General features: G+C 69.0%; 54 protein-coding genes (1 of these 54 running past the window's edge). 23 read left to right on the plus strand and 31 right to left on the minus strand.

Annotated features, from left to right (window positions below):
- Positions 1 to 334: 334 nt before the first annotated feature.
- From EV192_RS43375 to EV192_RS43410, 8 genes are all read right to left on the minus strand, one after another.
- Complete coding sequence (locus EV192_RS43375; RefSeq protein ID WP_132124596.1) at positions 335 to 1,369, minus strand: hypothetical protein; 1,035 nt, start codon at positions 1,367 to 1,369, stop codon at positions 335 to 337.
- A gap of 83 nt (positions 1,370 to 1,452) precedes the next feature.
- Positions 1,453 to 3,933 carry a CHAT domain-containing protein gene (locus tag EV192_RS43380; RefSeq protein ID WP_132124597.1) on the minus strand — a complete coding sequence of 827 codons (2,481 nt, stop codon included), beginning with the start codon at positions 3,931 to 3,933 and terminating at the stop codon, positions 1,453 to 1,455.
- A 12-nt stretch (positions 3,934 to 3,945) separates the two neighbouring features.
- Positions 3,946 to 4,422, minus strand: a complete 477-nt coding sequence (locus tag EV192_RS43385) for a hypothetical protein (RefSeq protein ID WP_243727443.1) — start codon at positions 4,420 to 4,422, stop codon at positions 3,946 to 3,948.
- A gap of 16 nt (positions 4,423 to 4,438) precedes the next feature.
- Positions 4,439 to 5,014 (minus strand): RNA polymerase sigma factor, encoded by a 576-nt coding sequence (locus tag EV192_RS43390; protein WP_243727444.1) that lies wholly within the window; start codon positions 5,012 to 5,014, stop codon positions 4,439 to 4,441.
- Positions 5,007 to 6,563: a S8 family peptidase gene (locus EV192_RS43395; protein WP_132124598.1), complete on the minus strand. Its 1,557-nt coding sequence runs from the start codon at positions 6,561 to 6,563 to the stop codon at positions 5,007 to 5,009. Before EV192_RS43395 ends, EV192_RS43390 begins: the two co-directional genes overlap by 8 nt.
- 70 nt (positions 6,564 to 6,633) lie before the next feature.
- Positions 6,634 to 7,428, minus strand: coding sequence for a PaaX family transcriptional regulator (locus EV192_RS43400; RefSeq protein WP_243727445.1), 795 nt, complete (start codon positions 7,426 to 7,428; stop codon positions 6,634 to 6,636).
- A 16-nt stretch (positions 7,429 to 7,444) separates the two neighbouring features.
- Entirely contained in the window at positions 7,445 to 7,882 is a 438-nt protein-coding gene (locus tag EV192_RS43405) for a TetR/AcrR family transcriptional regulator (RefSeq protein ID WP_132124599.1), read from the minus strand.
- Positions 7,855 to 8,649 (minus strand): SGNH/GDSL hydrolase family protein, encoded by a 795-nt coding sequence (locus EV192_RS43410; RefSeq protein WP_132124600.1) that lies wholly within the window; start codon positions 8,647 to 8,649, stop codon positions 7,855 to 7,857. The genes EV192_RS43405 and EV192_RS43410 overlap by 28 nt, the downstream gene beginning before the upstream one ends.
- A 100-nt stretch (positions 8,650 to 8,749) precedes the next feature.
- On the opposite strand from EV192_RS43410, the gene EV192_RS43415 reads away from it, so the two are divergent.
- Both EV192_RS43415 and EV192_RS43420 read left to right on the plus strand, forming a co-directional pair.
- The gene (locus EV192_RS43415; protein ID WP_132124601.1) at positions 8,750 to 9,820 is read left to right on the plus strand and encodes a winged helix DNA-binding domain-containing protein; all 1,071 of its coding nucleotides are present in this window, start codon (positions 8,750 to 8,752) and stop codon (positions 9,818 to 9,820) included.
- Between the two features lie 7 nt (positions 9,821 to 9,827).
- Positions 9,828 to 10,460: a hypothetical protein gene (locus tag EV192_RS43420; protein ID WP_132124602.1), complete on the plus strand. Its 633-nt coding sequence runs from the start codon at positions 9,828 to 9,830 to the stop codon at positions 10,458 to 10,460.
- Positions 10,461 to 10,467: 7 nt separating this feature from the next.
- On the opposite strand, the gene EV192_RS43425 is transcribed toward EV192_RS43420, so the two are convergent.
- The 3 genes from EV192_RS43425 to EV192_RS43435 all read right to left on the minus strand — a co-directional run bounded on the left by EV192_RS43425 (position 10,468) and on the right by EV192_RS43435 (position 12,985).
- Positions 10,468 to 11,319, minus strand: coding sequence for a DUF4082 domain-containing protein (locus EV192_RS43425; RefSeq protein WP_132124603.1), 852 nt, complete (start codon positions 11,317 to 11,319; stop codon positions 10,468 to 10,470).
- A gap of 154 nt (positions 11,320 to 11,473) precedes the next feature.
- Entirely contained in the window at positions 11,474 to 12,232 is a 759-nt protein-coding gene (locus EV192_RS43430; protein WP_132124604.1) for an SDR family oxidoreductase, read from the minus strand.
- Entirely contained in the window at positions 12,233 to 12,985 is a 753-nt protein-coding gene (locus EV192_RS43435; RefSeq protein WP_132124605.1) for an alpha/beta fold hydrolase, read from the minus strand. It lies immediately after the preceding gene.
- 76 nt (positions 12,986 to 13,061) lie between these two features.
- Here EV192_RS43435 and EV192_RS43440 point away from each other — a divergent pair, with 76 nt between their 5' ends.
- Positions 13,062 to 14,348 carry an aminotransferase-like domain-containing protein gene (locus tag EV192_RS43440; RefSeq protein ID WP_207926688.1) on the plus strand — a complete coding sequence of 429 codons (1,287 nt, stop codon included), beginning with the start codon at positions 13,062 to 13,064 and terminating at the stop codon, positions 14,346 to 14,348.
- A gap of 1 nt (position 14,349) precedes the next feature.
- Here EV192_RS43440 and EV192_RS43445 read toward each other — a convergent pair whose 3' ends face one another.
- Entirely contained in the window at positions 14,350 to 15,534 is a 1,185-nt protein-coding gene (locus EV192_RS43445; RefSeq protein WP_132124607.1) for an alginate lyase family protein, read from the minus strand.
- Between the two features lie 110 nt (positions 15,535 to 15,644).
- Here EV192_RS43445 and EV192_RS43450 point away from each other — a divergent pair, with 110 nt between their 5' ends.
- Positions 15,645 to 16,829 carry a glycosyltransferase 87 family protein gene (locus tag EV192_RS43450; RefSeq protein WP_165960916.1) on the plus strand — a complete coding sequence of 395 codons (1,185 nt, stop codon included), beginning with the start codon at positions 15,645 to 15,647 and terminating at the stop codon, positions 16,827 to 16,829.
- On the opposite strand, the gene EV192_RS43455 is transcribed toward EV192_RS43450, so the two are convergent.
- From EV192_RS43455 to EV192_RS43475, 5 genes are all read right to left on the minus strand, one after another.
- On the minus strand, positions 16,734 to 18,068 hold the full coding sequence (locus EV192_RS43455) for a DUF6297 family protein (protein ID WP_132124609.1): 1,335 nt from the start codon (positions 18,066 to 18,068) through the stop codon (positions 16,734 to 16,736). The genes EV192_RS43450 and EV192_RS43455 overlap by 96 nt on opposite strands.
- Positions 18,069 to 18,486: 418 nt before the next feature.
- Entirely contained in the window at positions 18,487 to 19,113 is a 627-nt protein-coding gene (gene ccmA / locus EV192_RS43460) for a heme ABC exporter ATP-binding protein CcmA (protein WP_132124610.1), read from the minus strand.
- A 13-nt stretch (positions 19,114 to 19,126) separates the two neighbouring features.
- Positions 19,127 to 19,519 carry a DUF2237 family protein gene (locus EV192_RS43465; protein ID WP_132124611.1) on the minus strand — a complete coding sequence of 131 codons (393 nt, stop codon included), beginning with the start codon at positions 19,517 to 19,519 and terminating at the stop codon, positions 19,127 to 19,129.
- A 33-nt stretch (positions 19,520 to 19,552) separates the two neighbouring features.
- Positions 19,553 to 20,812 (minus strand): FtsX-like permease family protein, encoded by a 1,260-nt coding sequence (locus EV192_RS43470; protein WP_132124612.1) that lies wholly within the window; start codon positions 20,810 to 20,812, stop codon positions 19,553 to 19,555.
- Between the two features lie 27 nt (positions 20,813 to 20,839).
- Positions 20,840 to 22,087 carry an FAD-dependent monooxygenase gene (locus tag EV192_RS43475; RefSeq protein ID WP_165960918.1) on the minus strand — a complete coding sequence of 416 codons (1,248 nt, stop codon included), beginning with the start codon at positions 22,085 to 22,087 and terminating at the stop codon, positions 20,840 to 20,842.
- A 127-nt stretch (positions 22,088 to 22,214) separates the two neighbouring features.
- Here EV192_RS43475 and EV192_RS43480 point away from each other — a divergent pair, with 127 nt between their 5' ends.
- Positions 22,215 to 23,117: a TetR/AcrR family transcriptional regulator C-terminal domain-containing protein gene (locus EV192_RS43480; RefSeq protein ID WP_207926690.1), complete on the plus strand. Its 903-nt coding sequence runs from the start codon at positions 22,215 to 22,217 to the stop codon at positions 23,115 to 23,117.
- 49 nt (positions 23,118 to 23,166) lie between these two features.
- Positions 23,167 to 23,631, plus strand: a complete 465-nt coding sequence (locus EV192_RS43485; RefSeq protein WP_132124614.1) for a MarR family winged helix-turn-helix transcriptional regulator — start codon at positions 23,167 to 23,169, stop codon at positions 23,629 to 23,631.
- On the opposite strand, the gene EV192_RS43490 is transcribed toward EV192_RS43485, so the two are convergent.
- Positions 23,626 to 24,528 (minus strand): ABC transporter substrate-binding protein, encoded by a 903-nt coding sequence (locus tag EV192_RS43490; protein WP_132124615.1) that lies wholly within the window; start codon positions 24,526 to 24,528, stop codon positions 23,626 to 23,628. The two genes, EV192_RS43485 and EV192_RS43490, sit on opposite strands and share 6 nt — an antisense overlap.
- 107 nt (positions 24,529 to 24,635) lie before the next feature.
- On the opposite strand from EV192_RS43490, the gene EV192_RS43495 reads away from it, so the two are divergent.
- The 3 genes from EV192_RS43495 (at position 24,636) to EV192_RS43505 (ending at position 27,895) form a co-directional block, all read left to right on the plus strand.
- A complete protein-coding gene (locus EV192_RS43495) occupies positions 24,636 to 25,577 on the plus strand; it encodes an NAD(P)-dependent oxidoreductase (RefSeq protein ID WP_132124616.1) in 942 nt (313 codons plus the stop codon).
- The gene (locus EV192_RS43500) at positions 25,577 to 26,821 is read left to right on the plus strand and encodes a M24 family metallopeptidase (protein ID WP_132124617.1); all 1,245 of its coding nucleotides are present in this window, start codon (positions 25,577 to 25,579) and stop codon (positions 26,819 to 26,821) included. Before EV192_RS43495 ends, EV192_RS43500 begins: the two co-directional genes overlap by 1 nt.
- A 72-nt stretch (positions 26,822 to 26,893) precedes the next feature.
- Positions 26,894 to 27,895, plus strand: a complete 1,002-nt coding sequence (locus EV192_RS43505) for a LacI family DNA-binding transcriptional regulator (protein ID WP_132124618.1) — start codon at positions 26,894 to 26,896, stop codon at positions 27,893 to 27,895.
- 70 nt (positions 27,896 to 27,965) lie between these two features.
- Here EV192_RS43505 and EV192_RS43510 read toward each other — a convergent pair whose 3' ends face one another.
- Complete coding sequence (locus EV192_RS43510; RefSeq protein WP_132124619.1) at positions 27,966 to 28,841, minus strand: LysR family transcriptional regulator; 876 nt, start codon at positions 28,839 to 28,841, stop codon at positions 27,966 to 27,968.
- A 74-nt stretch (positions 28,842 to 28,915) separates the two neighbouring features.
- On the opposite strand from EV192_RS43510, the gene EV192_RS43515 reads away from it, so the two are divergent.
- Positions 28,916 to 30,097, plus strand: a complete 1,182-nt coding sequence (locus EV192_RS43515; protein WP_132124620.1) for an MFS transporter — start codon at positions 28,916 to 28,918, stop codon at positions 30,095 to 30,097.
- On the opposite strand, the gene rnhA is transcribed toward EV192_RS43515, so the two are convergent.
- Entirely contained in the window at positions 30,084 to 30,530 is a 447-nt protein-coding gene (rnhA, locus tag EV192_RS43520; RefSeq protein ID WP_132124621.1) for a ribonuclease HI, read from the minus strand. The genes EV192_RS43515 and rnhA overlap by 14 nt on opposite strands.
- A 41-nt stretch (positions 30,531 to 30,571) precedes the next feature.
- On the opposite strand from rnhA, the gene EV192_RS43525 reads away from it, so the two are divergent.
- The 6 genes from EV192_RS43525 (at position 30,572) to EV192_RS43550 (ending at position 38,410) form a co-directional block, all read left to right on the plus strand.
- Positions 30,572 to 31,114, plus strand: coding sequence for a TetR/AcrR family transcriptional regulator (locus EV192_RS43525; protein WP_243727446.1), 543 nt, complete (start codon positions 30,572 to 30,574; stop codon positions 31,112 to 31,114).
- 84 nt (positions 31,115 to 31,198) lie between these two features.
- Positions 31,199 to 33,421, plus strand: coding sequence for a septum formation family protein (locus tag EV192_RS43530; RefSeq protein WP_132124623.1), 2,223 nt, complete (start codon positions 31,199 to 31,201; stop codon positions 33,419 to 33,421).
- An 11-nt stretch (positions 33,422 to 33,432) separates the two neighbouring features.
- Entirely contained in the window at positions 33,433 to 34,197 is a 765-nt protein-coding gene (locus tag EV192_RS43535) for an FHA domain-containing protein (RefSeq protein WP_132124624.1), read from the plus strand.
- Complete coding sequence (locus EV192_RS43540; RefSeq protein ID WP_132124625.1) at positions 34,194 to 34,853, plus strand: PP2C family protein-serine/threonine phosphatase; 660 nt, start codon at positions 34,194 to 34,196, stop codon at positions 34,851 to 34,853. Before EV192_RS43535 ends, EV192_RS43540 begins: the two co-directional genes overlap by 4 nt.
- Positions 34,850 to 35,914 (plus strand): serine/threonine-protein kinase, encoded by a 1,065-nt coding sequence (locus EV192_RS43545; RefSeq protein WP_132124626.1) that lies wholly within the window; start codon positions 34,850 to 34,852, stop codon positions 35,912 to 35,914. The genes EV192_RS43540 and EV192_RS43545 overlap by 4 nt, the downstream gene beginning before the upstream one ends.
- 9 nt (positions 35,915 to 35,923) lie before the next feature.
- Positions 35,924 to 38,410, plus strand: coding sequence for an Hsp70 family protein (locus EV192_RS43550; RefSeq protein WP_132124627.1), 2,487 nt, complete (start codon positions 35,924 to 35,926; stop codon positions 38,408 to 38,410).
- A 13-nt stretch (positions 38,411 to 38,423) separates the two neighbouring features.
- Here EV192_RS43550 and EV192_RS43555 read toward each other — a convergent pair whose 3' ends face one another.
- The gene (locus EV192_RS43555; RefSeq protein WP_132124628.1) at positions 38,424 to 38,852 is read right to left on the minus strand and encodes a hypothetical protein; all 429 of its coding nucleotides are present in this window, start codon (positions 38,850 to 38,852) and stop codon (positions 38,424 to 38,426) included.
- Positions 38,853 to 38,960: 108 nt separating this feature from the next.
- Here EV192_RS43555 and EV192_RS43560 point away from each other — a divergent pair, with 108 nt between their 5' ends.
- Complete coding sequence (locus EV192_RS43560; RefSeq protein ID WP_132124629.1) at positions 38,961 to 40,274, plus strand: TIGR01777 family oxidoreductase; 1,314 nt, start codon at positions 38,961 to 38,963, stop codon at positions 40,272 to 40,274.
- Here EV192_RS43560 and EV192_RS43565 read toward each other — a convergent pair.
- The gene (locus tag EV192_RS43565; protein ID WP_132124630.1) at positions 40,243 to 42,402 is read right to left on the minus strand and encodes an ATP-binding cassette domain-containing protein; all 2,160 of its coding nucleotides are present in this window, start codon (positions 42,400 to 42,402) and stop codon (positions 40,243 to 40,245) included. The genes EV192_RS43560 and EV192_RS43565 overlap by 32 nt on opposite strands.
- Positions 42,403 to 42,446: 44 nt before the next feature.
- On the opposite strand from EV192_RS43565, the gene EV192_RS43570 reads away from it, so the two are divergent.
- From EV192_RS43570 to EV192_RS43580, 3 genes are read left to right on the plus strand one after another with little or no spacing between them, the layout of a single operon-like run.
- The gene (locus EV192_RS43570; RefSeq protein ID WP_132124631.1) at positions 42,447 to 43,370 is read left to right on the plus strand and encodes a helix-turn-helix transcriptional regulator; all 924 of its coding nucleotides are present in this window, start codon (positions 42,447 to 42,449) and stop codon (positions 43,368 to 43,370) included.
- Positions 43,367 to 43,771 (plus strand): TIGR03667 family PPOX class F420-dependent oxidoreductase, encoded by a 405-nt coding sequence (locus tag EV192_RS43575; protein ID WP_424923430.1) that lies wholly within the window; start codon positions 43,367 to 43,369, stop codon positions 43,769 to 43,771. The genes EV192_RS43570 and EV192_RS43575 overlap by 4 nt, the downstream gene beginning before the upstream one ends.
- A 52-nt stretch (positions 43,772 to 43,823) precedes the next feature.
- Entirely contained in the window at positions 43,824 to 44,744 is a 921-nt protein-coding gene (locus tag EV192_RS43580) for a DMT family transporter (protein WP_165960919.1), read from the plus strand.
- On the opposite strand, the gene EV192_RS43585 is transcribed toward EV192_RS43580, so the two are convergent.
- The 7 genes from EV192_RS43585 to EV192_RS43615 all read right to left on the minus strand — a co-directional run bounded on the left by EV192_RS43585 (position 44,741) and on the right by EV192_RS43615 (position 53,322).
- Entirely contained in the window at positions 44,741 to 45,025 is a 285-nt protein-coding gene (locus EV192_RS43585; protein ID WP_132124633.1) for a hypothetical protein, read from the minus strand. The two genes, EV192_RS43580 and EV192_RS43585, sit on opposite strands and share 4 nt — an antisense overlap.
- 280 nt (positions 45,026 to 45,305) lie before the next feature.
- Entirely contained in the window at positions 45,306 to 46,220 is a 915-nt protein-coding gene (locus EV192_RS43590) for a hypothetical protein (protein WP_132124634.1), read from the minus strand.
- Between the two features lie 377 nt (positions 46,221 to 46,597).
- A complete protein-coding gene (locus EV192_RS43595) occupies positions 46,598 to 46,837 on the minus strand; it encodes a hypothetical protein (RefSeq protein WP_132124635.1) in 240 nt (79 codons plus the stop codon).
- A gap of 8 nt (positions 46,838 to 46,845) precedes the next feature.
- Entirely contained in the window at positions 46,846 to 51,099 is a 4,254-nt protein-coding gene (locus EV192_RS43600) for a DUF6531 domain-containing protein (RefSeq protein ID WP_132124636.1), read from the minus strand.
- Positions 51,096 to 51,413, minus strand: coding sequence for a type VII secretion target (locus EV192_RS43605; RefSeq protein WP_243727447.1), 318 nt, complete (start codon positions 51,411 to 51,413; stop codon positions 51,096 to 51,098). Before EV192_RS43605 ends, EV192_RS43600 begins: the two co-directional genes overlap by 4 nt.
- Positions 51,410 to 51,871, minus strand: coding sequence for a YbaB/EbfC family nucleoid-associated protein (locus tag EV192_RS43610; RefSeq protein ID WP_165960920.1), 462 nt, complete (start codon positions 51,869 to 51,871; stop codon positions 51,410 to 51,412). The genes EV192_RS43605 and EV192_RS43610 overlap by 4 nt, the downstream gene beginning before the upstream one ends.
- Before the next feature lie 74 nt (positions 51,872 to 51,945).
- Complete coding sequence (locus EV192_RS43615; protein ID WP_132124638.1) at positions 51,946 to 53,322, minus strand: APC family permease; 1,377 nt, start codon at positions 53,320 to 53,322, stop codon at positions 51,946 to 51,948.
- Positions 53,323 to 53,433: 111 nt separating this feature from the next.
- Between EV192_RS43615 and EV192_RS43620 the strand changes: the two genes are divergently transcribed.
- On the plus strand, positions 53,434 to 54,045 hold the full coding sequence (locus EV192_RS43620; RefSeq protein WP_132124639.1) for a TetR/AcrR family transcriptional regulator: 612 nt from the start codon (positions 53,434 to 53,436) through the stop codon (positions 54,043 to 54,045).
- Positions 54,042 to 55,139, plus strand: a complete 1,098-nt coding sequence (locus EV192_RS43625; protein ID WP_132124640.1) for a DmpA family aminopeptidase — start codon at positions 54,042 to 54,044, stop codon at positions 55,137 to 55,139. The genes EV192_RS43620 and EV192_RS43625 overlap by 4 nt, the downstream gene beginning before the upstream one ends.
- A 2-nt stretch (positions 55,140 to 55,141) precedes the next feature.
- Here EV192_RS43625 and lexA read toward each other — a convergent pair whose 3' ends face one another.
- Both lexA and EV192_RS43635 read right to left on the minus strand, forming a co-directional pair.
- Positions 55,142 to 55,804, minus strand: coding sequence for a transcriptional repressor LexA (gene lexA / locus EV192_RS43630; RefSeq protein WP_132124641.1), 663 nt, complete (start codon positions 55,802 to 55,804; stop codon positions 55,142 to 55,144).
- A gap of 51 nt (positions 55,805 to 55,855) precedes the next feature.
- Entirely contained in the window at positions 55,856 to 56,617 is a 762-nt protein-coding gene (locus EV192_RS43635) for a GntR family transcriptional regulator (protein ID WP_132124642.1), read from the minus strand.
- 67 nt (positions 56,618 to 56,684) lie between these two features.
- Here EV192_RS43635 and EV192_RS43640 point away from each other — a divergent pair, with 67 nt between their 5' ends.
- Positions 56,685 to 57,671 carry the 5' portion of a YeiH family protein gene (locus EV192_RS43640; protein WP_132124643.1) on the plus strand. Its footprint extends 66 nt past the window's final position, so only the first 987 of its 1,053 coding nucleotides appear in the window; the start codon lies at positions 56,685 to 56,687; its stop codon lies off the right edge, out of view.

Below are 57,671 nucleotides of genomic sequence, written 5' to 3' on the forward strand. Positions count from 1 at the left end.
AAGATCACCAGTTCTACAAGGAGTCCCGCTGTCCTGTCGATCTTGAACTTCACCCGCCTTGCCCCACCAGCAAAATCACTAACTACGCGGCATTGTCTCGGGGTTGGGTCGCGCAGGCGGACCTCTTGACACGCGTGGTTGGGCTTCGCCCAGGTCGGTCGGGAGAGAGAACACGCCAGGCGCACCTATGCGCTAGGCGCGCGCACCCAACCAACACCCCGCTTGCGCTCGACCTGCACCCCCACCACTCTGCCTGCACTCCGTCGGCTCGGCCGGGGCGCTACCGCGATCCCCGACGCGGCCGCCAGGAGGTGTCGCGGCGATGTTGCCGTCACTACCCGGCTTTGTAAGCCTTTACGGCGGTGATGGCGGTGGCCATCAACGTTGCGCAGTGCTGTCCGGAAACGCGGATGTCGTCGATCAACTGCAGCGGTCCGTCGGAGTAGCCGGGGACCGGGTTCTCCATTCCGACGAACGCGTCGATCGTGCAGTAGTTGTTGTTGCTCGGATCGTCGTCCTGCTGGCTGCCGGGGACACCGTCGATCGTCACGGCGTGCGAACCCGGCATCATGTCGCCCCGTGCGGATTTGCGTGAAATGTAACGAAAGTCGATGACCTGGCGGGTCGAGTCGGTGCTGTCGCGCTTGTCCAGTGACACGTCGCAGCTGTACATCTGCATGTTGCCTGGCTGGAACTTGTGGCCCGGCACGAACATGCCCAAAGCGGCGCAGGGGTCGAGCTTCGCCGCCTTGGTCAGTGGGGACCTGCCTGACGGGGTGCGTGGCATGGGCGGATCCAGGTGGGGCACGGAGGCGTTGGCGATCGCCTCCAGTTCCGCACAGGCGTCCTGCTTCGAATGGATGGTGTAGACCAGCGCCACCGACACTTCGCTGACCAGTGGCACGATGGGCAAGCTGATCGCGCACCGAAGACCCGGATGCTCGGTGCCGGTGTGGCCCGCGATCTGTATCGACTTGTCCGCTCCGATGGTTTGTTCGACCGAAGCGGTGATCCGGTTGATGCCCTTGGGTGTGGCTGCCGGCGCGAAATCGACCTCGCACTCGCTGATCGAACGGTACGAATTGCCGAAGTGAGCGGGTACGCCCACCGCGTTGATCGCCGCCTCGTCGAGGAAGCCGCATGGATCGTACTGACGGTAACGGTCGAAGGCGCCCAGCATCTTGGCCGCCGTTCCAGGTGGACCAACGTCGTCTACGATCTGGCTGCGATAGGACGTCGCGGAACCTTGGTCCACTTCGGACCCAAGCGCGTTGCCGGTAACCGCCAGCGTGCACGCCGAGGTCAATGCGGCGACAACCGCGAGGGCGCTGGCGGTCTGGATGAGTCGGAGGACTTGTCGTCGTCGCACTCGGACAGAGTAACGAGTCCAAAGCGGTCCGTGCCGGGAAGCTGGTCTGTTGTCACCAACCGGCCATTCGCCATCTTCCGCTACTAGGAGGAGCCGAAGCACACGAACGGCATCAAAGGCTGGGTAGTGGTGGCATCCGCGAGGGCACGGGCTGGGGGTAGGCCATTGACCAAGCCGCGGTGGTACGCGGTCATCACGCCGACGGCTGCGTCGTCGTCGACCGACGCCACGCTGGACACCACGGTCTTCGTGCCGCTGTAGAGCAGGGCGGCTGTGAAGCCGAGGATTTCGTCGCCGCTACGGACCACGGTCCGGCCGACGTCGCACGACGACAGCACGACGTGGGTGGGCGCCGCGTGCAGTTGATGGATGTCGTACGCCATCAGGGGGCCGTCGATCAGGTCCAGCCGGGAGAACAGGACGTTCTCGCGTTCGTGGTGGCCGTGGGTGGCGAAATGCGCTGTGGTGCAGCCGTCCAGGGCCGTCAGTGTGGAGTGGACTGTCGCGTTTGGACCCATCAGGACCGCGCCGTCGCCGTACACCTTTGCCAGTTGACGCACTTCGTCGTGGGCGTGCGCCAGGTCCGGGCCGGCCACAAGCAGCCAACGGGTGGGTGATGCCAGTGAGGTTCCGCGTCTCGCGAGCCAGGTGGAGGCGGACGGTGACACGGTGACCGGTCGGCCGGCCATGTCCGGCAACAGATTCCATGGCACGGACGACAGTGACCCGGTGGGCACGACCACCACGTCCGAGTCGCCGATCAACGGCCGCAGTGGCGCCACCAACTCGGAGGTGAGCGCGGCCACTTGACGGCCCACCGAGGTCCGGATCACCCGGTCCAGGGCGGTCGGCAGGGTCCGGCCGCACAACGCGTTCAGGTCGCTGTGCAACTTCGCCAACGACTCGGAAACCGTTGCCAGCGAACCAAGTCGCACCAACCGTGCCCGTTGGGACGTGACCACGAGGGCGCACAGCCGGCCGTGCGCGGACGCGTAGCTGATCATGACGGTGTCGGTGCCGAGAGCGGCACGGACGTTCGCGAACGACGCTTCGGTGTCGTGTACTCCGGTGCCTTCGGCCTGCCAGCCACGCGCCCGGATCTCCCGTTCCAGTTGGGCACATCGCCGCCGGGCCTCGGGGTCCGGCCGGCCGCCGAGTTCGGCCACCCGGACCTGGTGGGCCAGCTGCCGCAGCTCGGCGACGGCCTCGACGGTCGCGGAGTCGGCGGGCGGGCGGACCGGCTCGAACCGGAACGCCTGCGCGCGGGACCGTTCCAGCCAGCCGAACACCTCGGCCGGGCCACCGTGGTCCAACGCCGCCGTCAGGCCGGCGGTCGCCAGCTCACGGCCGAGTACGGTCGTGCTGGTCCGCAGGTCCAGGCTGCCGATCCGGCTGCGATGGTCCCGCAACGCGGCCAGGCCGGCGCGGGCATGCGTGAAAGTCGCGGTCCGGTCGCCGGCGGCCGCGCCCAGTTCGGCCAACGCGAGGTGCCGCATCAACCTGGTCTCCAGCAACGACTTTGAGCCGCTGCGGGTTCGGATGTGGTCGCGGGCGGCGGCCAGGTCGTCACGCTGGATGTACGCCCGCGCGGCCACCAGACCCGCGGCCTCGGCGTCGTTGTCCAGGCCGAGCTTGCCCAACCGTTCGGCGAGCACCGCCGCGTGCGTGGCGACGGCACCGAGGCGTTTCCCGGCGGCGAACTCCGCCCGGACCCGGGTCGCGGCGGCCACCGCGGCCCAGGTTTCGTTGCCACGCCGCCGAAACCGCCCCTCCGCCCGGTTGGCCCAGGTCCGCGCCGCGGCCAGGTCGTCGGCGGCGAGGGCGGCGTGGGCACGGGTCAGCTGGGCCTCGGCGTGCTCCTGGTCCATCCGGATCCGGGGGAACGCGTCCAACGCGAAGTCCAGCTCGGTCGCTGCATCCCGATGCAGGCCCGCTGCCAGCAACGCCCTGGCGCGTTCGACCGCGACCACGGCGAGCATGCCGTCCGCGTACTTCTCGTACAGCGCGCGTGCGCTGTCGAAATCCCGCAGCGCGGCGGGAATGTTCCCGGCCAGCAGCTCACACGAGCCGCGGCCGTGGATCGCCTTGGCCACCAGGCGCGGCAACTCCAGCTCACGGCCGAGCCGTTCACACCGGTCCAGATCGGCCAACGCGGGCGTCACCCGCCCGGCGATCTGGTGCAGCATCGCCCGGTTCAGCAGCGTCCTGGCCAGCACAGTGCGTTCCCGGCGCAGCAACGGGATCGCCTGGTCCAGGCACGTCAACGCGTCGCCCATCCGGCCCACGAGCACCAGCAACAACCCACGTTGCTGCAACAACAAGCCCCTGGTGGCCGGCGTGGCCTTCGCTTCGGCCTCGTCGAGCAACGCGAAGCCACGCTCGGTGTTGCCCAACGCGGCCTCGGCGGCGGCGAGACTGTTCAGCAGCCGGACGGCCATCGCCGGCTCGTCGGCGGGCACTAGTTTCAGGCCGGCCCGCAGGGCACGCGCACCAAGCAGGGGCCGGCCGCGGTTGAGCGCGTCCAAGCCCCGCTGGTGCAGGGCCAGGACACGGTCGAGCGACACGCGCCAAGTAGATCAGAGAGAGATGGCCGGTGTCGTCACGGTCCTGGTCGTGCCGTCCGGCCGGACCACCAGCTGCGCGAACCCCGGCTGAACCGTGTCCAGCACGAACCGGCCGTCCTCATCGGACACTGTGGCCATCTGGGTGCCGTCGGTGCGTTCGGTGCGCAGCTCGATCGGGTGGCAGCCGGCCGGGGTCAGCCAGCCGTCCACCCGGATCGTGCCGTCCTGGTTCTGCCGGATGCTCACCATGATCGTCAACGACTCGCTGTCGAACGTGATCAGCCGTGACTGTTCGTCACCCCTGGCCAACGCGGGCTCGCTCAGCTCGGTCAGCCGCATCACCTCGAGGTCCACGTTCTCCAGTTCGACCGCGAACTTGATCTGGTCGACCAAGGCCGACGGCATCGGGTCGACCGCGGTCCACATGTCCCTGACGCCGGCCAGGACGGCGGTGTCCAGCTCGTCCATGGGCTCGTCCGGCGAGGTCACAGCACTTCCCCTCTCATCAGCGGAAGTCCGGGTGCAGGACGTCACGGAGCTTGGCCAGGCACCGGCCGCGGGTCGGGCCGATGCTGCCCCGCGGCATGCCGAGGGCGACACTGACCACGTCGTAGTCCGGCCGGCGGGTGAACGCGATGATCCGCAGCAACTGCTGGCAGCGCTCGGAAAGCTGGCCGACCGCGTGCCACAGCATCCGCCTGCGCTCCTGGGTGACCCGCTGCTCCTCCGGGGTCGGCGCGGCGTCCGGCAGGTCGGCGAACAGCACGTCCTTGGCGGGCAGCTCCATCCGGCCGGCGTTGCGCACCCGCCACGCCTCCCGCCGGGTGACGGTGACCAGCCAGCTGGTCAACGCCACCGGCGTCCGGATCTCGCGCAGCGACCCGAGCAGCTTCAGCCAGGCCGTCTGCACGATGTCGCTGCTGGTGTCCCGGTCCAGTCCCTGCCCACGGGCGATATGCCAGAGCAACGGGGTGAGCTCGTCCACCAGCTCACCCAGGCTCTTGTTGTCACCGTCGCGCGCGGCTTCCAGCAGGTCCGCGATCCGGGCGTGGTGCAGCGAGGTGTCCGGCATGTCACCCATCAGCTTCCTGTAACGCCATCCGCACCCGCTGCGCCGCCGTCGTCCTGTCCACGGCCTTCAACCCGAGCGACGGGTCCTTCCGGGCCACGCGGATCAGCGCGGCGGTGATCTCCGCGGCGGCCAGCGGCGCCGCGAACGACGTGCCGTCCCAGACCGCGAACCCGGCACGGTAGTCGTCCGCGTCCAGCGACGCCCGGTCGGCGGCTGGTTCCAGGTCTGCGGTCACGGAACCCTGTACGTCCTTGGGGAACGTGCTGACCACCGCGGCTCCCGTGGCCCAGGACCGCACCCACGGCGCCTCGTTGGAGAACACCGCCTTGGTGGTGTTGGGGTTCAACGCGCCCACGCTCAACACCTGCGCGCCCAGGCCGTTCTCCGGCCGTTCGGCCAGCGCGGCCGGGTAGAACCGTCTCGTGGTGGCGTCGTTGCCGGCCGCGGCCACGACGAGGACACCCAGCTCCCGCAGCCGGTCGATGACCTCGACCAGGTGACCCGTGAAGCCCTGCGGGTCCGCGGTCTCGTCGAAGTAGCCCAGCGACAGGGACACGACGTCGACCATGTCCTCCGGGTCGCCGCCGTTCTGCGCGTTCTCGACCCGTTCGACCAGGCGCCACAACGCGAGCAGCACGTCGCCTTCGTACGCCACGCCGTCGCTGTGCAGGACACGGATCGACAGCACGTTCGCGTCCGGCGCGACCTGGCGGATGATGCCGGCGATGAACGTGCCGTGGCCGGTGTCCTTGTCCACCTCGCCGACCAGCGGGTTGTCCGTGACCGGCGCGTCCCAGTAGTCCCGCAGGACCTGTGTCGGCGTGATGTCGGCGGTCGTCTCCTCCTGGGTGCGGATGGCGTCCTGCACCTCGGGGAACACCTGCAGGAACCCGTCCGGCGCCGGCGGGTTCTCCCGGTCGGGCAGGTCGAACCAGTCGTTCGGGCCGATGCCGGTGTCCAGGATGGCGATCACCGGGCGGCGGTCCAGGTCCTGGCGCGGCGGCGGGGGCGTGAACAGCGCCACCGGGATCCGCCCGGTCGTGCCGGTCCGGACGTAGCCGCCGCCGGTCGGGGCGCCGCTGGCCTCCCACGGCGTCCCTCCGATGTCGACAGTGCCGAACAGCAGGTGCTCCACGGAAAGGTCGCCGGCGAAGTCCTTGGTGGCGTCGTGTGCGCGCAGCACCTGCAGGCACTGCCAGCCGTCGACCTTGACCGGTGTGCCGGCGTCTTTGCGTGTCCGGACGGCCACCGGGCGTGGCCCCTTGACGCAGTGCTCCTTCTCCGCGTCGACCAGTTCCAGGTTCAGCTGCTCGGCGAGCACCTTGTTGATCCGGGTGACCTTGTCCCGGTCCCGCGCGACGTCCTGGGGGACGAGGATCGTGCCGATCCGGTACGCGGTGGACCGCGGCGTCGGTTCGGTCGGCGCCACCACGGCCTCGATCGGGTTCAGGACCCGGGCGCCGTGCCTGGCCAATAGATGTTGGGGCACCTCAGGTGCCGCACTCCCGTCGTCCGGGCCGAAGGGCTCGACATCGCACTGGACGAACTTGACCACCATGTAGCTTCTCCCCACTCGGGTCGCTGTACCACAGGTGCACGATTGTGGCGGTCAGATACATCCGGGTTCGTCACGAAGTCATCACGGCGTGTCGTTTGGCCCGCTCGGCCAACTGGGCCTGAAGCGTGAAGAACGTGTCCGCCGCCCGGATCCCGATCCACCGCGGCGGCAGGACTTCCTTGGGCAGCCCCGGATCCAGGTACGGCAGCCGGCGCCAGTCGGTGAGCAGACGCACGTAGTCGGCGAACGCCTCGCGGTCGGTGCGTGGCCTGCGCCTGCTGTGCGCGCGCACGAAGTCCTCGTAAAGCCGTTCCAATTGGTCCAGGTCCCACCACAGCCGGATCTTCGTCCGCAGGTCGCCGAACGCGAGGTGATCACTGTGGAACAGGTCGGCGTACCGGGCCAAGTCCAAGCGCCGCAACATGTCCTCGGTGGTGTCCCGCAGGTTGGCCGGTGCGATCCACACGCCCGGTGTGGTCGTGCCGAACCCGAGCCTGGTGAGCTGCGTGCGCAGCAGGTGCCGTTTGTAGCGTTCGGACTCCGGCACCGAGAACACGGCCAGTAGCCAGCCGTCGGCGAGCGTGGCCCGGTCCCGCTGGAAGATCCGGTGGTCGCCCTCGCGGAGGATCGCCTCGGCCTCAGTGGACAGTTGGTACCCGGCCACGGACTTCCGTACCGGCTCAAGCATTCCCCGGCGTTTGAGCCGCGAGATGGAGCTGCGTACGGCCGGTTCGTCGACGTTCAGGTCGGCCAGCAGGCTGATGATCCGGGCGACCGACATCCACCCGCCGGTCTCCCGTGCGTAGAGGCCGTACACGGTCACGATGAGATGCCGCGGTTGCACTGTTTCGGGTACGGCCGTCACGTGCACACGATAGCGATCAGTGCAGGTGGACGTCCAACATGTCGTCCAGCGAGTCCGCCAGGCGCATGTGCACCAGGCCGTACAGCGACGCCCACAGCGGCGCGGCGGCCACCTCGGCGGGGACCCTGGCCCGGAACTGCCCGAACACTGTCGTGTTCATCGGATCCAGCTGGAACATCAGCGCGTACAACGCCGGTTCCGCCCGTGCGAAGTCCATATAGGACTGACAGGTGGCCCGCAGCCCGCCCGCGGCCATCCGTTCGGACAGCATGCTGAAACCGGTCGCGGCCATGGCGGACAGCAGGGCGGCCCGGTTCGGGAAGTGCCGCAACGGCGCGCCGTGCGACACACCGACATCCCTGGCCACCCGCCGCAGGGTGACGGCCTCGACGCCTTCGTCGGCCAGCAGGGCGAGCGCGCGGGCGATCAGGCGTTGCCGGGTACCGTCTGGCATACCGGCAGCAGCTCCGGGCGTTTCGGCAGGATCCCGTCGCCGGGTTGACGGCCGATGAGGCGGTTGCGGATCCGGCCGCGGACGACCGGCCACACCTGCTGGTACAGCCAGCGGGCGTGCGCGGTCATGGTCAGCGGCGCCGGTTTGCCGGGCAACGGCTCCAGCCAGGACTCGTCGTGCGGGACGCCCAAGCTGCCCAGCAGGTGCGCGGCGAGCCGGCGGTGGCCGTGCTCGGCCAGGTGCAGGCGGTCCGGGCCGAAGTAGCGCAGGTCCTGCACGGCGGGGTCCGGCCAGAGGTCCACGAGCACGGCGCCGTAGCTGACCGCCGCCTCACGGATCGACGCGTTCAACGCCTCGATGCGGGGACGCATGCGCCAGCCGAAGGGCATCCGCTGGGACACGTCGCTCAACGTGAAGACGACGACCGTGGGAGCGAGCGAGGTCAGCGCCTTGATCGCGTGGTCGACGCGCCGGGCCACGGTTCGCTCGGTCCAGCCGCGCGACATGATGTCGTTGCCGCCGCCGAACAACGCGACCAGGTCGGGCCGCAGCTCGGTGGCGGCCGGGATCTGCTCGGCGATGATCTGGTCCAGCCGACGGCCCCGGATGCCCAGGTTGGCGTACCGGAAGTCGGGGTTGTCCGCGGCGAGGCGGTCGGCGACCAGGTCGGCCCAGCCCCGGTAGACACCGCCCTGTGGGTAGGGGTCGTCGATGCCTTCGGTGCAGCTGTCGCCCAGGGCGACGAAGCGCTCAGCTTTGTATCGCATTCAGATCCCGGTAACCTAGAGTTCACGTTGTAGACAGTGTCTACCACGGTTCCGGCATTGAGGCCAGGAACCGGCCGGAATTCGCCGTAGGGTTCGGGTCATGGCCGCGAAGATCTCCCTGAAGGCGCTCAACCGCGCGACCCTCGACCGTCAGCTCCTGCTGCGCCGGTCCGAGATGACACTGACGGACGCGCTGGAGCGCCTGGTCGGCCTGCAGGCGCAGACCGCGACCACCTGGTATCACGGCATGTGGAGCCGTCTTGCCGGCTTCGATCCCCGTGAGCTGTCCGCGCTGCTTGAGGACCGGTCAGTGGTCCGGATGTCGTTGATGCGTTCGACGATCCACCTGGTCACGGCCAGGGACGCGCTGTTTCTCCGGCCGCTCGTGCAGGTCGTGGGTGTGCGGCGGCCGATGGTGCCGGATGCCGACCTGGCGGACGTGGTCGCGGCCGGGCGGGCGCTGCTGGACGCCAAGCCGATGATCTTCAGTGAGCTGGGTCGTCAGCTGGCCGAACGTTGGCCCGCCCACGACCCCGCCAACCTGGCGCAGGCCGTCCGGGCGCATGTGCCGCTCGTCCAGGTCCCGCCGCGCGGCCTGTGGGGCGGCAGCGGGCTCGCGGCCCACACGTCGGTCGAGAACTGGCTCGGCAAATCCGTCGACCCGTCGCCGTCCGTCGACGAGATGGTCCTGCGTTACCTGGCCGCGTTCGGCCCGGCGACCGTGAAGGACGCCCAGACCTGGTCCGGCCTGACCAAACTCGGGGAGGTGTTCACCCGGCTGCGGCCGCGGCTGGTGACGTTCGAAGCCGAGGACGGCCGCGAGCTGTTCGACCTGCCGGACGCTCCCCGGCCGCCGCAGGACACCCCGGCGCCGCCGAGGTTCCTGTACGACTTCGACAACCTCCTGCTGTCCCACCACGACCGGACCCGGGTCGTCACCCGGGCCTGGCTCGACCTGGCCAAGCCGGCGAACGGCGTCCTGCCCAGGTTCTTCCTGACCGACGGGTTCACCGCCGGCAGGTGGACGGTCACCGGCGGCACGCTGGTGATCCACCCGTTCGGCAAGTTGACCAAAAAGGACACCAGGGCGCTGGAACGGGAAGGCGCCCAGCTGCTGAAGTTCGCCGCCCCCGACCAGCCCCACGATGTCCAGGTCGTCGCCGCGTCATAATCAAGGAGTGTCGGACAGTTACCAACGGATGTGCGACGACCTGCGGGCCGTGTGGGACTACGCGATCGCGGCCGAAGACGGCCCGTTGCCCGGAACGTCCCTGGATCCGCTGGTCACGCCGCAGGGCTGGTGCGGACACATCCACGGCCGGCACTCCAGCAAGGTGATGGCCGCGGTCCGGCAGATCGAGGAAGCCTACGAACTGCCCCGGAACTCCGTGGTCATCCGCACCCTGGACGACGACCAAGACGTCTTCATCTGGGTCTACACCACCCCCTCCGGCGCGGACTACCACCTGAAATGGCCGCACCCGCTGGACGGCACCGAGTTCGTCGACATCCACCGGGAAAGCGCCGGCACGACACTCCTCGACCTGGTCAAGGTGACCGCCTGGGCCCGCGCGTACAAGGAGAGCTGGCACGACATGCGCTCGAAGCGGCCGGTGGACGTCGACCGCTTCGCACGCCGCCTCGGCCGACTGCGCGCCGGCATCGTGGACCTGCTGGCCCGAACCAGCCCCCAACAGGTTCGGGAACTGCTGGTCCGGGTCGGCATCGACCGCGACTCACTCCCGCACGACCTCGCCGAAGCGATCGACTACCCGCTGGATCGGGACCCGACGATCCCGATCCCGCGCTGAAGCCCCGTCAGAACACGAAGAACGGCTGCACGGTGTAGGTGCTGTGGTTCCACGAGTCGGTGGGGAACCCGCCGCCGTCCCCGTAGTGGTAGACACCCGCGTCGGCGTGCACGATGAACGGTGCTTCCAGCAGGGAACCGGTGAAGTAGTTCTCCTGCGAGCGATAGCCGCCTGCGGGCGTGTAGTACGAGGCCACGTAGTCGACGCCTGGCTGCACAGGCAGCGGTGGGTTGATCGTCGCGAGCGTGATGCCGCCGTTCGGCACCGGCTCGACCTGTTCGTGCAGCAACGTGCCGTCCGGTCCCCAGATCCGGACGGTGACCGGGCCGCGGTACGCCCCGCGTTCGAACCTGACTTCGCTGAGGCGGCCTGGCCGGTCGACCGCGAACCGCACACCCAGCTCCACCGCCTGCGTATCGGTGTCGTCCTGCGGGGACTGCAGTACGTGGAACGTGCACCCGAACCGGCATTCGACCGGTGGCAGGGAGCCGGATGTGCCGACGTGCAGAGTGCGTGGCGCAGTCGTGCCGCCGACCATGCCCTGGTACCAGGCCCGGACGCGGAACGTGATGTCGCCGGGCTCGGTCGGGGTGAGCGGGTAGCGCCACTGTCCCCCGTCGTCGAGCTCGATCCAGGTCGCGCCGTCGTCGAAGGTCAGCTCGGCCCTGTCCGCCGGGGTGCCCTCGCCCAGGTACGAGAACCCAGTGATCAGCACCGTCTCACCCACCTCGGCACGCATGCCGTCGGTCGGCGAGTTGACCACGCTCCACGGCTGGGGATCCGCCACGGCCGCCGGCGCGCCGAACACGGTCAAGGTGACTGCGACGACGACCGCCGCCCATCTGGACAACCGGGACATCCGCCCTCCCAAGGCATCGGACGGGACAGCCGTCCTGTCCCCCTGCCGGGCATCGCCGAACACATCTCCGGCGCTACGCGTGGATCCGGCTGGGGCGATTTTGCCTGCCAACGGCTGGCTTCCGGCGGCCTTTCGGCTGATCCCGTTGCCCCGCCTAGTCTCGCGCGATCTGGAAGGGGGCGAAGCTCTGGGTGACCGGCATCATCTCGATCACGTTGATGTTCACGTGCGCCGGCTGCGCGGTCACCCAGTAGACCGATTCGGCGATGTCCTCGGCGGTCAACGGCTGGACACCGCCGTACACCGCGTCCGCTTTCGCCTGGTCGCCGGAGAACCGGACCAGGGAGAACTCGGTGCCGCCCGCGAGACCTGGCTCGATGTTGGTCACGCGCACGCCCGTGCCGTGCAGGTCACTGCGCAGGTTCAGGCTGAACTGGTGGACGAACGCCTTGGTGGCGCCGTAGACGTTCCCGCCAGGGTACGGGTACGTGCCCGCCGCCGAGCCCAGGTTGATCACGTGCCCTCGGCCCCGGGACACCATTCCGGGCAGGATGGTGTGGGTGCAGTAGACCAGGCCGGTGCAGTTGGTGTCGATCATCTGCTGCCATTGGTCCAGGTCCGCCCGGTGGGCCGGTTCCAGGCCCAGCGCGAGGCCGGCGTTGTTCACCAGGATGTCGATCTCGGCGAAGTCGGCCGGCAGTCCGTCGACGGCCGACTGGACCGCGGCCCGGTCCTGCACGTCCAGTTCGACGACGTGCACGAGGTCGCCGAGGGAGGACTTCAGCTCGCGGAGTTTGTCGGCTCGCCGGGCCAGGGCGACCACGCGGATGCCTTCCGCCGTGAACCGTCGGGCGATCGCCGCCCCGAAGCCGGTGCTGGCCCCTGTCACGAACGCGATCTTGTCGTTGCTCATCTATCCCACCGTGTCGAGGAATCGCTGGAACCTGTGGTCGAACTCAGTCTGCCGCTCCAGGTTGGGCAGGTGCGCGGCGCCTTCGATGACCGCCAGTTCGGACCCGGCGATCAGCCCGTGCATCTCCTCGGCCACGCTGACCGGCGTGTACGAGTCCTCCGAGCCCGCGACGATCAAGGTCGGGATGCGAACCTGGGTGAGCATGTGCACGTAGTCCGGCCGCTCCGCCCTTGCCCGTAGCGCGGCCGCGGCACCAAGCGGAGGCGCGTCACGCATCATGCGCAACACATGCGCAGCCGCGTGCTCGTTGCGGGGTGAGACCATCTTCCAGATCACCTCGTCCGCGTACCCGGCCATGCCTTCCTGCTCCAGGCGGTCGGCCGTGTCGTAGCGGAACTGGCGGCCGTCCGGGGTGTCCACACCGGGGAACGTATCCGCCAGCAGCCAGGCGCGCAGCCGGGTGGGGAACAGCCGGTGGAACTCCATGGCGATCTGGCCGCCCATGGACAGTCCGCCCATGACGACCTCGTCGACCCCGAGCCGGTCCAGCAGGTCCTTGATGTCCCGGGCGAACATGTCGAACGTGCCGGGCACCACCGGGCTTTCGCCGTAGCCGCGCAGGTCGGGGACGATCACCCGGTGCGTCTGGCTGAAGCGGTCCAGCTGCGGGCGCCACATGGTGCGGTCGAACGGGTGCCCGTGGACGAGGACAAGGGCCTGACCTGTGCCTTTGTCGTCGTAGGCGATGTGCATGCTGCCTCCTCTTGACACCCCGACGCTAGCGAGTGCACTATCTCGGTGCAATAGAAACAATGCTCTCGGAGCAATCTTGGACGACTACCGGCTGATCGCGGACAGTCTCGCGACCGACATCGCCGCCGGCCGGCTGCGGCCGGGCGACCAGCTGCCGCCGCAGCGGCGGTTCGCCCGCCAGCGCGGGATCGCCAACTCGACCGCCGCCCGCGTCTACAGCGAGCTGGTCCGGCGCGGGCTGGCCGTGGGCGAGGTCGGCCGGGGCACGTTCATCCGCGCCGGTCGGGTCGTGGAGCAGGCGCTGGCCGAGCCCGCGTCGGCCCGGGTCGACCTGGAGCTCAACTTCTCGGTCCTGCCGGGCCAGGCGGCGGCGCAGGCGGCGAGCCTGCAGCGGCTGACATCGGAGGTGCTGCTGCCGGTCGGCGTCACCGGGACGCCGGCGGCGAGAGCAGCCGCCGCGACGGGCCTCGCGCGCGGCGGGTGGCAGCCGGGCCCGGAGCAGATCGTGTTCACGGGCAACGGAAGGCAGGCCGTCGCCGCGTCCGTCGCGGCTCTGGTGCCGGTGGGTGGCCGGCTTGGGGTCGAGGCCATCACGTATCCCGTGGTGAAAGCCGTCGCCGCGCGGCTCGGCGTGACGCTTGTGCCGCTGCCGATGGACGAAGACGGGCTCATCGTCGACACTCTGCGCACGGCCAGAGTGCAGGCGGTGTACGTGCAGCCGACGTTGCACAACCCGCTGGGCACAACGATGTCCGACACTCGCCGGGCGGAGCTGGCGGAAGCGTTGCGGGATCTGGACATCCACGCGATCGAGGACGGTATCTACAGCTTCCTGCGGGAGACGTCGCCACTGGATCCGTCGCGCACGATTGTCGTCGACAGTCTGTCGAAACGGTTGGCTCCCGGGCTGACCGTGGGATTCGCCATCGCCCCACCGTCGCTTGTAGACAGAGTGGCGGCCGCCGTACGGGCCGGGGGATGGGCTGCGCAGCACTACCCGCTCCAGGCCGGGACCACCTGGTTCACCGACGGCACAGTCGTCCGGATCGCCGCCCTGAAACGCGCGGATGCCGTCGCGCGGCAGGAGATCGCGCGCGCCCGGATCCCCGAACTGATCGGCGACCCGGGCGCCTACCACGTGTGGTGGGAACTGCCGGAGGCGTGGCGCGCCGAGACCTTCGTGGCCGCCGCGGGAAGACGGGGCATCGCGCTGACCCCCGCGGCGGCCTTCGCGGTCGTGCCGGGACACGCGCCGAACGCCGTCCGGCTGGCGCTGTCGTCCCCACCGCTCGACGTCCTGACCGCCGCGGTCGACGTGCTCGCCGCGTTGGCCCGCAACGGACCCGACACCGCCTTCGAATGACCTAGAACTGGTTCTGCGCGTGCGTCAACGTCTGCCAGGCCACGAACAGGTTGTTCGTCCCTTGTGGACGATGGGACGTCGTGTACTGCTGGGTGCTCGGCATCTGTAGGCCCATCCGCGTGGTCAGCTCGTTGAAGCCGACCTCGGTGACCGGGCCGAGGCCGCGGTGAACCGTGCCGCCGCACAGGTTCGACGGCACCGCCGCGCCCAGCTCGTACTTGGCCTGGAAGCCCAGTGCCGTCCGCAGCCGGTCCGCGATTTCCGGGTACAGGTCCTGGCCCTGGATCCGGGTGGTCTCCGCGAAGTCCGCGATCGAGGCGATGCCGTAGCCGGTGTGCGTGAAGTCGCGGCACGTCTCCTGGGTGAGGCCTTCGAAGCCGCTGAACGTGCTCTGCCCCTGCCAGTAGGCGACGAGTTGGGCGCGCGTGTCGCGGCCGGTGCCCGGGATGGTCCTGGGCTGGCCGCCGTCGCTGTTCAGGTACACGTACGCCGGCACCCGCAGCCGGTAGCGAGCGACGACCTTGTCGTAGGTCGCGCGGTCCTCAGTGAACACGGCGATGCCGAGGCTGGCCTCCAGCATGACCAGTTCCCAGTTGCCGTTGTTGGTGCTGCCGTTCACGATCTTCGGCAGGTACACGTTCCGCAGCATGGTCGCGAACCGGCCGGCGTTCGGCCAGGCGCCGTACGCGTACCTGACGATCTCGGCCGCTCGCGTCCATGAGGCCGCCGACCAGCCGGTCTGCAGGGGCGCGTTGGAGTTGGTGTGGTCCCTGATCGTCGCCGACCAGGCGTCCATGATCTGGATCGCCTTCTGGGCGTACGCCGTGTTCCTGGTGATGTACCAGGCGAGCGCGTCGGTGTACGCGGCGATGGCGTCTTCCCGCTCGTCGGTACAGCCGAGGTTCGGGTTGGACACCGGACCGCATTCGACGACGGCCCGTGGGGACGGCGTCCGGTTCAGCGACGCGTACGGACTGGCGATCATCTGGTGGTACGCGTCCAGCCACGGCTGGGCGTTGGCGTTGACGCGGCCGCGCACGAAATCCAACTGGGCGCGGCTGACCAGCACACCGGGGTGGGTGAAGGTGGCGGGAGCGGCAGCGGCGGGAGCACTGCTCGCGATCAGGACGGCGGTGGACAGGACGGCGGTGGACAACAGCCATTTGCGGGCACCGGAGGCAGGCATCGTTCTCCTTGGGGAACGTCCGGTGGCGGCGGTGCGACCACGATAGCGCACTCAGCGACCTTTCAGGTGCCGCACAGCCAGCGCTGGGTTGCGGCTGGTCAGGTGGAGCCGTGACGAAGACGGGCAAGATCCTGGTTGCGGCCCCTGTTGTGGTGTTGGCCGTGGTGATCAGGGTCGAGCTGTATCCGTTCCAGTCCGGCGACTACCGGGCGTTCTCCGCCCAGTGGTACGACTTCGTCAAGGCCAACGGCGGCTTCAGCGCCTTGCGCTACCAGTTCGCCGACTACAACGTGCCGTACCTGTACCTGATCGCCTTGCTCACGTACCTGCCTGTGCCCGCGCTCGCCGGGATCAAGACGATCTCCGTGCTCTTCGACCTGCTCCTGGCGTTCTACACCTACAAGCTGGTGGCGTTGAAGTATCCGCGCGGCTGGATCCCGTTCGCCGCCGCGGCGGTTGTGGCGCTGCTGCCGACGGTCGTGATGAATGGGTCGATGTGGGCCCAGTGCGACTCGATCTACGCCGCGTTCGGGCTTGGCGGCCTGTACTACGCGGTCCGGTCCCGGCCGTGGCTGGCGTGTGTGTTCTTCGGGCTGGCACTGGCAGTCAAGCTGCAGATTGTATTTTTGCTGCCAGTGCTAGCAGTTCTGGCGTTGGCACGGAAGATACCCTGGCCCGCTCTGCTGGCGGTGCCAGGCGTCGTGCTCGCGCTCGACATTCCAGCGCTGCTCGTCGGAGCCAACCCCGCTGACCTGTTGACTGTGTACACCAACCAGGTCGGCGAGTACTCGCGGCTGACGCTGAACGCGGCCAACGTGTACCAGTTCTTCGACTTCGGCACGGACACAGGCGCCATCCGGACCGCCGGGGTGCTGATCACCGCCGTGCTCGTGGTCGCGCTGATCGCGTTCGCGGTCTGGGGGCGGCCTAGGCTGACAGTGTCGCGGGTCGTCCTGCTTGGATGCGTGTTCGCGATTCTGATCCCGTTCTTCCTGCCTGCCATGCATGAGCGGTATTTCTACTTGGCCGATGTGCTTTCCGTGATCGTCGCGTTCTACCATCCGCGTCGACTGTGGCCGGTGCCGGTGTTGGTGCAGTTCGCGTCCGCGTTCTCGTACCTGCCCTTTCTCTTGCGGGAGGGGACAGTCGTCGCCTTCTGGGTGCTCGCGTCGGCGATGCTGGTCGCGCTGCTGTTGGTGCTACAGGTTCAGCTGCAGCCCCACCAACAGCACGAGCAGCAGCGGGCCACGCAGAAGCTGCCGGAGCATGTTGGGCGGTACCAAGCCGAACGGTGAGTCAACGGCCGTCCAGTCGTAGTCGACGGGCGGTGCCGTGGCCCGTCGATACGTGTACGCCACTGCCCCCACAGGCGCCAGCACAGTGGCCACTGTGCTAGCGGCCGGCAACGTCAATGCGGTCCATACGAGTGCGAGCACCGCGGGCACCGCCAGGTGCACCAGCCGCAGGCCGGCGTCCGTTCCGCCGAGGCTCCGGCGCAGCCCGGGGGAGCGGCAGACGTTGCGCAACCCAGTGGCGAGGGGACTCACCGCGGCGGTGGCCGCCACCAGTTGCACGGCCGGAACGATCAGGTCGGGCAGCACCCGCACGGCCGCGTACGGCGCCAGCAACAACCCCGCCCAGGCCAGAATGCGGCCCCGGTTCCGGGAAAGCCGGCGTACGTCGGCGGAAAGCATTGCGCCGTAACGTGTTCCGCCGAGCGAACGGGATCTCACCCGGCCGACACCGCGCCACTTGCGGACGGTCATGATGCCGGCGAACATCGTGATGTCCATCCACGACATCGCCGCCTTGGTGACGGACAGCATCTCGGCGCCCGTCGCCAACGCGGATCTCGTCAACGTGCCGAGCGCGCGGTACGTGTGAGCGATCGCGTAGACAGGGATGACGACGGCGGCGACGACCGCGACGGGCGGGTCGAGCAGCGGCGGCGTGACGAAGACGGCCATCGTGAGCACGAGCAGACCAACTACCGCGAGCGCCGCCGAGACCGCTCGCCCGTTCTTCGCCTTGGCCTGCAACGCCACGCTCAACGCGACGGCCCCGAGGACGAGCGCGGCACCACCCGCGGTGCTGATCAGCTTGCCCGGCAGGTCTGCCCGCAGCAACGCGGCCGCGCCGAGACCGACAAGCGCGCCGAGCAACGTCCCGGCGATGGCCGTCCACCAGAACCGCCGCGACAGCAACCCCCGACGGTTCAGCGGGGTGGCCAGCAACCAGAAATGGAACGCCCCACTCGCCACCACCGGCCCGAACGCCAACAACCCGCGGACGACAAGCCCAAGCGCCACCACCGCGCACCCAAGCAGAAGCCATTGCGCCACAGGCAGGTTGTGGATCGCCGGCCCAGTCGGCGGCCGCGCCACCAACCGGCGCACAGCCTGGATCGCGATCCCGCCATAGATGAAAACACCCAGCGCGACCATGTAGACGTCGCCAGCCCGAGCCAGCCGCCGACCCGACCGATGCCCCCGCCGCATCCGCCGGATCTCCGCCCGAACCGACCGCACACTCACATCGAGACCTGTGGACAACGCACCCTCACCACACCAAAACTGTCAGACCCCTTGCGTACAGTGGAAACCGGGGGCCGGAGGCCGCCCCCGGAACGGCTGGCGGGTGGCGACGGTGGACAACGCGGGCATCGGGCGCCAGCAGCGGTGCCTCGCCGAGAACGCGGGTGTCGGGCCCCGGTGGCTATCAGTCGTCGAGAGCGGGGGTGTCGGGCGTCGGTGGCTATCAGTCGTCGAGGACGGGGGCGCCGGGCGCCGGTAGTTGTCATTTGCCGAGAACACGGGCGTCGGCCGCCAGTGGCTGTCATTTGCCGAGAGCGGGGGTGTTGGGCCCGGGTGGCTGTCGCTCGCCGAGAACAGGGGTGTCGGCTTCCAGTAGCTGTCGCTCGCCGAGAACGCGGGCATCGCGCCCCGGTGGCTATCACTCGCCGAGGTCGATCTCGTAGTCGGCCACCGCGTCGGTCAACTCCTCGCTGTGCGTTGCCAGCAGGATCGCGGTGCCGTTGGCTTTCTCGTCGGTCAGGCGGCGGGCCAGCCAGTCGCGGCCGGCGCTGTCCAGGCGCTGTTCGGGCTCGTCCAGGATCAGCAGGCGGCGCGGCCGGACCAGGCACGCGCCCAGGGTGAGGCGCCGCCGCTGGCCGCTGGACAGGGTGACGGGCAGTTGGTCCCGTTGGTCCGTCAAATCCAGTTCGGCCACCACGTCGTCGACCACGGCTTTGGGCTCGGGCATGCCGTGCGCGCGGGCGAAGAGTTCCAGGTGCTCGGCCACGGACAGCTCCGGGAAGAAGTCGGCGTCGTCCAGTGCGCACGCGATTGCCGCCCGTGCCTTGGGGTCGCTCTCGGTGAACGGTTCGCCGTTCAGCCGGACCTCGCCGGAGTCGGGCAGGTCGGCGCCGGCGACGCATTTCAGCAGTGTGGTCTTGCCCGAGCCGTTCGGGCCGGTCAGGGCCAGCGCCTGTGCACTGTGGAGTTCGAAGGTCACCGAGGTCAGGATCGGGACGTCGCCGTAGGACTTGGCGAGGTCGGTGACGGTCAGCAGGGCGGCCACGAAGGCCAAACTACTAGGTCAGTGAGCTGGGGTCGGCTGGAACGTCGACGGCGTGCTCGCGCAGCGCCTCGATCGGGACGACCTCCAGCGCCCGCGAGTGGGTGGCGGCCAGGATGACGGGTGCGGCGACCCCGGCCTCATAGGACTGCATCCACCGGGACGCGCACACGCACCAGCGGTCGCCCGGCCGCAGCCCGGCGAATCCCAGCTCCGGCCGCGGTGTCGCCAGGTCGTTGCCGATCTCCCGCTGGTGCTGCAGGAACTCGCCGGTCACCACGGCGCACACGGTGTGGCTGCCCACGTCCTCCGGCCCGGTGTTGCAGCAGCCGTCCCGATAGAAGCCGGTCACCGGGTCGGTGCCGCACTCCTCGAGGTCGCCGCCCAGCACGTTGCGGTCGTCGCTCATGCCCACAACTGTCGCATGAGCAGGCGAAACTCACTAGATCACGCGCGCGACGGCGGTGATCGGGCGGGTCCGCGTGGCCAGCCACGTCGACCACAGCGTGGCGCCGAGGGTGACCGCGCCGGCCGCGCCGATCACGGCCACCAGGATCCACGGCGACCCGGCGGGTACCACCGACTGCACCCGCGCCAGGCTGAACGGCAGCACGGTCGCCAGCGACGCCACGCCGCCCAACGCCACACCGACCACCGCGACCAGCACGCCTTCCGTCGCGAGAGTCCGCAGCACCTGACTGCGCGTCGACCCGGCCAGCCGCAGCAGGCCGAACTCGCCGCGTCGCCGGCTGGTCGCGGCCACAAGCGTGTTCACGACCGTGAGCGCGGCGAACCCCAGGATCATCGACACGACCGCGTAGTTGGCGACCGCCAGGGTCTGGCCCATGTCCGCGGCCCGGCCCACCGAGTCCTCGGTCGCCTGCATGTACAACGTCGCCAGGCCGATTCCGGTGGCCAGAACAACCGGGGCGACCACCGACGCCAGCTGCCGGAACTGGGTCCGTGCCTGCTGCGCCACCAACCCGTCGGCCGGCAGCAGGACCGCGATCCGGCGCACGATCCCCGGTGCCAGCAGGGCAAGCCCCAGCGCGACCCAGATCGACGCCGGCCCTGCCGTCGACGCGGTGTACGGGCCGCGCATCGCCACAACCGTGACCACGCCGAGCGAGATCCCCACCCCGATCAGCCCGACCGCGACGGCGATCCGCGCCCGGCCCAACTGTTCGCTGCCCGGCGTCTTCCCGGCCCGCCGGCCGGCCATATACCCGGCGCCCACCGCTGCCAGCAGGGCGACCAGGGCACCGGCCACCATCGGCAGCCAGCCCTGCCGGAACTCGGCCGAGCCCAGCCGGGTCACCAGCGCCCGGCCGAGGAAGTGGCCGGGGACGACCGCCAGGGCCGTCGCTGGCACCGCGAGGACCAGGGTCTCCAGCAGGATCATCCGCCGAGCCTGGCGCTGTGTTGTGCCGATCGCCCGCAGCAGGGCGATCTCGCGGTGCCGTTGCTGGACGGTCAGCGCGATCATCGACGACACGCCGGACACGACGATGAGCGTTGTCCACCCACCGAACACCGCGGCCAGGATCCGCAGCCGCTGCGCGTCACCCCCAGTGGCGCGCAACCCGCTCTCCAACATGCCGCCGCATGCCATGACGATCGACGCACCCGCGAGGAGCGCCACGAAGGCGGCGGCGAAGGAGATCCTGCGGTGGCGCAAGGTGGTGAACGCGATCAACAGCATTCCTGGAAAGTAGCGGCGGCCGGCCGCTCATCCCAGGGAGCTACGCAGCCCTTCCTGGGTAGGCCTACCACCACCGACGTACGGCTTGAGCGTGATGGCGTTCGCGGCTGCCTCGACGTCGCCTGTCATCTTGCTGGCGCCGGGCAGGTGCGGCATCAGCGACATGAACTTGTTGCGCATCCAGATGCCGTGCCTGGTCTTCGGCGCCATGCCCCTTGGGCCACCCGGGGGCCGCTTCATGTTGCGGGCGACGTACTCGCGCATCTCCTTGTCGTACTGGGCGAACGCGGCCCGGTGGTCGCCGTTGGCGACGGCCAGCTCACCCGCGAGGACGTACGCGCCGACCAGGGCCATGCTCGTGCCCATGCCCATCGACCCGCCGAACGCGGAGTCGCCGAGCAGCACGGTCCGGCCTCGGTACCACTCGTCCACCCGGACCTCGCCGACCCGCGCGAAGTAGAGGTCGTCGCTCCGCCACATCTGGTCGATCAGGCCGGGGACCTCCCAGCCGGCGCCGGCGTAGACGTCGGCCAGGATCCGTTTCTGTGCCTGGACGTCCTTGCGGTCGTATGCCAGCTCCGGCGACACGAACGCCAGCATCACCCGGACCGCCCCGGTGTCACCCACCGGGTACACGACGGCCATCCGGCCCTGGACGCCGTTGCCGGCGGGCATGTTGTACATGAACTCCCAGCCATCGAAGTCCAGTGTGGACTTGGCGGGGAAGATGGACGTGTAGTAGCCGAGGTCGTGCACGAACTGGGTGTCCTTGCCGAACGCGAGCCCACGGACGCCGGAGCGCAGCCCGTCGGCGCCGACGACGATGTCGAACGTCCGCCGCTTGCCCTTGGCGAACGTGACCTGGACCCCGTCGGGCCCCTCGGCCATGGCGGTGATCACGTTGTCGTACATGATCTCCACGTCGCGGCCGGCCGTCTGGTGCAGGATCCGGACCAGGTCGTCGCGGAGGATCTCGATCTCGGCGACGATACTGCCGGAGGCGCCGAACGTGTCGCTGCCCATCCGGCACACTTGTTTGCCACGGGTGTTCAGCCAGGCGATGCCGTGCGTGCCGGTGTGGTGCGCGCGAACGGCGTCCATGATGCCCATTCGCTCGACCACCTCGCGGGCGGTGCCGCGGATGTCGATGGCCTGGCCGCCTGAGCGCAACGCGGGCGCCCGCTCGACCAGGGTCGTGTGGAAGCCGCGCTGACGCAGCCAGTAAGCCAGGGAGAGTCCGGCGACGCTCGCGCCGGAGATCAGAACAGTGCGCATGCGTACACCGTACATGGCACTTGCGTACGCTGTACAGAATTATCTAGTGCACTAGTACGCGAATACGCTATACTCCGTGCTCAAGCCGCCCTCAGAGGTGGAGCGCACTAGTGCATCTGGAGGGGCCTTGCCGGCTGAAGCGCCCTATTTGCGGATCGTGGCCGAGATTCGGGAGCGGATCGCCGTGGGCCGGCTGCGGCCGGGCGAGAAGATCCCGTCCACCCGGCAGATCACCCAGGAGTGGGGGGTCGCGATGGCGACCGCCACCAAGGTGATCTCGACCCTGCGCGACGAAGGTGTGGTCGACACGCGGCCCGGCGCCGGCACTGTCGTCCGTTCGGCGCCGGCCGATCCAATGGTGCACCGGGCGCCAGGGGAACAGGACCTGACCCGCGACCGGATCGTCCGCGTCGCCACGGCGATCGCCGACGCCGAGGGCCTGCCCGCGGTCTCGATGCGGCGGGTGGCCATGGAGCTCGGCGCGTCCACCATGTCGCTGTACCGGCACGTGTCCAGCAAGGACGAACTGGTGCTCTACATGGGAGACCTGATCGTCGGCGAGGCGCCGTTCCCGCCGCGCCCGGCCGGCTGGCGGGCCAGCCTGGAGACCGTCGCGCGACACCTGTGGCAGGTGTGCCGCCGGCACCACTGGATGTCCGAGGTGTTCTCGATGACGCGGCCCCGGGCCGCGCCGAACCTGTTCATGTACTCCGAGTGGGTGCTGGGCGTGCTCCTCGAACTGGGGCTGCCGATCAACGACATGATGTACATCCACCTCAACCTGATCAGCCACATCCGCGGCATGGCGCTGACCCTCGCCATGGAGGACCAGGCCCGCCAGGACTCCGGCCTGACGACCGAGGAGTGGTTCGAGACCATCGGGCCGGAGTTCATCGAGGTCGCCGCGTCCGGCCGGTATCCCGTGATGCTGCACATCACCACGCTCGACTTCGACCAGGACCTGGACGAGATGTTCGAGTACGGCCTGCGACTCCTGCTCGACGGGGTGGCCCAGCGACTCAGCCGGTGACCACCTCGGCGATAGACTTGCGCGGTTCATCGGGAGAGCGAGGCGGCGGATGGGGACCCGGGCGGAGCGCAACAGGACCAACCCGGACCTGGGCGTCCTCGCCGGCCGCCTGCTGTTTGCGGTGCAGGGCGAGCTGTTCACCGCGTTGGCGGCCAAGGGCTTCGACGACATCCACCCCCGGCACGGCGCGGTCCTGGCGTACCTGGACCCGAGCGGTGTCCGGGCGACCGAGCTGTCCCGGCTGTCCGGGCAGCACAAGCAGGTGATCGGGACCCTGGTGGACGAGCTCGAACGGCTCGGCTACGTGGAACGCCACCCGGACCCGGACGACCGCCGCGCCAAGCTCGTCTGTCCGACCGAACGCGGTATGGACCAGTTGCGCGCGGCCGAGAAGATCATGGCCGGCATCCAGGAGCGGCACGCCCGCCGGCTCGGCCGGGACACGTTCGTCCAGTTCAAGGCCATGCTTTTGGACGTCACCGAACACCAGCGGCGGGCCGCCGGCCGGCTATGAGCACGGCAGCAGGCCGTTGTCGATGATCCCGCTGCGCACCACGGACTGCACCGAAAGCTGTGCGGCGCCAGGCGAATGGCGGTTGCGGAGGTGGACGACGGTGGCCAGCGCGTCCGGGGTCATCTGGCCGTCGGCGACCAGGCCCTCGTTGGGGTCGACCATCGTTCGCACGTGCCGGGCCGCGGATTCCTCGTCCAGGCCGAGCCGGCGTCGCGCGGCCGCGACGGCGACGTCGACGAGTTCGCCGCTCACCAGATCCGTCGACGTGGTGAGCAGCACGCGGATGAAGGCGGCGAGCACATCGCGGTTTTCCTGGACGGCTTGGCCGCGCGCGGCGAGTACGGCACCGACGTACGGGCCTAGCGTGGTGGCCGTGGCCAGCCGCCGCGCGCCCGCAGTTTCGGCGCGCAGTTCGTTGCCGGCGTTGAGGATCGTGATGTCGCACTGTCCGGATAGGAGCGCTTCGGCCCGGCGGGGTGTCGAGCCGAGGGCTCGTACCGTGTAGTCGATGTCGCGCCGCAGGCCGAGGCGGGTGAGCAGTTCGAAGGCCACGAACGCGAACCCGGACGTGGGCACGTCGACGCCGAGGACCTTGGTGTGCGGTTCGGGGTTGCGGGCGTACAGACCCAGGCCGAGGCCTTGGTCGACGGCGGCCAGGATGCGGACGTCCGCGTTGCGGCCCAACGGGTTGTCCGGCACGCACCGGTAGGCGACGACGTTGTCCGGGTTGGTGACCACCGCGTCGAGCGAGCCGTCGAGCAGCGCGGCGAACTGGGCGGGCGACGACCTGGCCGGGATTTCGTCGACTTTCAGGCCGGCACCGGCCAGCAGTCCGGTGTCCGTGGCCACCTCTACCAGCACTGAAGGGCTGAACGTGCTGATCCGCAGGGTGTCCACATCGCAATCGTTCGCAGTTCCAGTGGGTGAGTCAAGCTCTTGACGGCAATGCGGGTGGGGAGCAGAGTTGATGCGAACGATTGCAACGCCTGGGAGCGAGGTTAGCGATGGCGTCCCATCCCGCAGACCGTCCTCGTATCGGCTGGATCGGCGCCGGCCGGATGGGCGCGGCACTCGTCCGCCGGTTGCTCGACGCGGGCTATGAGGTGGCGCTGTACAACCGTACGCGCAGCAAGGCCGAGGCGTTCGTCGAACACGGCGCGATCATGGTCGGCCGCCCGGTCGAGCTGGCCGGCCGGGACATCGTGTTCACCATGGTGTCCACGTCGGCCGACCTGGAGCACGTCACGTCGGGCGACGGCGGCCTGCTGACCGCGCCGGACATCGCGCCGCGCGTGCTGGTCGACTCGTCGACGGTGTCCGCGGCGTCGTCGGCGTCGGTCCGGGTGGCGGCGCTCAAGCGGGACACGGAGTTCCTCGCCGCCCCGGTGAGCGGGAACGCGAAGGTGGTCAAGGCGGGCAAGGTCACGTTGGCCGTGTCCGGGCCGCGCGCGGTCTTCGACCGGGTGCGGCCGGTGCTGGAGACCCTCGGCCGGGCGGTGATGTACGTCGGCGAGGACGAGGTCGCCCGGTTGGTGAAGATCGCCCACAACGTCTTCCTCGGCGTGGTGATCCAGTCGCTGGCCGAGATCACCGTGCTCGCCGAGAAGGGTGGGGTCAGCCGCGCCGACTTCCTGGAGTTCCTCAACCAGTCCGTGCTGGGGTCGACCTTCAGCCGGTACAAGACCCCCGCGCTGGTCAACCTCGACTTCACCCCGACGTTCACGATGTCGTTGCTGCGCAAGGACTTCGACCTCGGGCTGGCCGCGGCGCGGGCGTTGGAGGTGCCGATGCCGGTGGCCTCGGCGGCCGCGCAGGTGGTCGCGTCCGCGGTCGGCGCTGGCAAGGTGGACGAGGACTTCGCCGCGCTGATCGAGGAGCAGGCCCGCCGGTCCGGCCTGCTGCTGCAGGCGGAAGAGGCCGAGGTCACGGACGGGCTGGAGGACTGATGTCCACCCTTCGCCCGATCCCGGCGCCCGGCCACAACGCGGTCGACTTCGAGGAGCGGGTCGACTACGACCGGCTGCGCGCGTACCGGATCGGCCGGGCCCGCGCCGCGCTGGAGTCCGGTGAGTGCGGCGCGTTCCTCCTGTTCGATTCCTACAACATCCGCTACACGACGCAGACGTGGATCGGCGGCGCGCTCGGCGACAAGATGACCCGCTACGCGCTGCTGACCCGGGACGGCGAACCGATGCTGTGGGACTTCGGTTCGGCCGCGCGCCACCACAAGCTGTACGCGCCGTGGCTCGACCCGGACAACTGCCGGGCCGGGATGCTTGGGTTGCGCGGCGCGATATCACCGAGCGCCGGCCTGATGGTGTCCGCGGTCGCGGAGATCAAGGACGTGCTCGCCCAGGCCGGTCTGGCCGGCGCGCCGGTTGGCGTCGACATCGTCGAGCCGCCGTTCCTGTTCGAGATGCGCCGCCAAGGGCTGACTGTGGTGGACGCGCAGCAGTTGATGCTGGACGCGCGTCAGTTCAAGTCGGTGGACGAGATCATCCTGCTGTCCCAGGCGGCCGCCATGGTCGACGGCGTCTACCAGGACATCGTCGAGGCGCTGAAACCCGGTGTGCGGGAGAACGAGATCGTCGCGCTGGCCGCGAAACGGCTCTACGAAATGGGTTCCGACCAGGTCGAGGCGATCAACGCGGTATCGGGCGAACGCTGCAACCCGCATCCGCACAACTTCTCCGACCGGTTGATCCGCCCCGGCGACCAGGCGTTCTTCGACATCATCCAGTCGTACAACGGTTACCGCACCTGCTACTACCGCACGTTCGGCGTGGGCAGCGCGACCGACGCGCAACGCGACGCGTACCGCCGGGCCCGGGAATGGATGGACGCGGCGATCCATCTGGTCAAACCCGGGGTCGGCACCGACGAGATCGCGCTGGGCTGGCCGGCGGCCACCGACTTCGGCTTCGCCGACGAGATGGCCGCGTTCGGCCTGCAGTTCGGCCACGGCCTGGGGCTCGGCCTGCACGAGCGGCCGATCATCTCCCGGCTCAACAGCCTGGACCACCCGACCGAGATCCAGACCGGCATGGTGTTCGCCCTGGAGACGTACTGTCCGGCCACGGACGGGTTCTCCGCCGCGCGGATCGAGGAGGAGGTCGTGGTGACCGATCGCGGCGCCGAGGTGTTGACGAGGTTCCCGGCCCAGGACCTGTTCATCGCCAACCCTTACTGACTGCGGATGATCGGTTGATTACAGTCAGGCATTCGGGCTGGTCAACAACGCCGTGGGCCCTATGCTGGCGCGGTGAAAAAACCTCCAACCATCAAGGACGTGGCTGACCTCGCGAAGGTCCACGCGGCCACCGCGAGTCGGGCGCTCAACCCGCAGACCCGCGACAAGGTCAGCGCGAGAACGGCCAACCGTGTCCTCGAGGCGGCGAAGTCGCTCGGCTACGCGCCCAACTCGGCGGCGAGGAGTCTACGCACCAAAACCTCGTCGGTGGCTGGAGTCATCATCCCGGACCTGCGCAACCCGGTGTTCCCGCCGATCGTGCGCGGCATCGAGGACGCGCTGCGCGAGGCCGGCTACATGGCCCTGCTCGGCAACACGGACGGCAACACCGAGCGGGAGAACGAACTGTTACTGGCGATGCGTGGCCGGCAGACCGACGGGTTCATCCTCGCCACCGGGCGTCGAGCCGACCCGGCGCCACCCGACGGCGTGCCCACGGTCCTGGTGAACCGTCGCACCGACATCGGCGACATCCCGTCCGTCACGTGTGACAACACAGCCGGGGTCTTCTCCGCCGTCCGCCTGCTCGTCGACCTGGGCCACAGCCGGATCGCGCACGTGGCCGGCCCGCAGGAACTGTCCACCGGCTGGGAACGCCGCCGGGCGTTCCTGGACGCCATGGCCGCGTTCGACCTGGAAGTCCCGCCGGACCGGATCCAGATGTCCACCGCCTTCACCGAGGACGCCGGCCACATCGCGGCCCAGCGGCTGCCCGTCGACATCACCGCGATCATCGCCGGCAACGACCTGATCGCCCTCGGCTGCTACTCGGCGCTGGAACGGTTCGGCCTGCAGTGCCCCAGGGACGTCTCGGTGGTGGGATTCAACGACATCCCGTTCGCCAACCAGCAGCGGCCGGCACTGACCACGGTCCGAATCCCGCACTACGGCATGGGTTTCGAGTCGGCGAGGCTGCTGCTGGAGCGGATCAGCGCGCCCACCTCGCCGGCCAAGCGGGTGGTCCTGCCGGTGGAACTGATCAGGCGGGATTCCGTGGCGCCTTGCAGCCGATAACGCGAGGAGATGGCGCCGTGTCGCGCCTTCTTGGACGGTGTGTCGCGCGTTCCGGGACAGCGAGATTTCCCTACCGGCTGTCGATCAGATCCAGCAGGGTTCGCAGGGCGCGGCTTGGGTGTTCACCGGCCCTGGTCGCGATGGTCAGCCGCCACTGGATGTCGGTGCCGGTGAGCGGGCGTGTGACTGTGTCGGCCGCGGTGTAGCCCCAGTCCGGGACGATGGCGATGCCGAGGCCGGCGCGGACGAACTCCGGGATGGTCTTGAAGTCGGACACCTCGATGCCGACTCGGCGCGGCCGGCCGAGGGCTTCGAAGGCGCGGTCGATGGTGATCCGGCTGCCGAAGCCGGCTGGCCCGTCCACGAACTGCTCGCCGGCCAGGTCGCGCAGGTGGATCCGGCGGCTGCGGGCGAACGGATGGGTGTGCGGCAGCAGCGCGACCAGCGGCCGGGTCTCCACCAGTCGGGCGTTCAGTCCGGCGAGGGCGGAGTCGGGCAGGCCGAGCAGGGCGATGTCGAGCCGGCCGTGCCGCAGGTCGTCGGCCATTCCGCTGGATCCGGACATCGACATCCGGACGTGGATGTCGACCAGCGGGTACCGGCGGTGGAACTCGCCGAGCATGGTCGGCAGGTCCGGCGCGGGCAGGCTGGTCAACGTGCCGATCCGGAGGCTGCCGCGCACCCCGGCGGACGCCTCCTGGACGACTGACACAGCCTTCTCGACGGCGGCCAGCGCGGCCTTGGCCTCGGGCAGGAACGCCAGCCCGGCCGGCGACAACGCCACGGTCCTGGTGGAGCGGTCGAACAAGGTCGTGCCCAGTTCGGCCTCCAGCGACTTGATCGCGGCGGACACCGTGGACTGCACGGCGTGCAGCCGTTGGGCGGCCTTGGTGAAGCTCAGCTCCTCGGCGACCGTGACGAAGTATTCAAACTGCCGGGTCTCCATATATCGATACTAGCGATAATTAAGTCCAAGATCTTTCGTTGGACTTGATACATCGGGCGAGTCATCGTGGAGCCATGAGCACCAACCTGGCTTCCCGCCCGGCCGGCGCTGTGGCGCGCGTCGGCCACGGCGCGGGTTTCGGGGTGATCGCCGCCGCGTTCACCGTGGCGATGGCCTTCTCCACCGTGCCGACCCCGCTCTACGGCCTGTACCAGCAACGCGACGGCTTCCCGACGGTCATGATCACTGTGATCTTCGCCGCGTACGCGGTCGGCGTGATGGCCAGTCTGTACCTCGCCGGGCACGTCAGCGACTGGCTCGGCCGCCGTCCGGTGATCATCTCGGCGTTGCTCGCCGAGGCGATGTCGGCCGTGCTGTTCCTGCTGTGGCCCGACGTTCCGGGGCTCATCGTCGCCCGCTTGATCGGCGGCTTCGGCATAGGCGCGCTCACCGCGACCGCCACGGCTCACCTGTCGGAGCTACGGCCGCGCGCCGGCCGTGTCGCCACGATCGTCAACCTGGGCGGACTGGCGCTCGGCCCGCTGATCGGCGGCGTCCTGGCGACCTACGTGACCTCGCCGCTCACCGTGCCGTACGTGCTCTTCCTCGTGCTGTTGCTCGCCAGCGCGTTCGCGGTCAGCCTGGTGCCGGAAACCGTGGAACGCCAGGAAGAACGTCCCGCCTACCGGCCGCAGCGGATCTCCTTGCCACGGTCGTCGCGGCCGGTGTTCTTCGGCGCGGTCACCGGCGCGTTCGCGTCGTTCGCGATCATGGGCCTGTTCACCGCGCTCGCGCCCACCTTGCTCAGCGGGGCGTTGCACGAGCCGTCCCGGCTGCTGGGCGGCGTGGCCGCCTTCGCCGCCCAGGCGTCCGGAGCGGTGGCGCAGATCGTGCTCCGAGGCGACCGGCCGAAGACGGGCATCGCGCTCACGGTGGTGGGGCTCGTGGTGGTGCCGGCGGGAGTGCTGCTGGGCAGCGTGACGATGTTCTTCGTGGGAACCGTGATCATCGGTGCCGGCGCCGGGCTGGGCTTCCGGACGGCGGTGGCGACGGTGTCCGGGCTCGCCGATCCCGCCCATCGCGGCGAGGTACTGGCCGCGCTGTTCCTGGGCGCGTACGCCGGACTCGTGGTGCCGGTGTTGGGCATCGGTGTCGCCCTGGTGTGGCTGCCGAGTTCGACCGCGCTGGTGTTGTTCGCGGCACTTGAACTGGTCCTGGTGGCGTGGGCGGCCAGGCGGACCCTCAGGACGACTTAGCCTCTTCGCAGCCACGCACGGCCAGCCGGTCCGCCCGTTCGTTCTCCGGGTGGCCGGCGTGGCCCTTCACCCAGTGCCACTCCACTTTGTGCGGCTTGACCGCCTCGTCCAGACGTTGCCACAGGTCGGCGTTCTTCACCGGTTTCTTGTCACTGGTCTGCCAGCCGTTGGTCTTCCACCGCGGCATCCACTGCAGGATCCCGTTCCGGACGTACGTGCTGTCGGTGTACAGGTTCACTGTGACCGGGCGCTTCAGGGACTCGAGGGCGCGGATGGGGGCCATCAGCTCCATCCGGTTGTTCGTGGTCTTGCCGGGTTCGCCGCCGTACAGCTCCCGCTCGTGCCTGCCGTACTTGAGCACCGCGCCCCAGCCACCGGGGCCGGGGTTCCCGCTGCACGCGCCGTCGGTGTAGATCTCCACTTCCTCAGCCACGGCATCAGCCTAGTTGAATGATCGTTCAGTACAGTGGCGGCGTGTCGAAGCGGGACCCGGAGGCCACGCGCCGCAAGCTGCTCACGGCCGGCCTGGGCGAGTTCGCCGAGCACGGCATCGCCGGCGCCCGGGTGGAGCGGATCGCCAAGAGCGCCGGGTTCAGCGCCGGTCTCGTCTACACCTACTTCACCGGCAAGGAAGACCTGTTCGAGTCGGTGTTCGACACCTTCGTCAAGCGCGCCGAGTTCCCGATCACCGCCGACGACCTGCCCGGATACGCCGGCCGGCTGTTCGACGCCGGCCAGGCCGATCCCGAGGTCGTCCGGCTGGTCGAATGGCACCGGCTGGAACGGCCGGGCCAGGTCCGGCCCGCCGTTCTGGAGGCCACCATCGCCAAGGTCGCGGCCATCCGCGCGGCCCAGGCCACCGGCCGGGTCTCGGCCCGCCTCGCCGCCGAACAACTGCTGCACCTGATCGTGCAACTCGCCACAGACGCCACGCCCGGACCTGTGCACAGAATGATGAACACGGCCGCCCGGCGGGCGGCCGTGGTGGAGGCGGTCCGGCGCGTGGTCGAACCCTAGGGCGCCCATCTCGTTTCCATCTCGTTGTCATGGAGGCGGGCGCGTTGGTCGGCGAGAATTCCGGTAGGGCTACGAGGAGGTGCTGTGACGGATCCCACGACCGCTGGGCTTCGGGAGATCGCGGGTCCGCAGCTGTACCGGCGCAACGCCTTCCGGATCACCGGGCTGGACACAGACGCGGACCGGCGGGCCGTGCGGCACCGGCAGCAGAAGGTCGTGCTCGCGCTGGAGGCCGGCGTCGACATCGACCTGGACGTGCCGGTCGAGCTGGACGAGATGCGGGCCGCGTTCGAACGGATCCTCGGCGATCCGCGCCGGCGCCTGGTCGACGAGATGTTCTGGCTGTGGAAGACGGCCAACGCCAGCTGCGGCTGCCCCAAGACGCTGCATCTGGCCCATGACAAAGCAGTGCGCGCCCACTCCGCCGCGTTGGACAGAGAGGTAGCCGGTCTAACTCTCCAGGACCAGGACGAGGTCGAGAAGTTATGGGCCGAGGCGTCCTCGATGTGGAGCCGGGTGTTACGGCACGACTCGTTCTGGCACCACGTGAGCCACCGCATCGCCGTACTCGATGACAAGCAGCTCGACGAGTCCGTGATCGGCGTGCTGCGCGAAGAGTTACCGATGACGTTGGTGAAGCCGATGATCCGGCTGGTGGCCGGGTCACCGACCGAACGGACCTGGCTGGCCGGGTCCGTTCGCGGCTGGCCGGTGCCGTCCGGGGCCGTCGACGACCTCTGGGAGGAGGCCGCCGAGCCCCTCTACGCGGAGCTCCGAGCCGAGCTGACCGAGGCGGCGGAACAGCTCACCGCGGGTGAACCCGTCCAGGCGGGCACCGCCGGGATGGCGATCGTGCCCAGGCTCGATCGGCTGGAGACCCTCGTCCCGGCCGCCCGGCACCGGCGCACGGTCAGCGTCCGCAACGACATCTCCTTGCTGCTCAACAACTGCGCCACGGTCTACATGGAGCAGGTCGGCCCGGTCGCGGACGAGCAGGCCCGACTGTGGCTGCGGACGGCCGGCGAGTTGTCGGCCGACCCGCAGGGCAAGGCCATGATCGAGCACAACCTGACCACGCTCGACGACATGATGACCGTGTTCCGGACCATCCGGGAGCGGGTCGACGAGCTGGTTGGGATGGGCCGCAACGACCTGGCGTGGCGGATGCTGCGGGACGCGCGCCGGCGGCTGGGTGCGGCGCCCGGCGTCGACGAGATCGACAAGATGCTGGCCGACCTGGGTGACCGGCGCGCCAAAGCCCGGCTGGCCGCGCCGACCCGGCCGACCCGGGTGACGTTCCAGCGGCCCAGCCGGATGTCGGCAGTGACCCGGATCGCGGCCGCGCTGCTGTTCTGGGGTCTGGTCGGCCTCAGCGTGTTCCTGATTTTCTTCAACGGCAGCGGCGATTCTGACGCCGGCGGGACCGTCGTTAGTACTACCCCGCCTACTCCCAGCGGGGCAGACACCGGTGGTACGCCGGTGAACGTCCCCGATCCCGTCGATCCGGTGCCTGTCCGGGTCTACTCGGAGCGGATCGCGGACAACTCGGCTGTGGGTACTTGTATCGCCACCAAGGACGCTTGGGCCGGGGACAAGACGAAGGTGGCGTCGGTGCCGTGCCGGCAGAGCCACTGGGGTGAGATCCTCGGCTACGTCTCGCTCGGTCCGGCGCCGTCGCCGTACCCGGGGACCGACCAGACCGAGGCGCTCGCCCACTACCAGTGCGCGTCCGCGCGGACGCAGCAAGGGTTGACCCAGTCGGACTACATCGTCGACTTCGCGTATCCCGGTCCGCAGGACTGGAACGCGGGCGGCAAGGCGTACGAGAACTACGCCACCTGCGTGATCCACCGCAAGGACAACCTGGTGATGCCGTTTCGGCAGGTGACGGACACCAGCCGCACCGACCGGAACTTCGCGGTGACCATGGACATGTACGCCGGTGCGATCTACGCGGATCCGCCGATCGGCGTATGCCCACAGGACAAACAGAGCTACGACAAGGACCGGCACGCGGTGGCCATTGTGGACTGTACGCGGCCGCACTGGGGCCAGATCCTCGGCTATCCCGTGCTGTACCAGGCCGACAAGGACCCGTGGCCGGGGGACACCGCGGTGTACGCCGCGGCCAGCGACGCGTGCCTGAAGATCCAGCGTGACCACGGGCTGAACGTCGACAGCTGGCACAGCAACGTAACGTGGCCTGGACAGGACGCGTGGACCAATGCAGCTTCGGACAAGCGGATCTACGCGGTGTGCACGGTCAGCCTGACTGACGAGTCGCCGCTGTTCGCGCCGGTGAACTGAAAGGGGTCGGTGTGGTGGTGGCTCGGGCGGTGGCGCTGCGGATCTGTTCGCCGGAAGGGGCGCAGACCGGAGTCGAACTGGACGGCGGTCCGATCACGATCGGGCGGGCCGCGCCGGACCACACTCCGGACGTGGCACTGGGGCCGGATCCGCAGCGGTGGGTCGGGCGGTTGCACTGCACGCTGGACTTCGCCGACGGCATGTGGTCGGTGACGGACAACGCGAGCGTGAACGGGACGTTGCTGCGGCACGGCGAGACCACCGAACGGCTGCAGGGTCGCAAACGCATCCAGCACGGCGACCGGCTGCTGATCCTCGGCGACATGACGCCGGACGGCAGCCCGATGTACTGGGAACTGACCTTTTTGGACCCGCACACCACCCGGCCGGCGCCGATCGGGGCACCGACCGACGTCCGGCACACCGGCCCGTGCCTGCGGTACGACTGGGTCGGCGCGCAGGCGTACCGGTCGGACAGCGGCAAGGAGTCGCTGATCACCGGCCTGCGGCCGCAGGGGCACCAGCTGTTGCGGTACATGGCGGGCCGGAGCACGGGCGGCGCCGCCGTCGCTTGTGACCACGCGGAGTTGATCACGGCGTTGTGGGGCGCGCGGGACGAATGGGCGCCGCATCGCTCGTACAACCGGATGGACATCGCGGGTGTCGTGCGGGCCGTGCGGCGTTGCATCGAGCCGGATCCGTCGAACCCGCGCATCCTTGAGACGGTCACCGGGATCGGGTATCGCTTGAACGTGTGTCCGGGGAGCGGCACGTGATCCGATGCGCCGTCCGGACCAAGACCGGCGTCCTGCACGACGAGAACCAGGACCGCGTGGCGACCGACGTCGAGCGCGGGATGTTCCTCGTCGTGGACGGGATGGGCGGCTTGGCCGACGCGGCGGCGACCGCGCAGATCGTCGTGGACAGGTTCCCCCCGCTGTTCGCCCGCGTGCCGGCGTTGACCGGGCCGGACGTGATGGACGTGGTCACCGGGTTCACGGCCGAGCTGAACGCGGCGGTCCGGGACGGCGCGCGATCCGGCCCGGACACCACCGGCGCGGCGGTCGCCAGCCTGCTCGTGCGGGACGGCTGGGCGCTGGCCGTGCACCTCGGTGACAGCCGGATATACCTGTCGCGCAACGGAAAGCTCGCGCGGTTGACGGACGACCACACCGACGACGGCCATCTCACCAGGTTCATGGGCATGCCGGGTGAGGTGTTCCCGGGGGTGTCCGTGCACGAACTCGTTGTGGGGGACCGGATCCTGCTGTGCACGGACGGCCTGACGAACAGTGTGGACGATCGCGCGGTAGGCGCCATGCTCAGCTCGGAGAACCTTGAGCACGCTTGCCAGCGGCTCGTGGACGCGGCGGTGGACGGCGGGGCGATCGACGACGTCACGGTGGTCGCGTTGGAATGGGGGCACGGATGACGTTGCTCCAAAGCGGCGACCGGGTCAGTGACACGCTCGTCATCGACAGGCTGTTGGGCGAGGGCGCGTTCGCCGAGGTACACCGGGTGAAACACGAGTATCTCGGCTGGCAGGCGATGAAACTGTTCAAGAAGGTCGCGTCGCAGGAGGAGACGCGGGCCATGCTCGGCGAGGCGCGGCTGCTGTCCACGTTGGGGCATCCCAACATCGTGCGGCTGTTCGAGGCGAACACCGTGCAAACCCCTGAAGGGGTGCGCGGTTTCTTCACCATGGAGTACGTGGCGGGCGGTAGCCTGGAGCGGCTGCACGCGGCGCACCGGCCGAACGTGCCGACCGAGATGGTGGCCGAGGTGATGGCGCAGATCGCCAGCGGGCTCGCGCTCGCGCACGGCCAGGACCCGCCGATCGTGCACCGCGACATCACGTTGGCGAACATCCTTGTCGGCTACGACGGCACCGGGATGCGGATCCGGGTGAGCGACTTCGGCCTGGCGAAGAAGGCCGACCCGTACACGCTGCTGGCCAGCGCGCAGGGGACGTACGCGTTCATGGCGCCGGAGGTGTTGCGCAACAAGGGATATTCGTCGGCGTCCGACGTGTGGTCGGTGGGCACGATCGCGTACCTGCTGTTGACCAACTCCCTGCCGTTCGACGACGGTCAGCCGTTCTCGTCGTACTCGTTGGCGCGCTTCAAGAAGAGGCTGCTGCCGCCGAGCAGGTACAACGAGACGGTCGACCCGGACCTGGACCGGATCATCATGGCCACGCTCGAAACGGAACCGGAGAACCGGCCCGTCACGGCAGGGGAGCTGTTCGAGGCGTTGCGGGACCGGCAGCTGGCGATCGCGCGTGGTCCGGTGCCGCGGACCGAGACCGCGGCGACCGCGCCGCCGACCGAACGTGCCCAGCGGCTGGCCGACGAGGCGCTAGCGCTCGCGCGCGTTCCCGGTGAGCTGCAACGGGCCGCAGATCTGTTGGAAGAAGCCGTGAACCTGTCGCCGCAGCTGCGCGACCACCACCTGACCAAGCTGTTGTTGTGGCGCCGTGGGGTGATCATGTGAGGAGTGACCATGCGGGACAGTGACACGATCGACTTCGGCATCGACCTGGGTACCACCAACAGCGCGATCGCGACCGTCGAGGACGGCGCCGCCGTGGTGATCAAGACCAACGACGGCTGGGACATCACCCCGTCCGCGGTGTGGATGCCCAAACCGGGTGTGGTGCACGTGGGCCGGCGGGCCCGGGAACGGGTCGAGATCGACCGGGACAACGCGGCCGCGGAGTTCAAGCTGGAGATGGGCCTGGCCGACGCGCGGCGCCAGTTCGTCAAGGCGGGCGTGGACCTCAGCCCGCAGCAGCTGTCCGCCGAGGTGCTCAAGTCGTTACGCGCCGACGCGGCCCACCATTGTGGCGCGGCGCCGGAGTTCGCCGTGATCACGGTGCCTGCCGCGTTCGCGTTGAACCAGAACAAGGCCACTACCGAGGCGGCCGCGCTGGCGGGGTTCAACCCGGCGTGCCCGCTCGTGCAGGAACCGACGGCCGCGGCTTTCGCGTACGGGTTCCATGACGCGGGCGATCGCGCGTACTGGATGGTGTTCGACTTCGGTGGCGGGACGTTCGACGCGGCCGTGGTCAGCAAACGCGATGGCGACCTGCGGGTGCTCAACCACTCGGGCGACCCGTACCTGGGCGGGAAGCTCATCGACTGGGCGCTGGTCGAGCGGGTGCTGGTGCCGGTCGTGTCCCGGGAGTTGGGGTTCAAGGAGTTCCGGCGGGACAACCCGGCGTGGCGGGCGGCGTTCAGCCGGCTGAAGGCGGCCGCCGAGGAAGCCAAGATCCAGCTGTCCCGGCACGACTCCATCGACATGATGGTCGATCTCTTCGGGCCCGACGGCACCGAGGAGACGTTCGAGTACACGCTGCGCCGCGACGAGCTCGACGCGGTGGCGGAACCGTTCTACGCCAGGGCGATCAACCTCTGCCAGGCGGCGTTGACCGAGGCATCGCTGGACGCCGAGGACATCGACCGGCTGCTGCTGGTCGGCGGCGCGACGCTGACCCCGGGACTGCGTGAGCGGCTGGCCGATCCCCGGCTTGGCATCGGCATCCAGCTGGACACCAGCCTGGACCCGACCACGGTGGTGGCGCGGGGCGCGGCCATCTTCGCGAGCACGATCCGCCGTCCCGCGACGACCTCGCTCGCGACCATCGCGCCCGACGAGTTCCTGCTGGAGTTGGCGTACGAGCCCAGCGTCACCACGACCACGCCCACGGTCGGCGGCCGGGTCACCAGCAAGTCCACAGTAGACTGGACCGGGTACGCGGTGATCCTGTCGAACCCGGCCGGCATGCCGGCGTACCGTTCGCCGAAGATCAGCCTGAACGCGAAGGGCGCGTTCGTCACCGAGGTCAGCGTGGACCAGCACCGGACGTCCCGGTTCACGGTCGAGCTGACCGACCCGACCGGCGTGCCCCGCAAGGTCACGCCGAACACGCTGTCGATCACCCACCGGGAGGTGGAGTTCGGCGGTGTCCGGCTCACCCACTCGTTGGGCATCCAGCTCGCCGACCGCGGGTTCGCGCCCATCCTGCGCAAGGGCACGACCGTGCCGGTGCGCGCGCGGGAGGTGTTCCAGACGTCGAGTGCGTTGCAGCGCAACGACTCTGACGCGGTGGTGCGGATCCCGGTCGTGCAGGGGGAGCGCAGTCGCGGCGACCGCAACCGCGAGGTCGGGATGCTGGAGATCCGTCCCCGTGACATCCGGGTCGACCTGCCGGCCGGCACCGACGTCGAGGTGACGTTCGAGGTGGACGCGTCGAACCTGGTGACCGTGGTCGCCGACGTGCCGCTGGTGGACGCCCAGTTCGAAGCGGAGATCGACCTGGACAACGTGCGGACCGCACCGCCGCAGGCGTTGCAGGTCCAGCTGAACGAAGCGGAGAGCCGCCTGGCGACGCTGCGCGGCTCGGCCATGAACAGCGACTCGGCCGAAGCCGAGCGCCGGTTGGCGAAGCTGGCCGAGGAGAACGCGATCGCCACCGCCCGCGAGCACGTGCTGGCCGCCAAAGTGGACGTCGGCGCGGCGGCCTTCGCCGAGAACCGCCTGCGCGACCTGCAAGCCGACCTCGACGACATCGAAGACGCCGTGCAACTGCCCACCCTCGTCCATCAGCTGCGTGCGATGCTCAAAGAAGGCGAGGAACTCGCCACCCACGCCGGAACGCCCCAAGACCGCCAGGACCTCGCCGAACTGCGCCGCCGAGCCCAGGACGCCATCGACACCAACAACCCGGCAGCGGTCCGTACCCAGATCGAACGCGTGGGAACGTTCATGGTCGAACTGGAGCGCCGCAGCCCGGACTGGCCGGTCAAGCTGTTCTACGCCCTGCAGGACATGCTCCCGGCGTCCCGGGAAGCCACCGCCCTGGTCCGCGAAGGCAAACAAGCGATGGCCGCCCGAGACCCCAGGGCCCTGGACGCGGTGAACCAGCGCCTGATCCGCCTCCTCCCCCAGGAAGCCCAGGACAACATCATCGGCCTCCGCCGAACCTGACTGCCCAGCAGGTTCATCCGCCGCCGCACGGCAGTCCGGAGCCGTCCACACCCTGGCTTGGACTGGTGGGTCTGGTCGCCGCGGCCACTCCCCCCACCAGGAGACCGGCGAACGCCGCCGCGGCCAGCAGGGCGGCAACAGTCCTTCGAGCCCAGACGCGTCGAGCCCCGCGTCTGGGCAGGGATGCCAGGCAGGCGAGACACACGGTCGCCAGGGCGAACAACCCGACCCCACCCCAGTCTGTGGCGGTCAGGTCAGGCAAGGGTGGGACATCACGGCACTTCGCCGCCCGAACGGTGTCCAGCCACTGTTGTTGCCTGATGCCCCCAACCCAGAACAACACGACGGCACCCGCCAGACCACCGGTCCCGACGCACGCCAGCGTGGCGTTGACCGACCATCGCCTGCGGATGTCGGGCAGATCCGGAGCGTCTCCAGTCACCCCTCCTCCTTGTCTGTTCGCACTCTGGCCGCGGTGATGGTAGCCGTAGCCAGATGAGGTTCTGATGACACAAGTGGCAGATCGGCGGAAATCGCCGAGAATCGAAGTATGGGCCTGAGCTGTTCCAGCGTGGTGGACGCGCCGATCGATGAGGTGTTCGGTTGGCATGCGCGGGCGGGGGCGTTTCAGCGGTTGGCGCCGCCGTGGCAGCCCGCGCATCTTGTGCAGGAGGCGGCGTCGCTGCGGGATGGACGGGCCGTGTTGGGGTTGCCTGGTGGAGTTCGGTGGTCGGCCCAGCACGTTGCCGACGGCTATGATCCGCCGTACCAGTTTGTGGACGAGCTCACCACGCCGGTGCTGTCGGGGGTGTTGCGGTGGCGGCACACGCATCAGTTCATGGCTGTCGATCCGAGGCATACGCGGGTCACCGACACCGTTGACAGTCGGGTGCCGAGGGGTGTGCTGCGGTCCATGTTCGCGTATCGGCACCGGCAGCTCGCTGATGATCTGGCCGCTCAGCAGCGGTACCGCGCCGAACCGATGACGGTGGCTGTCACGGGAGCGAGTGGGTTGGTGGGGACGGCGTTGACCGCGTTGCTGACCACTGGCGGGCATCGGGTGATCAGGTTGGTGCGGCGGCCCGCGCAAGGGGCGGACGAGCGGGAGTGGCGGCCGGACGCGCCGGATCCGGACCTTGTGTCTGATGTGGACGCCGTGGTGCACCTTGCTGGGGCGTCGATTGCCGGGCGGTTCACCGACGCGCACAAGCGGGCGCTCCGGGCCAGCCGGGTTGGGCCGACCGGGCGGCTGGCCGCGCTGGCTGGGCCGAGGGTGTTTGTGTGCGCGTCGGCCGTCGGGTACTACGGGCCGGACCGGGGCGACGAGATCCTCACCGAGGAAAGTGACCGTGGCGACGGGTTTCTGGCCGACCTTGTGGCCGACTGGGAGGCGGACGCCGAGCCGGCGATCGCCGCCGGGCAACGGGTGGTGTGGATACGCACCGGCATTGTGCAGACGCCGAGAGGCGGGTTGCTGAAGGTGCTGTACCCGTTGTTCGCGGCCGGGTTGGGTGGGGCGTTGGGGTCAGGGGAGCAGTGGCTGTCGTGGATCGGCATCGACGACCTCACCGACGTCTACCTGCGGGCGTTGGTGGACGAGCGGCTGCGTGGGCCGGTGAACGCGGTCGCCCCCGATCCCGTGCGCAACACCGACTACACCAAGGTTCTGGCGCGCGTGCTGCACCGGCCGGCTCTGCTGCGCGTCCCGGAGTTCGGGCCGAGGCTGTTGCTCGGCGACGAAGGAGCGGCCGAGTTCGCGTTGGCCGGCCAACGCGTCCAGGCGAACACGTTGGCCGACCACACGTTCCGGCACCCGCAGCTCAAAGCCGCGCTCAGGCATCTGCTCGGACGTACGCCGCGGTAATCGACTGTCTACTAAGGACCAAGTCGCTGGGTGTCCCGGTGAAGATCACGTGACCGCCGCCGTCCCCGGCGTCCGGGCCGAGGTCGATCACCCAGTCCGCCCGGCGGATCACATCAAGGTCGTGCTCGACCACGATCACGGTGTTCCCGGCCCGCACGAGCCGGTCGAGGATCCCCAGCAGCCGTTCGACATCCACCGGATGCAGGCCGGTGGTGGGCTCGTCGAGCACGTAAACAGCGGCGTCACGGCCCAGTTCACCGGCCAGCTTGAGCCGCTGGCACTCCCCGCCGGACAACGTGCTCAACGGCTGCCCCAACGTGAGGTAACCGAGCCCGACGTCGACGAGCCGAGTCAACACCGGCTCGTCGAACACCGCACGCGCCTTGTCCACGGTCATGTCCAACACGTCCGCGATGGAATAACCGTCGACTGTGTACTTGAGCACGTCATCGGTGAAGCGTTGACCGTGGCACGTGCCGCACACCGTGGTGATGCCGTCCATGAACGCCAGGTCTGTGTCGACCACACCGAGCCCACGGCAGTCCGGGCACGCGCCCGCCGAATTCGCGCTGAACAACGCCGTACTAACCCCGTTGACACGCGCGAACAGCCGCCTGATCGGTTCGGCGATCCCGGTGTACGTCGCCGTACTCGACCGCCTGCTGGTGGAAACCGCGCTCTGATCGATGACTGTAGTGCCCGGATACTGGTCCACCAGCGCGCTGACCAGACTGCTCTTACCCGAACCAGCCACCCCTGTGACCACGGTCAGCACCTCGGTCGGGAAGCCGACGGTGACATCCCTGAGATTGTTCCGGGACGCGTTGGCCACGATGATCTCGCCAGTCGGCCGACGCGGACGGGTGTTCAGGCCGGCCCGGTTCCGCACGGCCAAAGCGGTCGCTGTGTGAGCGTCCGCGAGCTCAGTCACGGTGCCCTGGAAGACGATCCGCCCGCCGTCGGCGCCCGCGCCCGGACCGAGGTCGACGACGTGGTCCGCGATCTGCACGATGTCCGGGTCGTGCTCGACGACCAGGATGGTGTTCCCCTTGTCCCGCAACTGCCGCAGCATCCCGGTCAGCCGCGTGACGTCCCGCGGGTGCAGCCCGGTCGACGGCTCGTCGAAGACGTACAGCATCTCCGTGAGGCTGCTGCCCAGGTGCCGCACCATCTTCACGCGCTGCGACTCACCGCCGGAGAGCGTCGGGGTGGCCCGATCAAGGCTGAGATAGCCGAGACCGACCGCCACCATCGCGTCCAGCCGTTCCACCAGGCCCGTCACGACCGGCTCCGGCCCGTCGATCTCCTTGACCAGAGGGACAAGCGAGGAGATCTGCATCGCCGCGTACTCGGCGATCGTGTATCCGTTCACGCGCACCGACCGCGCGATCTCATTGAGGCGCGTGCCATCGCAGTCGGGACACGGCACCGACGTGGTGAACCTGTCCACCACGGCCTGCTTGCGCGTGGACACTTCCTTGTTCGTACGAATGTAGATCCGGGTGAAGTGTTCGCGCAGCACGTCGTCCAGTTCCCGCCGCTTCGCCGCCGACCACCGACGAAGCGGCGTCCCGGTGTCGAAGCGGTCGCTGATCTGGCGGTACCAGTACTTGTCGTCGCTGAAGCCCGGCAGCAGGATCGCGCCGCCGGTCAGCGACCGGTCGACGTCGACGAACGAGTCGACGTCGGGCGACACCACGCGTCCGATCCCGCTGCACCGCGGACACATCCCGGCGGGGTCGTTGAACGAGAACGCCGTCGACTCGCCGATCCGCGGTTCACCGGCACGGGAGAACAACAGCCGCAGCAACGCCTGGATGTCCGTGATCGTGCCGACCGTCGACCGCGCGTTGCCGCCGAGCCGTCGCTGGTTGATGACGACCACGGGGGACAGGTTCTCGATCGCGTCCACGTCAGGACGGCCGTAGCTGGGCAGCCGGTGCCGCACGAACGCCGGGAACGTCTCGTTGAGCTGCCGCTGGGCCTCGGCGGCGATGGTGTCGAACACCAGTGACGTCTTGCCTGAACCGGACACGCCGGTGAACACCGTGATGGCCCGGCGCGGCACGGTGAGGGTGAGGCCCCGCAGGTTGTGCTGACGTGCTCCGGTCACTCGTATCTGGTCCATGACCTCACGTTATGCCCGGTTGTGGACATATAATGACCACAACTATGAACGCACCCAGCACCCGCATGCTGACCCTGCTGTCGCTGCTGCAGGACGGACGCGCTTGGCCGGCCGCCGAGCTGGCCGAACGCCTCGACACGACGCCACGCACCATGCGGCGGGACATCGACCGGCTCCGTGAACTCGGCTACCCGGTGGAGTCGTCCCGCGGCCCCGGCGGCGGCTACCAGCTGGTGGCGGGCCAGGCGATGCCGCCGCTGGCGCTGACCGACGACGAGGCCGTGGCGACTGTCGTCGGCCTGCAGTTCGCGGCGACCGCCCAGGTCGAAGGCACGACAGGCGCCCTGCGCAAGATCGAGCAGGTTCTGCCGTCGCGACTGCGGCACCGTGTACAGGCCGTGGCCGCGACTGTCGACACCGTCTCACGGTCCACTTTGGACGCGAACACCCTCCGAACGCTCAGCATGGCCGCGTACGCACATCAGGACGTGCGGTTCCGCTACACGAACAGAGCCGGCGCGGGTTCGGAGCGGCGGGTGCACCCGTACCGGCAGGTCTTCATGGACGGCCGGTGGTACCTGCTCGGCTGGGACCGCGACCGGCAGGACTGGCGGACGTTCCGGCTCGACCGGATCGACGAGCTCGACGTGCCGGGCACGACGTTCACGCCGGTCCCGTTGCCGCCCGCGGTGAGCTTCGTGCAGCGGCCTGACGACCGACGCCAAGGCGTGGTCCGATTCGAAGCGCCATTGGCGACGGTGTCCGAACGCCTTGTCCCGCAAGCAGGTTCGCTCGAAGCGATCGACGAGACCACGTGCCGGTACGTGACCGCGGCGGACTCATGGGAATGGCTCGCGATCACGCTCGCCGTGGTCGGCGTGCCCTACACCATCGAAGGGCCGCCGGAACTCCGCGAGTACTCGCGCCGACTCGCCGAACGGCTGAGCCAGGCCATACTGGAGTCGTGAGCCTTGAGATGACAGACCAGTTGAAGCGTCACCTGTCCGACACGGTCGCCTGGCTGACCACGACCAGCCCGACCGGCCGCCCATCGCCCCGACCGGTGTGGTTCGTCCTCGACGGCGAGGACTTCCTGGTGTTCAGCGAAGCCGGCAAGGCCAAGCTCAAGCACATCGAGACCAACCCGCGCGTGGCGCTGCACTTCAACTCCGCTCCCGACGGACAGGACGTCCTGGTCATCTCCGGCCGCGCCGAGCAGACGGACAGCGCGCTCGTCCCGTCCACCGCACCCGGCTACCTGGACAAGTACGAACGGCACTACGCCCGAATCGGCTTCGACCGGGACCGCTTCGACCGCTCCTACTCGGTCGGCATCCGGATCACACCGGTCCGAAGCTGGGGGTTCTGAACCGCACGAGCGTTCAATACGCGCGCGGGCCGGCCGTCGCAGGATGCCGGCCATGCGTACGTACCTGATGCTTGTGCTGGTCATGGCGTTCTGGGGGAGCGCGTTCGCGTCGTCGAAGATCGCGGTGCAGGCGATCCCGCACGAGGTCGCCGCGTCGCTGCGGTTCGCCATCGGGGCCGTGATCCTGCTCGTCATGCACACCGTGCTCAGCCGCCACCGGGTGTCCCGGCGGGACCTGGGGAAAGTCGCCGGCCTCGGGATGCTCGGCGTGTTCGGCTACAACATGTTCTTCTTCTTCGCGCTGTCGCTCGCGCCTTCGTCGGACGGCAGCGTGATCGTCCCGGTGCTGACGCCGGTGATCACGGTCGCGGTCACCGCGGTGACCGGCCGACAGCGGCTGTCGACCCGGGTGATGCTCGGACTGGCGACCGCCGTTGCCGGCGCGGTGGTGTTCTTCGCCGGCATCCCGGCGGGCGGGTCCGGCCGGCTCGTCGGCGACCTGCTGTTCCTGGGGGCGGCGGGATGCTGGGTGGCGTACACGATCTGCGGCGCGCCGCTGCTGAAACGACTGCCGGCGTTCACCGTGACCACGTTCGCGTCCACCGCCGGCGCCATCGCCCTGGCGCTGGTCGCGATCCCGTCGTTCGGCGACGTCCACTGGGCCGGGCTGACCGCCGGGTTCTGGGTGAACCAGCTCTACCTGGCGGCGTTGCCGACTGCGCTCGCGTATGTCATGTACTACGCCGCGATCCGCGAGGTCGGGCCGGCGACCGCCGCGTCCGCCATGTTCCTGGTGCCCGTGTTCGGTCTGGCCTGCTCGTGGCTGCTGGTGGACGAGTCGATCACGCCGGTCCAGGCCGTCGGTTCGGCGTGCATGCTCCTCGGCGCGTGGCTCGCGACGGTACGGCGAACAACGGTTCGGGCGGGCTGGGAGGAGGCCGCGCTTCCCCCTCCCAGCAGTCAGTACACCTAGTGCAGGACGCTGTTGGTGATCAGTTCCTGGAGCGGGTCGCCGGTCGGGGCGTTGGTGCAGTTGCCCGTCTGCATCCCGTCTGGCGCGGCCGTGAGGCCGCTGACGAAGACCCCACTGCCGCACATCTGCATGGGCAGCACACTGACATTGCTCACCAGCGGTGCGTCACCGCTGCCGCCGCCGAGCAGATCGTTGTCCTGGCCGGCGAACGCCGGGCCGCCGAGGCAGAGCATCGCGGCCGTGACCACGCCTGTCAGGACGAATTGCCTTCTGATGGGCACGATGAACCTTTCATGACGAAACACAAGTGAGGTGAACTCTGATTCGGCCGGATCGGGGGAACTCACGATCGGCCTGCGGAAAAACATTACCCACTCCGGCCGGTCGGCCCCAAATCCCGGCCGGATGTTCACCCGCCTGAGAAAACTGTCAGCACACTGCGTGACAACTGTTCTGGGGAAATGCGTTCGGGTCCCTGGAGAACAATCACCGGATCGGGTAACAGCGCGGGGCCGGAGGGTGGACAACCCTCCGGCCCCGCCCTTCCCGCCGACGTGCAAGTCAGCCGTCGTTGGTCACCACGGTGGTGTTGCCGTTGCCGTTGTTGGCGACTGTGGTCGTGTTGTGATCACTTCCGTTCGTGGCGACCACAGTGGTCGAGTTCGCCGCGCCGGTGTTGTTCACCGCCGTGTCGTTGTGGTTGCTGGAGTTGTTGCTGACCACAGTCGTGGTCGTGGTCGCGTGGTTGTTGGCGATCGACGTGTTGTTGCCGTTGCTGCCCACGTTGCTGACGACCGACGTGGTGTGGTCCGAGTCGTGGTTGGTGATGGTGCTGTGGTTGTTGTCGGAACCGGTGTTGCTCACGGCCACCGCGTTGTGGTCGGAATCGTAGTTGCCGACGGCGGTGTTGTTGTTGTCCGCGTTGGTGTTGCTGACCGAAACGCCGTTGTGGTTGGAGTTGTCGTTGCCGACGCCGGTGTTGTTGCTGTTGGCATGGGTGTTGGTCACCGCGGTGCCGTTGTGGTGGGAGTCGTGGTTGCCGACGCCGGTGTTGTTGTTGTCGGCGTGCGTGTTGGTCACCGCGGTGCCGTTGAAGTCGGAGTGGTCGTTGCCGACGGCGGTGTTGTTGTTGTCCGCGTGGTGATTGGCGACGTCAGTGGAGTTGGCGTTGGCGTGGTGGTTGCCGACCGCGGTGTTGTTGTGGTTGGCGTGGTGGTTGCCGACCGAGGTGAGGTTCGCGTCCGAGGCCTTGTTCCACACGCCCGTGTTGTTGTGGTCCGCGAGCGCGTTGACGATCTTGGTCGCGTTGTCGCTGGCGAGCAGGTTCGAGACCGTGGTGTGGTTGGCGTCGCCCAGATTGCTGACTGAGACGTCGTTGTGCCCTGGAGTCTCCGCGGCCTGCGCCACCCCCGTGATGAAGGGCATCGCCAACGCGCCAATCAGAACAGCCCGTGCCGCCCATCGGTTGAAGATCACCGAATTGCTCCTTGTCCTCGGTTCAGCGAGTCGTGTCCGGCTCGCCGGTGGCGCATCCATCGCCCCGCGCCAGAACAAAACGTAGCCGCCGAACCGCATCCCGGTCGGGTGGTTCAGTACACCCAGAGGTGGGGTCAAGATAACCGCAGTTCATGTCATTTCCGGTCATTTCCCGAGCGGCGCTGAGTCAGGGTGCCCCCGTACCGCGACCCGACCGGGGACGCGTTCGGCCCAATGCGTCCGCACGGTCCGTGACATGGTGAACACGCGATATGTCAATAAGGGGAATTGTGGCGCCGAAGTGCGGAAAGTTCGGTGATCGACGACATTGACGATACCAGAAATGGATCAAGGAACTGTGCCGGTCAATCGGCGGGTCAGGTCAGGCGGGCCAGCCAGGCTTCGAAGTCCACCGGGCCGTACAGGTAGTCCCGGTCGGTGGTCGGGGCGTCGGCGCCGGTCATGGCCTGCAGCACGTCCCAAGCTTCGTCGTCGGTGACGCGTTCGTCCTCGCCGTCCAGCATGTACTGCTCCGCCCAGCTGGCGATCTCCGCGCGGTCAGCGCCCGCGAGCAGTGCGCGCAGTCGCTCGATCAACGTCTCTCGAGTGGGAAACACGTACCGTCCTATCGCCGTGCCGGGATGAACCCGTCCTGACCTGGGCGGGCGTTGACCCGGCCGCGGTCGTTGCCGAGGTAGTTGCCGTCGGCGTCGAAATGGTAGTGGACCTTCCGGCCGCCGGTGATCGACTCCTGCGGACGGACGATCCGGACGTTGCCGTCGTGGTCCACGGTCTCCTGCCACGTCCGTTTCTCGCCGGTGGCCGGATCCCATTCGCGGACGACCCGACGGCCGGCCATCTCGCCCGGGGTGCGCGCCGGGTCGACGTTGCCGTAGTAGCGGATCCGGCCATCCGGCATCTCCCGATATCCGGCCTTGCCGTACTTCTCCGCCTGCCGAAGGTGGTCGTTGAGCTTGGCCCCGTTGGCGGCGTTCGCGGCGTCCTCGCACGGTGTCAACCCGTGCGGGTCCGTCAAGTCGGTCGGGTTGGCGACGTAGGCGTGCGGGTTGTCGCCACCGTCGTACCCCATCGGGTCGGGGCTGGTGTACTGGCCGATCTCCGGGTCGTAGTACCGGTGCCGGTTGTAGTCCCAGCCGGTTTCCTCGTCGTGGTACTGGCCGGCGAACCGCAGCGGGCACACGACCGAGCCCTGCGTGTTCGACCGACCCCACAGCGTGGCCCGCCGGCGCCACACCAGGTCGCCGTCCGGCTCGACCAGTTCCGTCGGGGTACCGATCTGGTCGGCGATGATGGCGTAGAACCGGGCGTCGATCTCGTCCTGCGGCGCGGACACGACCTGGGCGATCGGCGTGAACGTCCCCGGCTGGTACTCCCAGGTGGTGGCGCCGGTCGCGTCGACCTGCTCGACGAGATGCGTTCCGTCCCAGAAGAACTCGGTGCGCAGCACACCGGTCGAGGTGCGGCCCTCCTTGGCGACCCGACGGCCCAGCGGGTCGTAGCGGTAGTGCCAGGTGACGCCGTCGGGCGTGGTGGCCGAGGTGAGCCGGTCCTCCGCGTCCCAGGTGTAGCGCCAGATCCGGTTCTGCCCGGACAGCGTGCGAACGTTCCGCTGAACCACGCGGCCCTGTGCGTCATGGGCGTAGACCGTGCGCCCGATCGTCCGCAGCATGGTTCCCTGGTAGACCCGCGACGGCTCGGCGATGTTGCCGGCGAGGTCGTAGCCGTACCGCTCGACGCCGTCCGGCCGGTGCAGGGCGGTCACCCGGCCCAGCCGGTCCAGGTCGAACCGCTGGGCGCCGGTGAACTGGTCCTCGACGGCCGCGAGATAGCCCCCAGAGCGGTAGTGGTAGGCGCGGCCGGCGATCGGACCATTCAGCCCGGCGACCACCTGCGAGGTCAGCCGGCCGACGGAATCCCATGCCTGGCTCAGCGAAACCGCGCCAAGGCCACGCCGAACCTGCCGGCCGAGCTCGTCGTGGACGAACTGGACGGTCTGGTTCGCGGTACGCAGCGCGGTCGGGCTGCCCACCGGGTCGTAGTCCCACGCCGATGTGACCCCGTGCGGGGTGTCCCGCCGCACTCGCTGCCCTGCCAGGTCGAACTCGGACCGGACGGTGCGTCCGTTGACGGTCTCCGCCACAACGCGGCCGACCGCGTCGCGCTCATAGGCCAGCGTGACGTCCGGGGCGGTGGCGGTCATCAGCCGGCCGGCCGGGTCGTAGGTGAACCTGGTGACCTGGCCGCCGACGTGCTTCTCCACGACATTGCCCAGAACATCGCGGACGAACGTGACACTTTCGCCCAGATTGTTGGTTCGCTCGGTCAGGCGGCCGGCCGAGTCGTACCCATAGGACGTCGTGCGCTGGTTGAAGTCCGTCTCGCGCAAGAGATTCCCGGCGCCGTCGTACTCGTGACGCCATTCGAGACCGGCCGGGTTGGTGATCCGGATGACGCGAAGTTCGCTGTCGTAGGTGTACGTGGTGCGCGTGCCGTCCGGGGCGATCCGGGCGCCTGGCAGGTCGAAATGCGTGATCTCGGTGCGCGTGACCTCGCCCGCCGCGTCGACGTACTCGACCTCGTTGCTCTCGCCGTCGTAACGCCATCGTTCGGTTTGGCCGTCTGGCAGCGTGCGGAACAACGGCCGGCCCTCCACGGTCCAGCCGTACCGCGTTACACCGCCGAGCGGATCCACGGTGGCCAGCAGACGGCCGAACATGTCCCGCTCGTGCCGGGTGACCGCGCCGAGGGCGTCCCGAACCTCGGTGACCAGGCCCGCCGCGTCCGTCTGGACGTGGGTCGTGCCGCCCAGCGGGTCGGTGACCGTGCGCAGGTGGCCGTTTTCATAGGTGTAACGGGTGACAGCCCCAACCGGGTCGATCTCCGCGGTCAGGTTCCCGTGCTCGTCGTACTCGCACACCGACCTGGCGCCATCGGCGGCGGTGACCGAAGTGGGCGCACCGAACTCGTTGTACTGGGCGCTGATCACGGCGCCGTCCGGGCGCGTGACCCCGACCAGGTTGCCCACGTCGTCGTAGGTGTACCGAGTCACGGCGCCGAGCGGGTCGGTGGCGGCCAGCAGACGGTCGTACGCGTCCCAGTCGCGGGTGATCGTCGCCCCGAGCGCGTTGGTCTCCCTGACCACCTGGCCGAGTTCGTTCATCTGATAGGTGGTGGTGTTGCCCAGCGTGTCGGTGTGCGTGGTGGTCCGGGTGGCGGTGTCGTAGGTCAGCGAGCCGTTCAGGGCGCCGCCGGAGCCGATGGTCGACGTCGCCCGGCCGGCGGAGTCGTACACATACCGGTACCACTGGCCGTTGCGGTCGGTCCACGAGGTGAGCCGGCCGTCACCGTCGTAGGTGAACCGCTGCGCCACACCTGAGGAGTTCGTTGCCTCGGCAAGGTTTCCGGCGTCGTCATAGCCGTAGTGCATGACCGTCACCGAGTCGCCACCGGAGACCACTCGCAGCGCCGTGACTCGACCGTCCATTGTGTCCAGTGCGACCCGGTGGCCGCCGGAGTGGACCAGTTCGGCGGGCAGGCCGTCGGGTGTGTGCGCGATGGAGATCGTGGCGCCGTTCCGGTGTCGGATCGCGGTCACCGGTTGAACCGCGCCAGACTCCCACGCCGCACCGACCGCCGAGAACTCCAGTACCGTGCCGTCCTGCGGATACCGGACCGAGTAGCCGGACGCGCCGCGGCGCAACGGCACCCGGGGCCCGAACTCGGGCAGCACCTCCTCGTCGCCGGTCGGCCGCGGGTAGCGCAGCCGCCTGCCGTCGCTGGTGGCGAAGAGGATCGTGTCAGCGCTCACCTCTAGCCGCTGATCCAGCGTGGACGCCCAGGACGGCCCGAACAGCCGGCCCGTGCGGTAGTTGGACATGTGGTGCCGGCTGACCGTCAACGGCAGTACGCCGGGCAGCACAAGGTCTTCCTCGGACAGCACGACCTCGCCGGTGGTCACGTCGATCGGGTCGTCCTTGCAGAACGGCCGGTCGGCGGACTGGGACGTGGTGCGTGGGTCGCTCACGTCGTGCGGTTCGGTCGGCGAACGCGGCTCACCTTTGGGGCGAGGTGTCTCGTGCGGGGTGGCGGTGTGCGGTTCGCCGGAGCGGCGCAGGCCCTTGAGCTTCTCGGCGATCTTGGCGAACAGGCCTTTGAGCTTCTCCAGCAGCGGGGTGACCTTCTTGATCGCGTTGGTCACCTTGGCGATCAGCTTGGACACCTTGGCCATCGCGTTCGACACGGCCGTGGTGACCTGCCCGATCACCACCGGCGTGGCCAGGCCCAGGCTGAACGCCTCCTCCGCCACCCATTCGATGGCGTCGCCGACCAGGCGGGCGATGATGTCGCGGACCGTGGTGCGCACGGCGGCGACCAGTCCGCCCATGATCGTGGTGCCGGTGGACAGCCCGCTCGCGACCGACGACGCCGAGGCCAGCGCGTCGGAGACCTCGGTGGTGGTGTTGCGGTACGCCTCCGCGCCGGCGCCCTGCCAGTCGGCCAGGTCGTTGCCGACCATGGTCTCGTGGTCGGCCTTGATCCGGTCGAGTTCCTTGGCGACGTTGTCCCAGGTCTGCCCGTAGGACTCGATCACCTCGGGCTTGCCGGCCAGCCAGTCCAACGCCTGGCGCAGCGGCTCGAAGTGCTCCATCAGCCAGCCGATGCCCGCACCGAACAACGCGCCGAACGGGTTGGCGACGGTGTCGGCGATGTCCGCGGCGGTGGCCACCGCGCCGAGCCCGCCCTCGATCCAGTTGCCGGACGAAAGTCCCTCGTAGCAGGAGACCGCGTCCTCAGCGAGGGGAATGCCGGAGTACCCGCGGGTCGTGTCCTGGGGCGCGGCCACCAACGGGTTGTTCATGCGGGACCGCCCTTGGCGAACGTGTCCCGGGTGGCCCCTTCGGTGGTGGTGTACGCCTGCGCGGTCTTCTTGAGGCTCTCGATGTGGTTGGTCACGACGTCCTGCGCGGCGGAGATCATGTCGGAACCGAGCGGCTCGAACGGGTCCAGCATCCACGCGAACGGCTGGCCGAGCACACCGTAGGCGTCGTTGTCCATGCTGACCTGCCGCGCGGCCGACAACGCCGTGCCCAGCCGGCCTTCGATGTCACCCAGGTGGCCGGCGTGCGTGGTCAGTTCGTCGACCACCACCTTCATCTCGTCACCGGTGCTCACTTCGCCCCCTTGTCCCGGAACATCCGCATGTCGTCGAAGTAGTCGTCGTCCGCCCCCGGTGTCTTCGGCTTGTCCGGCTCCGGGGACGGGAACGACTCTTCGGCTTTGGTGAGCAGATGTGCCACGACACTGTCGCCGGCGAGCCCCGCCTGGCCGGCCACGTCCGCCATCAGCCGGGGAATCCGCGACTGCGCCTTCCGTAGCGTCGCCATGATGTCGGCGGACAGTTCGGACATCGGCCGGTCCTTGGCCGACTCCGCCAGCTTGATGTCGGTGGGCAACCCGTTGGCCCCGACGGTGACGGTGACCGAACCGTCGGCGGAGGACTCGGTGGCGCTCAGTTCGGCGACCCGGTCGGTGACCTCCTTGACCCGCGCCAGCCGTTCGGCACCCCGGTGCTCCCAGTCGGCGACCATCGACTCGATCGCGGACAGCTCCGCACCAGGGTCCCGATCCATGTCCACCCCTCTGCCACTGAACATCGTGCTCGGATGTCAGACGTGGGCGACGGAGGTCCGGTTCCCGGAGGGGTCTAGGACTCGTCCTCCGGGCCGCGGAGCGTCCAGTGACGGCGGCGGAACACGTAGTAGATGGCCGCCGCGACCAGGACGCCGAGGGTGACGAACAGGCTGGGGCGGCCGACCGTCGGGTCCGTCGCCGTCTGGTAGGTCACGTACCCCATGCCGATGATCGCGAGCACCGGCGGCAGGGGATACAGCGGCATCTTGTACGCGCCGTGCGCGGTGGATCCGTTGCGGCGCCCGACGATCGCGCCGAAGCACAGGGCCGCGTACACGATGATCAGCGAGGAACCGGTCAGCACCAGCAAAGTGTCGAGGTCGACGAAGCACACGGCCGCCGACAGCACGCCGACGATCAGCGTGGCGATCCACGGGGTGTTGAAGCGCGGGTGGATCGACGACAGCGCCCGGTTCGCGGCCTTGGGCCACACCGAGTCGCGGCCGGTGCTGAAGAACAGCCGGGCGGTGAGCAGCAGGATCGCGAGCACCGCGTTGATGATCGCCAACGCGATGGCGAAGCTGATCACGGTGTTCAACCCCGAGCTGGACCGCGAGGTGATGAAGTACTCCATCAGGTTCTCCGCGCCGAACAACCCGTCCAGCGACGGCGCGCCCAGGACCACCGCGATCACCGGGATGAGTTCGGCGATCACCGTGATGACGAGCGCCCACAGGATGGTTCGGGCGATCTTGCGGGGGGCGTCGCTGGTCTCCTCGCCGAGGACGACCGCGCTGCCGTAGCCGTTGTAGGCGAAGATCGCGATCGCGGTGGCGGCGGCGATCATCGCGAGGGTCGCGGTGGACGGTGGGCTGCCCGCGACCGGTTCGGCGAGCAGCGGCCGTTCCACATGGAGCAGGCCGAGCGAGGAGACGATCACCAGGGCGACGATCTCGACAGCCAGGAACAGGCCGGTGACCCAGGCGTTCAGCCGCACGTCGAGCACGCCGAAGACGGCGGCGACGAGCACGGTGACCGCCGCGACGACGGGACCGTTCAGGCCGGGGAACACCGCCGACAGGTAGATGCCGACACCCAGCGCGATCACCGCGATGATGATCACCTGGGTGAACAGGATCAGGCCCATGATCATGAAGCCGGGCAGCCGGCCGAGGGTGCGCCCGACGATCGCGTACTCGCCGCCGGTCAGCGGGAACGCTGACGCCAGCTCGGCGTAGACGAAAGCCATGAACACGCCGACAACGGCGGCGGCCAGGAAGCTCCAGATCGCTCCCGTGCCGGCTTGCTTCATCACGCCCGGGGCGATGATGAAGACCGACGAGGCCGGGCTGACCGCCGAGAGGGTGATCAGCAGGGCGCCGAGGACTCGCAGGCCACGCTTGAGACCAGGCTTCGGGACGGTTGGGGTGGATTGATCGGTGTCGCTCACAGCGCACCTCCGGCTGCCGCGCGGGTTCGTTGAAGACGTATCAAAGAACTCCGTTAAGGCCGTGTCAAGAACCCTCTTGGTTTTTTGAAGATCTTTCGACAAACTGAGACCATGGCACGGCCAAAAAGGCAGGAGGCCCGTCGCGAGCAGCTCACCGAAGCCGCTCGCCGGGCCGTGGTGGAACGCGGGCTGATCGGCCTGCGGCTCGGTGACGTGGCGGAGAAGGCCGGGATGTCCCCCGGCTCGGTGCTCTACTACTTCCCGTCGCTGACCGAGCTGCTCCAGGAGGTGCAGCGGGAAGCCGTCAGCCGGTTCTGCGCGGCCAGGGAGGACGCCGTCCGCGGCGAGCCGGACCCGCGGCGGCGACTGCTGATGATGATCAGGAGCGGACTGCCCGAGAGCGCCGGCGACGAGCTGGCGTTCCTGCTTTACGAACTCGGCGCGTTCGCCCGCAAGGACCCCGCGTACGCCGCCCGCTACATCGAGCTGTACCAGCGTCAGGTGGGCATCTACGTGGGCATCCTTGAGGCGGGCTCGGCCACCGGCGCGTTCCGCCTGACAGGCGACGCGCTGTCGATCGCCCGGAATCTGGTGATCTTGGAAGACGGCTACGGACTGCACATCACGATGGCAGTGCCGACCTACGAACCGGCGACGGCGGAACGGCAGATCATCGCCTATGCCGAAACCGCCGCCGGCTGCACACTGGGAGATCTCACATGACCCTGTCGACCCCCACCGGCAAACCCCGCTTCCGCTCGCTCGGGGTCAAGCTGCCCGGCCAGCCAGGGCCGGGCAACGCGATCACCGACGTGCCGGGTGTCGCGGTCGGCTACACCACGCTGGTGATCGACGACCACGTCCGCACCGGGGTGACCGCGATCCTGCCCCGGCCGCACGCCGACGTGGCCCACCCGTGCGCGGCGGGCTGGTACTCGCTGAACGGCAACGGGGAGATGACCGGCACCACGTGGATCACCGAGTCCGGCGCGCTGAGCCTGCCGGTGCTGATCACCAACACGCACGCGGTCGGGCCGTGCCACCGCGGTGTGGTCGACTGGGTGGCCACCGAGCGGCCGGACGGCGCGCACGAGTGGCTGCTGCCGGTGGTGGCCGAGACCTGGGACGGCTACCTCAACGACATCAACGGCTCGCACATCCAGCCGTGGCACGCGATCGCCGCGATCGAGGCGGCCCAGCCGGGAGGAATGGACGAGGGGTCGGTGGGCGGCGGCACCGGGATGAACTGCTACGGCTTCAAAGGCGGTAGCGGAACCGCGTCCCGGGTCGTCGCCCATGGTCGGCACGAGTACACGGTCGGCGTGTTCGTGCAGGCCAACTTCGGTGCCCGGCGGGAGCTGACGGTCGCCGGGATCCCGGTCGGCGACGCCCTCGCCGACGACAACCCGTTGGAGGACTGGTCCGTGGCCCGGCCGGGCGCGGGTTCGGTGATCGTGGTGATCGCGACCGACGCCCCGCTGCTGCCGGGCCAGTGCACCGCACTGGCCCGACGGGTGCCGCTGGGCCTGGCGCGGACCGGAACCACCGGCTCGCACTTCTCCGGCGACGTCTTCCTGGCGTTCTCCACCGCCAACGAGGGCGCGCTGACCAGCGGGTTCCCGCATCCGGAGAAGGAGTTCGAAGACCTGCGGTTCATTCCGTGGTCGCACATCGACCCGTTCTACGCCGCGGTGGTCCAGTCCGTCGAAGAGGCGGTGCTGAACGCGTTGACCGCCAACGAGACCATGATCGGCCGCGAAGGACACCGGTCACCCGCGCTGCCCCGCGAGCGGTTGGCCACCTTGCTGAACCGCTGAGATCAGACGCTGCGCAGCACCGAGACGACAGTGCCCAACACCACGGCCTCGTCGCCGTCGATCACCTCGTAGTCGGCGTTGCGCGGCTCCAGGTAGACGTGTCCGTTGCGGCGGCGGTACACCTTCACGGTGGCCTCGCCGTCGATCATCGCGGCCACGATCTGGCCGGAGTGCGCCTCGGACTGCTGCCGCACCACGACGATGTCGCCGTCGCAGATGGCGGCGTCGATCATCGAGTCGCCGCGGACCCGGAGACCGAAAACGTTGCCCCGCCCGATAAGTCCGCGTGGCAGCGTGAGCAGTTCGTCGACGTGTTCCTCGGCCGAGATGGGCGTTCCGGCGGCGATGTCGCCGACCACGGGCACCGCGACCGAGTCGTCCGAGGTCGCCCGAGCCGCCGGCTCCCGGAGGAACACGCGCACGTCGATCGGCCGGGTCATCACGCTGCCGCGCCGCAGGAAACCCTTGTCCTCCAGGCTCGCCAGGTGTTTCGACACGGATGATGACGACCGCAGGCCGACCGCGTCGCCGATCTCCCGGGTGCTCGGCGGGTACCCGTGCCGGACCACCCAGTCCCGGATCGTCGCGAGGATTTGCTGCTGACGAAGCGGCAGGGCGGCGGCGTCCAGGTGCTCGAACACGTCGGGATCGTCGAAAGCGGTCACCCGCGAGATGGTAGGGCCACGTGCTGCCGTCGTCCGGCAGGCACGCCCGCGCTAAGGCGTGCGTTGGGTGAGCCGGTACCCGAACTGCGCGGCGAATTCGGCGGTGAGGGCGAACCGGTCGCCGCGCACCAACGTGTGCCGCCATTCGATCGGCCTGCCCCGCGAGTAGCCGAGGCGGTTGATGGCGAACGCGGCGGTGTGCGGCGGGCAGCGCAGCTGGGACTGTTCCGCGAGGGTCGGCACGACCGCGTGGATGTTCTCGTGGCCGTTGTCCAACCGGACTCCGGCGCGTACCGCGAGTTCGGTGTACAGGCCGGTGTGCGTGAAGTCGACCTGGAGCAGCGGCGCGGCCACGTCGGCGGGCAGCCACACCCGGTCGAGCGCGAGCGGCTCGTCGCCGGCCAGGCGCAGCCGCTCCAGATAGACCAGGGGAGTGGAGCCCTCCAGCCCGATCCGGTCGGCGACCACGCCGTCGGCCCGGATGTCCAGGGCGCGGACGACGCTGTGCTGGGACAGGCCGGCCGCTTCGACGGACGCGAACAGGCTGTACAGGGCGCCGACCGGCTGTTGGATCTCGCGCGTCGGCGACACCTTGGGCTGACGGCCTCGGGCCGCGACGATCACGCCGTCAGCCCGCAGTTGGCGTAGCGCTTGGCGCACGGTCGCCCGGCTGACGTCGTACTCCTCGGTCAGCGCCAGCTCGCCCGGGAACTGGTCGGCGAACTCGCCCGCGTCCAACCGGGCGATCAGCTCCTGCCGCAGTTGCCGCCACAGGGGGGTCGGCCCCGTTCGGTCGAGTTGCCGAGCCGCCACACGTCCTCCTTGTCCCGGTGGACGTCACGCTACCCATCGCCAAATGTGCGTACATATAGTAGCTTAAATGTACGTACATTTGACGCCGAAGGGGGATGCTGTGCTGACCGAGACGTTGAGAACCCAGGAGCAGGCGCCCCTTCGCGTCGCGCCTGGGCTCGCCGTGGCGCTGGTGATCGCGGCGGTCGCCACCGCGCTGGGCACGCTGCTCCCGGTCGTGGGCGGCCCGGTGTTCGGCATCGTGCTCGGGGCGGTCGCCGCGGCGTTCGTCCCCTGGCTTCGGCGGCCGGCGTTGTCGGCGGGATACGCCATCGCGTCCAAGCAGGTGCTCCAGCTGTCCATCGTCGTGCTGGGGACCGGGCTGTCGCTACGGCAGGTGGTGCAGGTCGGTGTGGACTCCCTGCCGGTCATGCTCGGCACGTTGGCGGTCGCGCTCGGCGGCGCCTGGCTGCTTGGGCGTCTGCTGAAGGTCGGCGGTGACACCCGCACGTTGATCGGTGTCGGCACGGGCATCTGCGGCGCGTCGGCGATCGCGGCCACCACCGCCGTGATCAAGCCGAAGGACACCGAAGTCGCCTACGCCATCGGCACGATCTTCGTGTTCAACATCGCCGCGGTGCTGCTGTTCCCGCCGATCGGGCACATGCTCGGGATGAGCCCGCACGCCTTCGGCCTGTGGAGCGGCACCGCCGTCAACGACACGTCCTCGGTGGTCGCCGCCGCCTACGCGTACGGCGGCGACGCCGGCCCGTACGCCATCGTGGTGAAACTGACCCGCACCCTGATGATCATCCCGATCGTCATCGCCCTCGCCTACCTGCGGGCCCGCAAAGCCGACGTCACCCGGCTGCCGTGGCGCCGGATCGTGCCCCTGTTCCTGGTCGGCTTCGTCCTCGCGGCCGGACTGGACAGCCTCGGCCTGATCCCCGCCGCCTGGCACCCGGCCCTGTCCACCCTCGGCGCGTTCCTGATCACCACCGCGCTGTCCGGCATCGGCCTTTCCCTGCGGCTCGCCGATATGCGGAAAGCCGGCCACCGGCCACTGCTGCTCGGC

The sequence above is a fragment of the Actinocrispum wychmicini genome, assembly GCF_004345645.1.
In the GTDB taxonomy this organism is placed as follows: domain Bacteria; phylum Actinomycetota; class Actinomycetes; order Mycobacteriales; family Pseudonocardiaceae; genus Kibdelosporangium; species Kibdelosporangium wychmicini.

Coding starts and splice junctions, on each gene's coding strand:
- EV192_RS43415 (WP_132124601.1), top strand. CDS start 8,750: ATGGCCGCGAAGATCTCCCTGAAGGCGCTCAACCGCGCGACCCTCGAC.
- EV192_RS43580 (WP_165960919.1), top strand. CDS start 43,824: ATGCGTACGTACCTGATGCTTGTGCTGGTCATGGCGTTCTGGGGGAGC.
- EV192_RS43430 (WP_132124604.1), bottom strand. CDS start 12,232: ATGAGCAACGACAAGATCGCGTTCGTGACAGGGGCCAGCACCGGCTTC.
- EV192_RS43500 (WP_132124617.1), top strand. CDS start 25,577: ATGTCCACCCTTCGCCCGATCCCGGCGCCCGGCCACAACGCGGTCGAC.
- EV192_RS43610 (WP_165960920.1), bottom strand. CDS start 51,871: ATGGATCGGGACCCTGGTGCGGAGCTGTCCGCGATCGAGTCGATGGTC.
- EV192_RS43565 (WP_132124630.1), bottom strand. CDS start 42,402: ATGGACCAGATACGAGTGACCGGAGCACGTCAGCACAACCTGCGGGGC.
- EV192_RS43495 (WP_132124616.1), top strand. CDS start 24,636: ATGGCGTCCCATCCCGCAGACCGTCCTCGTATCGGCTGGATCGGCGCC.
- EV192_RS43510 (WP_132124619.1), bottom strand. CDS start 28,841: ATGGAGACCCGGCAGTTTGAATACTTCGTCACGGTCGCCGAGGAGCTG.
- EV192_RS43390 (WP_243727444.1), bottom strand. CDS start 5,014: ATGGGTGACATGCCGGACACCTCGCTGCACCACGCCCGGATCGCGGAC.
- EV192_RS43410 (WP_132124600.1), bottom strand. CDS start 8,649: ATGCGATACAAAGCTGAGCGCTTCGTCGCCCTGGGCGACAGCTGCACC.
- EV192_RS43625 (WP_132124640.1), top strand. CDS start 54,042: ATGACCCTGTCGACCCCCACCGGCAAACCCCGCTTCCGCTCGCTCGGG.
- EV192_RS43485 (WP_132124614.1), top strand. CDS start 23,167: ATGGGGACCCGGGCGGAGCGCAACAGGACCAACCCGGACCTGGGCGTC.
- EV192_RS43395 (WP_132124598.1), bottom strand. CDS start 6,563: ATGGTGGTCAAGTTCGTCCAGTGCGATGTCGAGCCCTTCGGCCCGGAC.
- EV192_RS43465 (WP_132124611.1), bottom strand. CDS start 19,519: ATGAGCGACGACCGCAACGTGCTGGGCGGCGACCTCGAGGAGTGCGGC.
- EV192_RS43475 (WP_165960918.1), bottom strand. CDS start 22,087: ATGCGCACTGTTCTGATCTCCGGCGCGAGCGTCGCCGGACTCTCCCTG.
- EV192_RS43435 (WP_132124605.1), bottom strand. CDS start 12,985: ATGCACATCGCCTACGACGACAAAGGCACAGGTCAGGCCCTTGTCCTC.
- EV192_RS43550 (WP_132124627.1), top strand. CDS start 35,924: ATGCGGGACAGTGACACGATCGACTTCGGCATCGACCTGGGTACCACC.
- EV192_RS43545 (WP_132124626.1), top strand. CDS start 34,850: ATGACGTTGCTCCAAAGCGGCGACCGGGTCAGTGACACGCTCGTCATC.
- EV192_RS43600 (WP_132124636.1), bottom strand. CDS start 51,099: ATGAACAACCCGTTGGTGGCCGCGCCCCAGGACACGACCCGCGGGTAC.
- EV192_RS43445 (WP_132124607.1), bottom strand. CDS start 15,534: ATGCCTGCCTCCGGTGCCCGCAAATGGCTGTTGTCCACCGCCGTCCTG.
- EV192_RS43405 (WP_132124599.1), bottom strand. CDS start 7,882: ATGCCAGACGGTACCCGGCAACGCCTGATCGCCCGCGCGCTCGCCCTG.
- EV192_RS43560 (WP_132124629.1), top strand. CDS start 38,961: ATGGGCCTGAGCTGTTCCAGCGTGGTGGACGCGCCGATCGATGAGGTG.
- EV192_RS43425 (WP_132124603.1), bottom strand. CDS start 11,319: ATGTCCCGGTTGTCCAGATGGGCGGCGGTCGTCGTCGCAGTCACCTTG.
- EV192_RS43515 (WP_132124620.1), top strand. CDS start 28,916: ATGAGCACCAACCTGGCTTCCCGCCCGGCCGGCGCTGTGGCGCGCGTC.
- EV192_RS43470 (WP_132124612.1), bottom strand. CDS start 20,812: ATGCTGTTGATCGCGTTCACCACCTTGCGCCACCGCAGGATCTCCTTC.
- EV192_RS43570 (WP_132124631.1), top strand. CDS start 42,447: ATGAACGCACCCAGCACCCGCATGCTGACCCTGCTGTCGCTGCTGCAG.
- EV192_RS43620 (WP_132124639.1), top strand. CDS start 53,434: ATGGCACGGCCAAAAAGGCAGGAGGCCCGTCGCGAGCAGCTCACCGAA.